51 protein-coding genes, 5 tRNA genes, 1 rRNA gene, 2 other RNA genes and 1 other annotated feature are annotated in these 47,012 nt (G+C 38.1%); of the genes, 11 read left to right on the top strand and 48 right to left on the bottom strand.

The window, feature by feature from the left end; all coding sequences use genetic code 11:
• The 7 genes from H0185_RS23285 to H0185_RS23320 form a co-directional block, all read right to left on the bottom strand.
• Positions 1-221, bottom strand: a 16S ribosomal RNA gene (locus tag H0185_RS23285); the annotation flags it as partial.
• Positions 222-756: 535 nt separating this feature from the next.
• Entirely contained in the window at positions 757-2,679 is a 1,923-nt protein-coding gene (locus H0185_RS23290) for a right-handed parallel beta-helix repeat-containing protein (RefSeq protein WP_221875960.1), read from the bottom strand.
• 356 nt (positions 2,680-3,035) lie between these two features.
• Positions 3,036-3,275: a hypothetical protein gene (locus H0185_RS23295; protein WP_221875961.1), complete on the bottom strand. Its 240-nt coding sequence runs from the start codon at positions 3,273-3,275 to the stop codon at positions 3,036-3,038.
• A 27-nt stretch (positions 3,276-3,302) separates the two neighbouring features.
• Positions 3,303-3,737, bottom strand: coding sequence for a glycine/sarcosine/betaine reductase selenoprotein B family protein (locus H0185_RS23300; RefSeq protein WP_221875962.1), 435 nt, complete (start codon positions 3,735-3,737; stop codon positions 3,303-3,305).
• A 40-nt stretch (positions 3,738-3,777) separates the two neighbouring features.
• A complete protein-coding gene (locus H0185_RS23305; protein ID WP_246629395.1) occupies positions 3,778-4,278 on the bottom strand; it encodes a redoxin domain-containing protein in 501 nt (166 codons plus the stop codon).
• Positions 4,279-4,460: 182 nt separating this feature from the next.
• Positions 4,461-4,577: a biofilm-forming protein gene (locus H0185_RS23315; protein ID WP_221875966.1), complete on the bottom strand. Its 117-nt coding sequence runs from the start codon at positions 4,575-4,577 to the stop codon at positions 4,461-4,463.
• A 54-nt stretch (positions 4,578-4,631) separates the two neighbouring features.
• Complete coding sequence (locus tag H0185_RS23320; protein WP_343223210.1) at positions 4,632-5,006, bottom strand: hypothetical protein; 375 nt, start codon at positions 5,004-5,006, stop codon at positions 4,632-4,634.
• Positions 5,007-5,266: 260 nt separating this feature from the next.
• On the opposite strand from H0185_RS23320, the gene H0185_RS23325 reads away from it, so the two are divergent.
• Positions 5,267-5,482 (top strand): hypothetical protein, encoded by a 216-nt coding sequence (locus tag H0185_RS23325; protein WP_221875968.1) that lies wholly within the window; start codon positions 5,267-5,269, stop codon positions 5,480-5,482.
• A 258-nt stretch (positions 5,483-5,740) separates the two neighbouring features.
• Here the strand turns inward: H0185_RS23325 and H0185_RS23330 are convergent, their stop codons facing one another.
• Positions 5,741-6,604 carry a DUF421 domain-containing protein gene (locus H0185_RS23330; protein WP_221875969.1) on the bottom strand — a complete coding sequence of 288 codons (864 nt, stop codon included), beginning with the start codon at positions 6,602-6,604 and terminating at the stop codon, positions 5,741-5,743.
• Between the two features lie 217 nt (positions 6,605-6,821).
• On the opposite strand from H0185_RS23330, the gene H0185_RS23335 reads away from it, so the two are divergent.
• Positions 6,822-7,007, top strand: coding sequence for a type Z 30S ribosomal protein S14 (locus H0185_RS23335; protein ID WP_221875972.1), 186 nt, complete (start codon positions 6,822-6,824; stop codon positions 7,005-7,007).
• Between the two features lie 154 nt (positions 7,008-7,161).
• The gene (locus tag H0185_RS23340; protein ID WP_221875974.1) at positions 7,162-7,575 is read left to right on the top strand and encodes a RidA family protein; all 414 of its coding nucleotides are present in this window, start codon (positions 7,162-7,164) and stop codon (positions 7,573-7,575) included.
• A gap of 48 nt (positions 7,576-7,623) precedes the next feature.
• Here the strand turns inward: H0185_RS23340 and H0185_RS23345 are convergent, their stop codons facing one another.
• Positions 7,624-9,132 (bottom strand): DHA2 family efflux MFS transporter permease subunit, encoded by a 1,509-nt coding sequence (locus H0185_RS23345; protein WP_221875975.1) that lies wholly within the window; start codon positions 9,130-9,132, stop codon positions 7,624-7,626.
• Between the two features lie 161 nt (positions 9,133-9,293).
• Between H0185_RS23345 and H0185_RS23350 the strand changes: the two genes are divergently transcribed.
• Positions 9,294-10,181, top strand: coding sequence for a TetR/AcrR family transcriptional regulator (locus tag H0185_RS23350; RefSeq protein ID WP_221875976.1), 888 nt, complete (start codon positions 9,294-9,296; stop codon positions 10,179-10,181).
• Between the two features lie 225 nt (positions 10,182-10,406).
• Here H0185_RS23350 and H0185_RS23355 read toward each other — a convergent pair whose 3' ends face one another.
• The 17 genes from H0185_RS23355 to H0185_RS23435 all read right to left on the bottom strand — a co-directional run bounded on the left by H0185_RS23355 (position 10,407) and on the right by H0185_RS23435 (position 22,276).
• The gene (locus H0185_RS23355; RefSeq protein WP_221876021.1) at positions 10,407-11,405 is read right to left on the bottom strand and encodes an HAAS signaling domain-containing protein; all 999 of its coding nucleotides are present in this window, start codon (positions 11,403-11,405) and stop codon (positions 10,407-10,409) included.
• Positions 11,392-11,745, bottom strand: coding sequence for a PadR family transcriptional regulator (locus tag H0185_RS23360; protein ID WP_221875977.1), 354 nt, complete (start codon positions 11,743-11,745; stop codon positions 11,392-11,394). The genes H0185_RS23355 and H0185_RS23360 overlap by 14 nt, the downstream gene beginning before the upstream one ends.
• A 279-nt stretch (positions 11,746-12,024) precedes the next feature.
• Positions 12,025-12,600 (bottom strand): nucleotidyltransferase family protein, encoded by a 576-nt coding sequence (locus H0185_RS23365; protein WP_221875978.1) that lies wholly within the window; start codon positions 12,598-12,600, stop codon positions 12,025-12,027.
• A 203-nt stretch (positions 12,601-12,803) separates the two neighbouring features.
• Complete coding sequence (locus H0185_RS23370) at positions 12,804-13,754, bottom strand: ribose-phosphate diphosphokinase (RefSeq protein WP_343223211.1); 951 nt, start codon at positions 13,752-13,754, stop codon at positions 12,804-12,806.
• A gap of 450 nt (positions 13,755-14,204) precedes the next feature.
• Positions 14,205-14,846 carry a hypothetical protein gene (locus tag H0185_RS23375; RefSeq protein ID WP_221875980.1) on the bottom strand — a complete coding sequence of 214 codons (642 nt, stop codon included), beginning with the start codon at positions 14,844-14,846 and terminating at the stop codon, positions 14,205-14,207.
• Between the two features lie 295 nt (positions 14,847-15,141).
• Complete coding sequence (locus H0185_RS23380; protein ID WP_221875981.1) at positions 15,142-15,696, bottom strand: hypothetical protein; 555 nt, start codon at positions 15,694-15,696, stop codon at positions 15,142-15,144.
• Between the two features lie 73 nt (positions 15,697-15,769).
• Positions 15,770-15,841: transfer RNA gene (locus H0185_RS23385), tRNA-Gln, on the bottom strand.
• A gap of 274 nt (positions 15,842-16,115) precedes the next feature.
• The gene (locus H0185_RS23390) at positions 16,116-17,075 is read right to left on the bottom strand and encodes a M20/M25/M40 family metallo-hydrolase (RefSeq protein WP_221875982.1); all 960 of its coding nucleotides are present in this window, start codon (positions 17,073-17,075) and stop codon (positions 16,116-16,118) included.
• A 270-nt stretch (positions 17,076-17,345) separates the two neighbouring features.
• Positions 17,346-18,122, bottom strand: coding sequence for a sulfite exporter TauE/SafE family protein (locus tag H0185_RS23395; protein ID WP_221875983.1), 777 nt, complete (start codon positions 18,120-18,122; stop codon positions 17,346-17,348).
• A gap of 51 nt (positions 18,123-18,173) precedes the next feature.
• On the bottom strand, positions 18,174-18,401 hold the full coding sequence (locus H0185_RS23400; RefSeq protein ID WP_221875985.1) for a sulfurtransferase TusA family protein: 228 nt from the start codon (positions 18,399-18,401) through the stop codon (positions 18,174-18,176).
• Between the two features lie 24 nt (positions 18,402-18,425).
• Positions 18,426-19,553, bottom strand: a complete 1,128-nt coding sequence (locus H0185_RS23405) for an MBL fold metallo-hydrolase (RefSeq protein ID WP_221875986.1) — start codon at positions 19,551-19,553, stop codon at positions 18,426-18,428.
• Positions 19,554-19,644: 91 nt separating this feature from the next.
• Positions 19,645-20,220 carry a sulfurtransferase TusA family protein gene (locus tag H0185_RS23410; RefSeq protein WP_221875987.1) on the bottom strand — a complete coding sequence of 192 codons (576 nt, stop codon included), beginning with the start codon at positions 20,218-20,220 and terminating at the stop codon, positions 19,645-19,647.
• 53 nt (positions 20,221-20,273) lie between these two features.
• On the bottom strand, positions 20,274-20,570 hold the full coding sequence (locus H0185_RS23415) for a rhodanese-like domain-containing protein (RefSeq protein WP_221875990.1): 297 nt from the start codon (positions 20,568-20,570) through the stop codon (positions 20,274-20,276).
• 18 nt (positions 20,571-20,588) lie between these two features.
• Positions 20,589-20,948, bottom strand: a complete 360-nt coding sequence (locus H0185_RS23420) for a rhodanese-like domain-containing protein (RefSeq protein WP_221875991.1) — start codon at positions 20,946-20,948, stop codon at positions 20,589-20,591.
• 31 nt (positions 20,949-20,979) lie between these two features.
• The gene (locus tag H0185_RS23425; protein ID WP_221875992.1) at positions 20,980-21,459 is read right to left on the bottom strand and encodes a DsrE/DsrF/DrsH-like family protein; all 480 of its coding nucleotides are present in this window, start codon (positions 21,457-21,459) and stop codon (positions 20,980-20,982) included.
• 61 nt (positions 21,460-21,520) lie between these two features.
• Positions 21,521-21,748 carry a sulfurtransferase TusA family protein gene (locus tag H0185_RS23430; RefSeq protein WP_221875993.1) on the bottom strand — a complete coding sequence of 76 codons (228 nt, stop codon included), beginning with the start codon at positions 21,746-21,748 and terminating at the stop codon, positions 21,521-21,523.
• 336 nt (positions 21,749-22,084) lie between these two features.
• Positions 22,085-22,276 carry a hypothetical protein gene (locus H0185_RS23435; protein WP_221875995.1) on the bottom strand — a complete coding sequence of 64 codons (192 nt, stop codon included), beginning with the start codon at positions 22,274-22,276 and terminating at the stop codon, positions 22,085-22,087.
• A gap of 198 nt (positions 22,277-22,474) precedes the next feature.
• Here H0185_RS23435 and H0185_RS23440 point away from each other — a divergent pair, with 198 nt between their 5' ends.
• Together H0185_RS23440 and H0185_RS23445 are read left to right on the top strand one after the other, a co-directional pair.
• Positions 22,475-22,669, top strand: coding sequence for a helix-turn-helix transcriptional regulator (locus H0185_RS23440; RefSeq protein WP_221875996.1), 195 nt, complete (start codon positions 22,475-22,477; stop codon positions 22,667-22,669).
• 2 nt (positions 22,670-22,671) lie between these two features.
• On the top strand, positions 22,672-23,136 hold the full coding sequence (locus H0185_RS23445) for a hypothetical protein (RefSeq protein ID WP_221875997.1): 465 nt from the start codon (positions 22,672-22,674) through the stop codon (positions 23,134-23,136).
• Positions 23,137-23,370: 234 nt separating this feature from the next.
• Here the strand turns inward: H0185_RS23445 and H0185_RS23450 are convergent, their stop codons facing one another.
• The 11 genes from H0185_RS23450 to H0185_RS23500 form a co-directional block, all read right to left on the bottom strand.
• Positions 23,371-23,820: a GNAT family N-acetyltransferase gene (locus H0185_RS23450; RefSeq protein ID WP_221875998.1), complete on the bottom strand. Its 450-nt coding sequence runs from the start codon at positions 23,818-23,820 to the stop codon at positions 23,371-23,373.
• A gap of 569 nt (positions 23,821-24,389) precedes the next feature.
• Positions 24,390-24,461, bottom strand: a tRNA-Gln gene (locus H0185_RS23455).
• A 54-nt stretch (positions 24,462-24,515) separates the two neighbouring features.
• A tRNA-Ser gene (locus H0185_RS23460) sits at positions 24,516-24,605 on the bottom strand.
• Between the two features lie 13 nt (positions 24,606-24,618).
• Positions 24,619-24,694: transfer RNA gene (locus H0185_RS23465), tRNA-Ala, on the bottom strand.
• A gap of 9 nt (positions 24,695-24,703) precedes the next feature.
• A non-coding RNA gene (gene ssrS, locus H0185_RS23470) (6S RNA) lies at positions 24,704-24,887 on the bottom strand.
• Positions 24,888-24,940: 53 nt separating this feature from the next.
• Positions 24,941-25,303: a transfer-messenger RNA gene (gene ssrA / locus H0185_RS23475) on the bottom strand.
• 7 nt (positions 25,304-25,310) lie between these two features.
• A tRNA-Ser gene (locus H0185_RS23480) sits at positions 25,311-25,401 on the bottom strand.
• A 141-nt stretch (positions 25,402-25,542) separates the two neighbouring features.
• Entirely contained in the window at positions 25,543-26,304 is a 762-nt protein-coding gene (locus H0185_RS23485; protein WP_221875999.1) for a hypothetical protein, read from the bottom strand.
• A gap of 82 nt (positions 26,305-26,386) precedes the next feature.
• Positions 26,387-27,502 carry a M20 metallopeptidase family protein gene (locus H0185_RS23490; protein ID WP_221876000.1) on the bottom strand — a complete coding sequence of 372 codons (1,116 nt, stop codon included), beginning with the start codon at positions 27,500-27,502 and terminating at the stop codon, positions 26,387-26,389.
• 214 nt (positions 27,503-27,716) lie between these two features.
• Complete coding sequence (locus H0185_RS23495) at positions 27,717-28,193, bottom strand: hypothetical protein (RefSeq protein ID WP_221876001.1); 477 nt, start codon at positions 28,191-28,193, stop codon at positions 27,717-27,719.
• Between the two features lie 246 nt (positions 28,194-28,439).
• A complete protein-coding gene (locus tag H0185_RS23500; protein ID WP_221876003.1) occupies positions 28,440-28,880 on the bottom strand; it encodes a hypothetical protein in 441 nt (146 codons plus the stop codon).
• 261 nt (positions 28,881-29,141) lie between these two features.
• Between H0185_RS23500 and H0185_RS23505 the strand changes: the two genes are divergently transcribed.
• Both H0185_RS23505 and H0185_RS23510 read left to right on the top strand, forming a co-directional pair.
• Positions 29,142-30,128: a 3'-5' exoribonuclease YhaM family protein gene (locus H0185_RS23505; protein WP_221876004.1), complete on the top strand. Its 987-nt coding sequence runs from the start codon at positions 29,142-29,144 to the stop codon at positions 30,126-30,128.
• Between the two features lie 790 nt (positions 30,129-30,918).
• Positions 30,919-31,425 (top strand): hypothetical protein, encoded by a 507-nt coding sequence (locus H0185_RS23510; RefSeq protein WP_221876005.1) that lies wholly within the window; start codon positions 30,919-30,921, stop codon positions 31,423-31,425.
• Between the two features lie 712 nt (positions 31,426-32,137).
• Here H0185_RS23510 and H0185_RS23515 read toward each other — a convergent pair.
• The 4 genes from H0185_RS23515 to tyrS form a co-directional block, all read right to left on the bottom strand.
• On the bottom strand, positions 32,138-32,326 hold the full coding sequence (locus H0185_RS23515; protein ID WP_221876006.1) for a hypothetical protein: 189 nt from the start codon (positions 32,324-32,326) through the stop codon (positions 32,138-32,140).
• Positions 32,327-32,555: 229 nt separating this feature from the next.
• Complete coding sequence (locus tag H0185_RS23520; RefSeq protein ID WP_221876024.1) at positions 32,556-32,759, bottom strand: zinc ribbon domain-containing protein; 204 nt, start codon at positions 32,757-32,759, stop codon at positions 32,556-32,558.
• A gap of 133 nt (positions 32,760-32,892) precedes the next feature.
• Positions 32,893-33,957 (bottom strand): C45 family autoproteolytic acyltransferase/hydrolase, encoded by a 1,065-nt coding sequence (locus H0185_RS23525; RefSeq protein ID WP_221876008.1) that lies wholly within the window; start codon positions 33,955-33,957, stop codon positions 32,893-32,895.
• 161 nt (positions 33,958-34,118) lie between these two features.
• The gene (gene tyrS / locus H0185_RS23530; protein WP_221876025.1) at positions 34,119-35,363 is read right to left on the bottom strand and encodes a tyrosine--tRNA ligase; all 1,245 of its coding nucleotides are present in this window, start codon (positions 35,361-35,363) and stop codon (positions 34,119-34,121) included.
• Between the two features lie 49 nt (positions 35,364-35,412).
• Positions 35,413-35,639, bottom strand: a binding site (T-box leader).
• 331 nt (positions 35,640-35,970) lie between these two features.
• On the opposite strand from tyrS, the gene H0185_RS23535 reads away from it, so the two are divergent.
• The gene (locus H0185_RS23535; protein WP_221876010.1) at positions 35,971-36,408 is read left to right on the top strand and encodes a cell wall hydrolase; all 438 of its coding nucleotides are present in this window, start codon (positions 35,971-35,973) and stop codon (positions 36,406-36,408) included.
• A gap of 80 nt (positions 36,409-36,488) precedes the next feature.
• On the opposite strand, the gene H0185_RS23540 is transcribed toward H0185_RS23535, so the two are convergent.
• A complete protein-coding gene (locus H0185_RS23540) occupies positions 36,489-37,109 on the bottom strand; it encodes a superoxide dismutase (RefSeq protein ID WP_221876011.1) in 621 nt (206 codons plus the stop codon).
• Between the two features lie 267 nt (positions 37,110-37,376).
• On the opposite strand from H0185_RS23540, the gene H0185_RS23545 reads away from it, so the two are divergent.
• Positions 37,377-38,009 (top strand): helix-turn-helix transcriptional regulator, encoded by a 633-nt coding sequence (locus tag H0185_RS23545; RefSeq protein WP_221876012.1) that lies wholly within the window; start codon positions 37,377-37,379, stop codon positions 38,007-38,009.
• A 57-nt stretch (positions 38,010-38,066) separates the two neighbouring features.
• On the opposite strand, the gene H0185_RS23550 is transcribed toward H0185_RS23545, so the two are convergent.
• The 6 genes from H0185_RS23550 to H0185_RS23575 form a co-directional block, all read right to left on the bottom strand.
• A complete protein-coding gene (locus tag H0185_RS23550; protein WP_221876026.1) occupies positions 38,067-38,594 on the bottom strand; it encodes a GNAT family N-acetyltransferase in 528 nt (175 codons plus the stop codon).
• Between the two features lie 100 nt (positions 38,595-38,694).
• Positions 38,695-39,141: an AraC family transcriptional regulator gene (locus H0185_RS23555; RefSeq protein WP_221876013.1), complete on the bottom strand. Its 447-nt coding sequence runs from the start codon at positions 39,139-39,141 to the stop codon at positions 38,695-38,697.
• Between the two features lie 159 nt (positions 39,142-39,300).
• Entirely contained in the window at positions 39,301-39,867 is a 567-nt protein-coding gene (locus H0185_RS23560) for an NADPH-dependent FMN reductase (protein ID WP_221876014.1), read from the bottom strand.
• A 2-nt stretch (positions 39,868-39,869) separates the two neighbouring features.
• Complete coding sequence (locus H0185_RS23565) at positions 39,870-40,934, bottom strand: LLM class flavin-dependent oxidoreductase (RefSeq protein WP_221876016.1); 1,065 nt, start codon at positions 40,932-40,934, stop codon at positions 39,870-39,872.
• 901 nt (positions 40,935-41,835) lie between these two features.
• Positions 41,836-44,076, bottom strand: a complete 2,241-nt coding sequence (locus H0185_RS23570) for an ATP-binding cassette domain-containing protein (RefSeq protein ID WP_221876017.1) — start codon at positions 44,074-44,076, stop codon at positions 41,836-41,838.
• Between the two features lie 207 nt (positions 44,077-44,283).
• On the bottom strand, positions 44,284-44,757 hold the full coding sequence (locus H0185_RS23575) for a VOC family protein (protein ID WP_221876018.1): 474 nt from the start codon (positions 44,755-44,757) through the stop codon (positions 44,284-44,286).
• Between the two features lie 264 nt (positions 44,758-45,021).
• Between H0185_RS23575 and H0185_RS23580 the strand changes: the two genes are divergently transcribed.
• Positions 45,022-46,815, top strand: coding sequence for a M3 family oligoendopeptidase (locus H0185_RS23580; protein WP_221876019.1), 1,794 nt, complete (start codon positions 45,022-45,024; stop codon positions 46,813-46,815).
• Positions 46,816-47,012 lie beyond the last annotated feature (197 nt).

A 47,012-nucleotide genomic window follows, 5' to 3' on the forward strand; every position in this document is an offset into this window, starting at 1 on the left:
CGAGATGCCGTCTTTCAGCATTCCCTCATGAGAGGAAATGAATTATCCGGTATTAGCCCCGGTTTCCCGGAGTTATCCCAGTCTTACAGGCAGGTTGCCCACGTGTTACTCACCCGTCCGCCGCTAATCTTTGGGAGCAAGCTCCCTCAGATTCGCTCGACTTGCATGTATTAGGCACGCCGCCAGCGTTCGTCCTGAGCCAGGATCAAACTCTCCAATAAAATGTAGAGTGATTAGCTCATAAAATAAAACGTTGGCTCATGTATTTCTATATTAATAGAAGAAACATGATAATTTATTGTTTGTTGACGCTTGTTTGTTTAGTTTTCAAAGAACAATGTTTTCACGGTCACTCAGAAGTGACGTTTATTAATATATCATAGCCAACTCAATAAATCAAGTAAAATATTATTTCAAGATAACTTATTCCAATGAGTGGTTGCTGTTTTAAACAGCGGATACTTACTATAAAACACATTAACTCATTCGTCAATACTTTTATTAATAAAGTGTTTGTAATGAGCAGCTGTCCGAAACAGCTATATTAGAATACCATTAATCCTATTGATTCATCAATAGAAATTTATTACAAATTGTATGAGTCAGCACCATACCAAAACAAACAATTAGCATCTATTTGCAAGCCTCCCTACTAAATCTGTACAATTAAATTTTATTTATTTAGTAAACAATCCAAATACAAATGCCAGAAAAGCGATGCTTTAGTAAGCATCGCCTTCTCTAGATAAGAACCTGTTATCCCCAAATCTTAAGATAGTTTTTTCCTGCTTTTAAATTTGCGATTGGTCCGATTACACTCTTTTCTTCCCTTTGGTTACCAAGAAGGTCGGTATTTAGAATAACTTCACTTCCATCGGGATTTACAAACTCTGCATCTACAATTCGCACTCTTTCCAAGGTATTCGTAGATTGAACCTCTCCTAGGAATGTTTCAATATCTTCAGGGAGCTCAATAGAAAGATAAACTTCATTTCCTTCTTCTACAATCTCCAAATTCGGATTAAACTTAGTTGATTCAAGCTTCGCATTCTCTCTTTCAAATGCTTCTGAACCATTTAGGTAGGCGTTATGATTAATATAAACCGGCTGCTCTACTTTATTAAATTCATGGTGGTCGCCCCCACCCTCATTTACGGTTGCAATGTATTCTTCGAGTGATGTGGTATATCCATTAAAATGAGACGTCCCAACCTTTTCTAAGCCCTCATCACCTACGAAAATATTATTAATGAAGCGGTCGTCACCACCATACGTAACTGCAAAACCAGCAACCTCCGTACTATGCGGGAAATGATATGGGGTTGCACGATCGAGCATTTTCCGATGTTCCATTTTGCCACGAATTAAATTATTCACATACGCTCCACCTTGCGCATGATTATCTAGAGCGTAGTCTGCCGTTAAAATATTGTGATCCACAAGATAAGGACCACTGCTCACTTCCACAAATAAATCACGACTATTTCGGTAATATAGATTTCTGCTGACTCTTGTTCCCTGAGTTTGCCAATCTAACCATGTCCCTAGTGAGCAGTCATGGATTCGGTTGTTGTGTATTTGTACATCAATCGCAGCGTGTAACTTGATTCCACCAATCTCATGTCCATAGAACTCGCGCTTAATGCCGATATTATAAATATGATTATTATGAATCTCGCTAAACACACAACCTAGATGACCGACCACACCATTTTGACCACAATCATAGATGGTATTGTTTCTAATAATATGGGAACCTATTTTTTCCTTACTCCAACCAGCTTGTTTAGCTAGAAAAACGGATTCTAACTGATATTGGTAGCCTGGCTTATCTTTTCTTTTGGTACGATAATTATCACCTGTTGAAGCCTCTTTCCCAATACTAATCGCACTACATTTAGAGTCATGGATAATATTATCCTCAATAATCCAACCTTTACTCCAATGAGGGCCGATTAATCCAGGTTGGTCAGCTGTTGGCGGAGTCCAAGGGGTGGCCGCTTGGCACATCTCAAACCCTTTAACGGTAATATAATTGATGCCAGTTTGTTCTGGGTAAAAACAAGCTTTACGCACATTGATTTCAACAAATTCCTCATTTGGATTCGATTCATGAAAATTTGCATAAATAGTTGTATGCTTTCCATCCACTTCAGCAAACCACAAATATTTCGTTTGCTCTTGATTTTTGACCGGAACAATCGTTTCTGTCCAGTGGTCTAGTACTTCTGTTTTTACTTCTGGGTTTTGTAATTGTTCTAGATTCTCAGCCTCATAAAAGGACATGCCATTAAGATAAACATCTCCTAGATGTCTTCCCGGGTTATACACAACCCAATCCCCAAAAATTTCTTCTATGTATGGGTTATACTCACCGAAGAACTCATTTGGTATTTGAACTTTCCAAACAGTTCCTTCCACTTGCTCCCATTCTTGAATTCGTTCGGAACCTTTTATTACAACCTTCTCACCTTCGGCAGCTTGATAGGTTATTCTTCTATATTCACTTAACCCTGCATTCTTTGGTTTGACCCATTCGCGGTATACTCCCTCATGGACAATAATCGTATCTCCTGCTACAGCAACAGAAGCGGCTTTATTGATGGTTAGGAATGGATTTTGTTCTGTTCCTTGTGCAGAATCTGAACCATGTTTTGCTACGTGATATTGAAATGTCACTTTACTTCCTCCTTTATGTCCAACCTACCTCTATTATAGTTAGGAAAAACACCCTTTTTCTATTCGAAAAATAGTATAAATTAAGACAATATTAGTGTTTATACTTTTTTTGGAGGAGATGTTCGTGGTTATTATAAACATCATGTCGTTTTAGGAGATAGATTCCTTCGATACTTTTAATCTATGTAATTTCACCTTACCTCTTCATTTTCACCATACATACAAATTGATTCTTGAAAATGATGAGATACTCATAAATAAGACCAAAAGACGCTCTTTTCTAGGAGTTATTACGTGGATTCATAAATAGGAAAACAACCAAAAAGGGACAAAGCGAAAACGCTCGTCCCTTCCATTTAATAGCTAGGAAAGTTTGAATCGTGAATGTTTCCTGGCTCTTGCCTTTTGGTTAATTCCTCAAGAGCGGCGTACAGAACTTTCATTTGTGTTTGTTTGTCATGTGGCTTTCCTAAGGAATGGCCAAATTCAAAACCGACTGGATGGATGGCACGAGGCGGTCTCATTAGACTTGATTGCTCAACATCAAGCGTAATCAAAGTCGTCGGGATTCCTTGTGCTTCAATTCCACGCTGCACTGTAACTACAGTGCGATGACAAAGTGGTCAGCCAGCTGTTAAGAGGACGGCGTCAGCCTTGGAGCGAACAACCTCTTTAACTAAAGCTGGAATTGTTTCTTTGTTGATTTTATTTAACCTCATGGAATAACCCATCATGGTTACATGCTTTTCAGCTACCCCACCAAGGTCACCGTCATCAACCATTTCTCGTAACCGATCAATCGGAAACACACAATTGATGTCTTCTTTCGGATAATCGGTATTATAATGGTCCTTTGGTGCCGCATGTGTCACCGTTAAGTCTTTTGCATCCACATCGCCTGGGATAATACGGAAGGTCGCATCCCCTTCTGCTGGGTCGGTATTGTACGGTTCTTGATCTTTAAGATGTACACCCGATGTTGAAACAATCATGATGGTGGTTTCATGCAATGGTCGTGTAACAGGTGTATATGGGATTGCTTTTCTTGATAGTTCCATACACAACCTCCCTCTTACTTTCAGTATTTTTGATTATGAGTTAAAGTTTTCGTAACACATCGAATAATTCTTCATTATCTGGTTGCTCACCTAGTGGATGAACATCAATGTATCGGATAATCCCTTCCTTATCAATAAGGAAAAGCGCACGTTCCGATGCTCCATAGGCTGGTTCATCTGGATTTTTCCTTAGTACACCGTATTTTTCAGATACTTCCCCATGCGGGTAAAAATCAGAGCAAAGCGGATAGGATATTCCACCAATGGATTTCGCCCATGCATCGTGACTGTGAGCACTATCAACGCTGATACCCAAGACCTGGGTATCGAAGTCTTCAAAACGAGGAAGATCATCCTCGTAAGAAGGCATTTGCGCGCCTCAGACTGGAGTCCAATCTAAGGGATAAAAACATAAAAAAACATTCTTGCTACCGCGGTATTCACTTAATGAAACCTTGCGATTACCGTGGGCTTCTAAGGTAAAATCAGGTGCTTGATCGCCTAATTTTAGCGTACTTGTTTCAGAAGCTCCTGCTGGCATAATAAAACCCCTTTCTGGTCATTAGTCTTACAAACACTTTCAGTATCGACCATTTTCTTCAACATTATCCGTGATAAAAATAAACTCACCTCGGTCATAGAACTGTTTGACAACAAGCAGTTTTACGCTAAAAAGATGTTAACTCACCACAAATAAAGGAGCCATAAGGCTCCTTATCACTTCTAGTTTCGATTCTTCTCTTGACGATTTTTCGTACGATCTGCTTTAAAAGCCGTTTCGGTTTCATGGTCTTTATTTACTTGCTCAACGCTACCATTTCGAATTCCTTTCTTAGCCATCGTTTAAACACCTCCTTGTGTATCTAAAAAATGCGTAAACTAAAGGAACTTCCATTATTGATGGAACGTTTGACTTGTAAAATGGGATTGAGGTTGGAACTGCCCTTGACTCTGATTCATGAAAGGCTGGTTTCCCTGATGGCCAAAAGAACCGACGTTGCTGGTTAACTCTTGTTGCATTTGGTTGCAAACATTCACGACTTCTTGGCAACGTTGTATTGCTAAATGGTGATTTTGCAAACTCTGTTCGATTGAGCGTACAGCTTGTTTTTCACGCTGAAGGATTTGTTCTAACATTTGAATGTTTTGTTGTTCTTGTTGTAACATCATCCGATATTGTTGATTTCCTTGTTGTGTTTGTTGGATGAGTTGTTGGGCAATTTGGCGTGCTTGACTAATTTGTTGGATTCCATGCTGTGTGGTATGCATTCCATCAACCCCCTTAGAATTGTACAAAAGGTCTTACGGAAAATAGTTTACCTTGAAACCATCATCTAATTCAGCCTAATACCGAAAAAACCACTATCAGCGAGAAACCAAAATTCACTCCCAAAAATCCCACGTTTCTCCTTAATAGAAAATAGTTGTTTGGATAATAATTTGTATGTACCATTCCATTTGTTTGAGCATCTACATCGAATAAAACATCAAGAATCGCACATGCTATCTATGTTTAGGAGGTGAAGATTTTGTCTAATAATCAAAAGAAAAACAACCAAAAAGACAATGAAAGTATTTCTCAGGGAATTAAAAATACTGCTGGAGCTGCTTTCCACACCATTCACAGTGCACTAGAAACAACTGAAAATGCAGCAATGAGTGCGGTGGATGCCACCACTAACGCGATTAATAACCTAACAGATGAAGAAAACAATGAAAATAGAGGAAAACATAATCGAGAATAAGCTTTATATAACGCCATTGATTTGGCGTTTTTTTATGATCTTTTCTCCGATCTTGTTGCATTATTGAAAATCCACTATCTTTAACTAGTGTTTATACACTAAAATCGACTTTAGGGTTTTCCCAACAAACTTTACCAAAACAGACTTTTTAATATAACAAACCTCCCGAGGAATGACTCTTACCCCTTAGAAATAGGGGTGTGAGGTCTTTCTTGGAGGGAGGCTTTAATTCATTGACATATATCCTGTTTTAGACTTTTATTCCTGAAGATATGGGTTGATCTTTTTTATTACACCTTCTAATTCGATTGATTGGTTAAAGTACATTTGCTTTGCAATGGTATCTTTCGTTTGCATCGCCATCCACTCAAGATCTGCTTGTACCCTTCTTAATTTAGTTGCGAGATTCGGCTTTTCCTTATCTTGTTGAACTTTATCCTGATCATTAAATAAATCCACATATACATTTCCACTTGAATCAATTTGTGCCATAAAGACATCTTTCACGTTGTTCGCACCTTGTTTCTTCATTTCATCTCGAAGCCATTCTTCCGTATAGCCAAGGTAGTTTAACCGTTTCTTTAAAAGGGTTCCGTCAATGATAATGAGCGAAGGCGCATGATCCTCTTCTACACTTAAGCCGAGATCCTTAGGAGTAAGGGATTGGTATTCTGGTTTTTTCAGGACACTTATCTGTCCATTGGTTTCTAATATTGCCATTTCAACTTCAGAGAGCTTAAAAGCATCTTTTTCTCTTAACCCATTCAATAAATCATCGTAGGTCATTTTATGCTTAAACAGACTCTTTTCCATAACTTTTCCATTTTTAATAAGGATGCTTGGGCTACTTTCAACTAAATCTCTAAACTTAAATGACTTAATGGCTCCGTAGGCAATAATCAGTGATAACAAGGTAAATACGATTAATCCAGTAAAGCCATTCACCATTTTCATTGACGTATCAATCGCCATCGTGGACGCCATATCCCCAATGACAATCCCAACCACATAGTCAAAGAAAGTAAGTTGCGAAATTTGCTTTTTCCCCAAAATTCGCGCTAGAACAAATAACGCTAAAAACGCGATTACTGCTCGACCAGCGATTAATACAAATTCAGGCATAGCAACCTCCAGCTTTTTTCTATTCTCTTTTACAGTCATCCAATTAGGCAAAAGACTTGAGTCTCAACTATTATGTTGCCTAAAAGACAATTCAATTACTCATTGCCTTTCTCCCTTTTCCCAATAAACACCTATGTACAATTGGTTCAAATTTCAATATAATAGTTTAACTCCCCTATCCAAAAAGCATTGATATTTTAAATAGGGAGGCAATACAATGGCTAAGAAAAGTCTTATCGCCAAACAAAAACGTTCACAGAAATATAAGGTTCAAGAGTATACACGTTGTGAGCGATGTGGTCGTCCGCATTCCGTTTTACGAAAATTTAAGCTTTGCCGTATTTGTTTCCGTGAACTTGCTTATAAAGGGCAACTTCCTGGAATCAAAAAGGCGAGTTGGTAAGATACTCCCCCGTTATGGGGGTTTTTTTATTTTTCCGATATTTTTATAACTCAGATCCCTATCAAAGAACGAACATTAGTATAATGATCATAGTAACTTCATGATGAACCTAAGGTGAAGTGTAGACTCCAATAAATTTCAAGAGGAGACCAAAATGAAAAAGAAAATATCTCTTATTTATTCTAAAAACTTAGCTAGTGTTGATTATGCATATGCAAGTAAAGTGCCTGCGGGGATGAATCTCCTTTTCTTAGCTGGTTCTTGCCCTCTTACTACAGAAGGAATCGTACCTCATATCGGTGATTACAGGCTTCAAGCAAAACTTTGTATAGAGAATTTAAAAGTGGCTCTGAAGGAATGTAATGCCTCATTGGAAGATGTTGTCTATACAAGGGTTTTAGTAGCATCTACTTCTCAAGATGATTTAGTTACGGCGTGGGAAGCCATTCGAGAAGAATTTGGTGAGCATGATGTACCTAGCACCTTGTCTGGGGTAACGGTGTTAGGATATAAAAACCAATTGGTCGAACTGGAAGCGGTAGCAGCTATCGAAGAGAATACAGAATGATATAAAAAAGGGCAACCTGATAAATTCAGATTGCCCTTTTAATATATGTTAAACGGTTTCTGCCTTAACTTCCACTGTTTCTTTCGCAGGTACCACTCGTTTGATGAAGAAAGCAAGCACCAATGCGATGACGATAATAAAGGTAGAGACGAGGAAGGAGAAATTGATTCCATTCAACATTGCCTGATTCATAATTTGTGTTTGCATCTCGGCCATGGCTTGTTCGGAGAGTCCAGCAGCAGTAGCTGGTTCAACATTCGCCATTGCATCTGCAGCTAATTCCTCAGCTTTTGACTGCGTACGATTATTCATCACTGTAATCAATAACGCTGAGCCAATCGCCCCAGATACTTGTTGCAATGTATTATTAAGCGCGGTCCCATGTGGGTTATCTTTCATCGGCAATTGATTTAATCCATTTGTCATTACAGGCATCATCGTCATCGACATCCCAAAACTTCTAATCGAGAATAAAATCATAATCGATGCATAGGTTGTGTCCATATCAAGCTGGGTGAAGTAATAGTTTGTTACAACAACAATCACTAAGCCAATGATGGCCATTACCCTTGCTCCGTATTTGTCAAAAAGTTTACCTGTAATTGGAGACATCAATCCCATTACAAGCGCACCTGGAAGCATAAGCAATCCAGATTCAAACGGGGAAATCCCGCGTATTGTTTGGATATAGATTGGAATCAGAATCATCCCTGAAAACATCGCGATTGAAATAACAATTGAGATCGCAGATGATAAAGCAAACATCGGATATTTAAAAATACGAAACTCAAGCATCGGGTCATCCATGCGTAGTTGTCTTAAGATCAACACAACCAATGAAACCGCTCCGACAATGATTGTTCCGTATACTACAGGACTGTCCCAACCCTTTTCTCCTGCAGAACTAAATCCGTAAAGAAGTCCGCCAAAAGCGAAACTTGATAATACGAGAGATAAGAAATCTAGTTTGATATCACGTTGCGGTGTGACATTTTTCAACTTGAAGAAAGCGAGAACCAAGGTCAAAACCGAAAGTGGTAAAACAATGTTAAAGAGCATTCTCCAGCCATAATGTTCCACAATCCAACCAGATAATGTTGGTCCTAGTGCTGGTGCCACAACCATAACTAAACCGAAGATTCCCATTGCTGAACCTCTTTTTTCAATAGGAAAAGCGGTTAACATGACATTCATTAACAACGGCATCATCACAGCAGAGCCAGCTGCTTGAATTAAGCGAGCCACCAAAAGAACCTCAAATATCGGTGCGAGGCTTGCTAGTAACGTTCCGATTGTAAATAAAGTCATCGCGGTTATAAATAGGCTTTTATTTTTGAATCGTTGAATAAAAAAGGCACTTGCTGGAATTAATATCCCATTAATGAGCATGTACCCATTTGTTAACCATTGGACAGATGTAGCACTGACTTCAAATTCATTCATAATCGAAGGCAATGCAACATTTAATAAAGTTTCATTAAGAATTGCTACAAAAGCACCAATAAACAGGATGGCAATCATGCCATATGGGGGTTTATTTTGATGTGTTTCTACCATCTATATCATTCCTACTTTCTATATAAGCATAAAATACCTTTTCAATAATATACTCATGGTCTAAAAAATGCAATGAATTTATTTCTTTTTTTAACTTCATTTGATTTGAAAGCTTTTTCACTTTAAAATAAAGGTAGACAGACGTTCTAGTTGGAGGAAATATGAACAAAAAACAGAAACAAATTATTGATGTAGCACACAAGCTTTTTCTTGAAAAAGGCTTTGGTCAAACCTCGATTCAGGACATTTTAGATGAGGCAAAAATCGCTAAAGGAACTTTCTATAAGTATTTTAAATCCAAAAACGAATGCCTTATTGCCATTCTTGAACTTGTTAAACAAGAGAGTGACCAAAAACGGAATGAACTTTTGATTGGAAATAGAATCGATGATGAGGAAGTGTTTGCTGACCAAATTTCGATAAGACTCGCTACAGACAAAGAGTATAATATCCTGGCCCTATTTTTAACGACTTCGTTCATGACAGATCGGGAGTTAGGGACCTTTATGGTGAACATGCATATGAGTGAAGTCCATTGGGTTTCGAGACGTCTGATCGACATTTATGGGGGAGAAATAAAGGAAATCGCACTTGATCAAGCGGTTATCTTTCTCGGAATCTTACAACATACTTTGCAAGTTGGAAAAATGGCGTCTCTAGATTTCCCAGATAAGAAGGCGGTTCAATTCGCATTAAGGCAATTAAAACCGATCATTCGCGAACAGTACCAGAAGAAGGATGTTTTATTTCCTATTCATTTGATTCCCTTTGATGAGGAAGATGAGTTAGAAACAGTGCAACAATTAACGGAGCAGGTAGTGAATCTGCTAAAAAAACTACTCCAACAAGAAAGAACAATGGAAGAGACTGAACTGTTTGAATTCCTGATAGCCGAATTAAAGATGGAAAAACCTCGTATCCTGATTATTGAAAGCATCTGGAGAACTCTAGGCCAAGCAGCTAAACAAACTAAAGCTACCGATGAATATAATGAGTTATTACAAAAGTTGTCCTATTTCATCACGTTAACCAAAAAGGTAAAGGATTAGTATAAGGTGTAAATGGATATACTCCTGGTCGTTGTAGAACAAAAAAACGAGCACGATCCCTAGTTCGGGATATGCTCGTTTTTTATTGATGTCTGTTTCGATAAAAGAATGTTGCTAAATCCAGAAGCATATTTAGCGTAAGAACAAAGAACTAGTTTGCAAGTTCCTTTCGCATGATTAGATTCTTTTTTGAAACTGGTTAAGAAAAGAGACTTACAATAAGATTTAACTCGCTCTTGCCTTTCGGATTCCATCGATGATACTAATAACTGCTGAAACAATGAAGATTATTATGCTACCGGCAATGATCCATGTTTCCAATTGCACTTCTGTTATGGAAAATAGATTGGTCATATAAACCGTAAATTCATTTTTAAATAGATTTGGATTGGTTACGATCCATACAAAAACCACGGAAACGATTACCTGTAGAACAGTGTTGTAGATGGCCAACCCTTTCGTCCATTGCTTTTTAATTAGTTTATAGATAGATAAGCCAACTTCTAAAGCGATGATGGCAAGAATGAATGGCCAGTATTGGAGCAATACATCCTGGTTAACTGCGGGGGTAACAAAGTTTAGTTCTGAGCTTCCCCCTTCATAGACTCCAAATAGGTGATCTGCGTAAAAATATACAGTTCCCCAAATGGCCGTCCAAAATAGCCCACCGAAGACTTCCACCTTTGTGATGGCTCTTTTCTTAGGGACATACGTGATATTTTTCAAATCATCTGCTGACCATTTTTGCAACCCTTGTGTTATCGGTTCGGCTCCTTTTGAATGATCCACCCGTTCGAGTATTGCAAACACAATGGTCAGCCAGAAGAATGTTTGAATTCCCACTTCAATGATGCTTGAAATTCCAAAACCGATTATCTCAAATACGATGTTCATGACGGCTTCTTCTCCATCGTATCCAGTAATAAATGTAGCAATGGTCGCGATCAGTGAAATCGTAACAGCAATCGGTAAAATCATTTTCAGTAACGAAACATAGATATCAAAATAACGTGGACCAATTAGATGCATCGGTCGGTCCATGTACCCGTAGGCCAATTTAGCTGGATTCCCAAGTTGCTCTAAAGCCGCTTTTACATCCTCCTCTTGATAATCATCGGGTAACATATCCTCAATGGTAGACCTCAATTCAAGGGCAATATCTTCACGGTTTTTCTCAGGAAGCCGGCGCGTGACTTCTTGAATATAAGTTTCAATTAAATCCATCCTCATCCTCTTCATCCCCTTTTAATAACGCTAACAGTTGATTGGAATTTTCCATCCATTCCTTTTTTAACTGTAAAAATGTTTCTACCCCAAAATCACTTAATACATAGTACTTTCGCGGTCGACTCTCAGATGTATCCCAGCTACTTGTCACTAACTCCTGTTTTTCTAAACGGCGGAGCAATGGATATAGTGTGCTTTGATCAATATGAATGCCTGCCTGCTCTAACAGTTGAACGAGTGAGTAACCATACTGCGGTTTGCGCAATTGACTTAATACCGCGAGCGTTAATGTTCCCCTCCTAAGCTCTGTCGTTAATGAATTCAACAAAGAACTCATACATCCACCTCTTTTCTATATAGACTGTGTGTCGTACAGTATATGTTTTATACTATGTAATATACAGTATTATTGTTCCAACATCAATATGATTCTTCTAATAAGTTAAAAAAAGACCTAATAAAATTGAATTGCACGATTCAATGGATGGAGACTAATGGCTAGTAGCATTATTGGCTTCGCTTCTTGTTGCTCAGTGCTTACGAGAATTCTGACACTATCACTGTGAGGTATAATTAAAGCCATCTCATTTTATTAAATGAAACGGCTTGTTCCTAATCAGTTGTTTTTTATATGGTGGACTTTAAGTTTCGGCCAAATCGCCTTCCAATTCTTTTTTATCATCCGCTCCTCGTAAATGGCAGCCAGTTCTTCTGATTCGATAAAATGGGGAGTTGGTTTCAGTTCTAAATGAATGACATCCTCTACTCCACAAGGAGCAGTTAGAACTAAATTTTGATCCTTGTCTAGCTTGACTCCAAGAGCCGTTGCAGTTTCTGGGAACTTTGAAATACCATCTTCCGAAGAAGCATAAGGAGGAAGATGATTAATGACGTGCATCCTTGCTTCATTTTTAACAGACCAAGGGACAGTAGGCATGATGTCTTTCAACTTATTCTCTAATTCCTTTTCAAAACCTTCATCAATGTTTGTGGTATCAAAATAGATAACATCAACATCTGCGGCCTCTGTTCTCTCACTAAACCCGTGCAATGTGTCCCAAATTTTTGACCGTACAAATCCTGCACATATCCACCAATCAGGTAAATGCAATGTACTGGCAACCTTTATAATCTCCATCATGTTATCATCGCTTTTGATTAGCTTGATTACGTCTTCTTTATTCTTTAACATCTTACCATTATCTCCCTCCCAAAACCCGAACGTATATTCCTATAGTAACACATAAAAAGCATGAAGGTAGAATATTCCGTTTTATAAAGAATAGCTTTTTTGTCCTTCTCTCAAAGTTGAATCAACGTATTTGGGTACCAAAAAAAGACCAAATCGATAAACGATTTGGTCAGGAACAACGGATTTAATGAATGACAAATACCTTATTCAAATAATGGGCTAACCGCTTTTTCGTTGTGAATACGGTCAATCGCTTCTACTAATAGTGGTGCAACGGAGATCGTGGTTACTTTTCGGCTCTCTTTTTCCTTAGGTAACTGGATGGTATTCGTCACCACTAATTCTTTAATCGGCGACGCTTCAATTTTATAGATGGCGTCTCCTGTGAAGACTCCGTGTGTGCAGCCAGCATAAATAGCTTTTGCTCCATTAGCAGCCACCGCTTTCGCAGCTAGAGTGATTGTTTCACCTGTATCAATTAAATCGTCAATGATGATGGCATTCTTTCCGACTACATTCCCAAGAACATCGACCGTGATCTCGTTGTTTTCGGTATTTTTCCTACGATCAATTAGCGCAAGCGGTGCATCCAAAAGGTTTGCCAACTTCCTTGCTCTTCCGATACTTCCACTATGTGGCGCAACCACTACAGGGTCTTCTAATTGTTTGTCCATAAAGTACTGTGCCAAGATTGGAACACCAATAAGATGTTCAACAGGGATTTCAAAGAATCCTTGTATGGACGCAGTATGAAGGTCCATCGTCACAACTCGATTGGCACCAGCAACTTCTAAAAGGTCGGCAACTAATTTGGCAGTGATCGGTTCGCGTGAACGTGCTTTACGATCTTGTCTACCATACCCATAATAAGGGATCACGACATTGATTCTTCCAGCAGAAGCTCTCTTCAAGGCATCAATCATGATGAGAAGTTCCAAAATATTCTCATTAACTGGCGAAGAGGTCGATTGAATGATAAAGACCTCTGTTCCTCGCACGCTTTCTTCAATATGAATCTGAATCTCGCCATCGCTGAACTGAGAAACAGAAGATTTTCCTAGCTCACATCCCATAAGCTTGGCCATTTCTGCAGCGAGCTTCGGATTCGAATTCAAGGCAAACATTTTAAAATCAGTGTTTAGTTGAAAATTCACTATGTCTTCCTCCACACAATATGTATTTCTGTAAAAATAATAACGTCTATCCTATTCCATTAATCAACAATAAGGTAAACAAAAACAACCGAAAAAAGTTCAGAAATAATGTTCCTGTTCTATCCTAAACAACACATGCCAAACAATGGAGTATCATCACGTCCTCCATTTTAACATTATTAATAGTAAAAACCTACTGAATCATGACAAACAACTACCTAGATTTCGTGGAGGGAATCAATATTTTTCCATATCAACTTATTTTGAAGTTTGGATTCACCTTTTCAGCAATCATTTCCTTTACATTCTTATTTTTATATTGTGTAGTTACCTCTATTCCAAATTAAAGGAGAAAAGGACTGCACGTTTGTCAGTCCTCTTCTCCTCTGATCCTTAATATATGAAGTTCCATTCCCTCATGGTTATGTTTACGTTTAAAAAAATGTCTTATTAGATGGAACCCTTTGCTTTTAAATATTGAATGGCATTCAGGGCAAATCCTAATATTTCCCGAGATTGGAAGGCGTTATCTTCAAGGCCAATCGCGTCAGAAAATTCTTTGTAGTAATCATACAAATTTCCCTCATCGCCGTATGGAAACGATAAATAATGAAATCCATATTTGTTATGGTCCCTGACAACAGAATAGACGAGCAAAGCATTCTGCCAATCTGATTTCGTGTTTAATAAATAGATGCCCTCTACTTCTAGTATTTTACCTGATCGATCTGTCGCCGTTAGCAAGCCATCCGCTATTTTTAAATACACACAGCCTTTCGTTGATGCTAATTCCTTTACATCGACATATTCTTCGGTCATACAAAGAATCTTTTTACTTTCATGCTTGCTTAAGAGGATGGTCTCTCTGCCAGTTTTATAATAATAAGCCGTCACGAGGATCGCTGGTAAAACAGCGTCGCTCACCTTTTCTGCATTTTCTACCCCAACAACTTCAAGAACCTTATCCTTAACGTACTGTAAATCAGCGGCATTGGTAAAATCTAATTTTGCTGCTAGCTTTTCATAAAAGTCACCCATCGCTAAAAGATCCCAGTTGCTTTTCATTGCATCAAACTGACGGTTCCTCGCCATAGCTACAACCCCTCCTACAAATTTTCACTCCTCCAAGGAAGCAAGCGGACGGTTCTTTGCTTCCATTTCTGCTTTTAGGGTTCTCCCGCCTCCATAAAGGCTTCTACACTAGCAGGGTAAGAACCTTCACGTTTCTATAAAAAAGCCCTGTAATATCTGAGTATATTTTCGTTTTATTTTAATTATGCTTTTTCGAATGAATCTAGTGGATTGCATAAACTGACTTCCTCTTTTCCTATAACAATCTAACACAAAACAAAAAGCATCCATCATGATGGACGCCACTTTCAAAATATTATCTTTTGCCATAAAGTCGCACCCCTTTTTTATATAAAAATAAAAAATTCATCGGGGCAACTTCACTCAATAAAAGGTCGGTTAACTCTTCATGAACCATATGGTGGATTTCATCATGCTCGAATAGCTCAAAAGTAAAGAGAATCGGGTCTTCTCTAAAGGACTTTCGTATATCCCCCTCAATCAGCTCAGTCTTTTCATTGATCCAACGATAAAGCTCCTGCCAATTCGATCCGATGAGCTCAGCAATCGTTTCTTTCACTTCCATCACGAGCCAAGAATGAGTCGCCTCATTGAAAAATTGTTCCACACTTGAAGACATCTGCAGGATGACCCGTAAATCATCAGAAGCCCTCCCCTGGTGAGCAGAAATAAACGCACCTAATGTATCCCATTTTATCACCTGAAATGGAATCCCTTCTTCCTCTGCCGATAAACAGAGATAAGCTAGATTTTGCGCAATATGGTCTATATACGAGAAAAAGTGGTTATCCGCTTTTTTTGTTAAGGTTTGGTAAAACTTCGTTTGGATATCCTGTGTATCAATTCCCATGAAAACCTCCAGATTCCGAGCATAAAAAAGGCTGAACAAATACATCGTTCAGCATTATTGTTTTATCTGTATACTGGGCTAGCAGGATTTGAACCTGCGAATGACGGAGTCAAAGTCCGGTGCCTTACCACTTGGCTATAGCCCAATGTAGGGATAGTATATATAGGTTAGCTGGAAATTATGCACAATGACTTTCTAAGAAAAATGAACTTTTACTGGCTGTAATATGAACTCTTTCGTGAGTTTTTTTATTCATTTACAACTTTTTTCTTCCACAACGTGCAAGATTCTTTTAGTCACGGACTACTCATATATTTGGAGAACCACACAAAACAAGCAGCCCAATTGGATACTAATTGGACTGCTTCCTTTCAACCTCTTAATAACGAACGCTCCTATACTTAGGTTGGTTTTTCTACTTATAATTCTTTCTTAATATCTGTTAACAGTTGTGTCAAGATGTTGGTGAACTGATTTAAATGTTCTTTTGTTCTACCTGGGAACTCTTTTTCCAAGAATTCGAGGTTATCATTTTTTGTGTGCCAAATGCCCCCATGTTTCTCGGTTTGGGTATAGCCGTCTTGATCACCAAGTTCCCAGTTTGTAGCTTCAAGGTAGGCGATCGTAATTCCTTTTCCCTTAAAAGGAGCATGGTCACTCCAATCTCCAGTAGTTCCTTTAGGGTATTTAGGATTTATCCCTGGGTTCGTTTGAAGTGGAATTTTCCGCTGATCAGCAATTTTTAAGGCCAAATCACGAATCCAGCCATCTTCCCCAGCGCCGCCATATACATAAATATTGTCTCCGGCAAGCAGGCTATCGAGATTGATCATTCCGATTGTGTTCTCAATTTCTTCATCGGTCATATTATTCGCATAATAATTCGAGCCTTGTAACCCTTCCTCTTCTGCGCCAAAAAATACATATTTAATATCATATGGAAGGTTACGCTTATCCAAAGCCTTCGCTGTTTCAAGAATAACACCAACACTAGAGGCATTATCATCGGCGCCTTTTCCAGCACTTACAGAGTCATAATGAGCTCCAACGATAATTTGCTTATTTGTTTTCGGGTTATCTTTCACTCCGATGGCATTAGCTGAAGAACTTGTTACACCACGTCGTGTATAATTAAATTTTTGCTCCTTAACTTCCAAATCCAATTTTTCTAATTCATTCAAAATGTATTGACGTGCTATTGTTTCATTTTTTGAACCAGCAACCCTTGGTCCAATTTCTTCCGTTAAATGTACGACATGATCATACGCCAAATCCCCTGCAAACTTTTTCGGTGCGGCACTAGCAGATCCTACCGTTAAAAATGCTGATGCTGTAAAGACTCCAGCTACTACAGCTGTTTTTACCTTATTCATCCCCATATGTATTCAATCCTCCTGAACGTTCTATAAATCTATAAATCTATAAAAATAGAATAGCACCGAGTGTATATTAATGCAATATATTTTATTAAAATGCAAAACTACGAACTTGTAGCTGAGCTTTATAGTACCGTTACTAAAACAATTGTTTAACTCCTAAGATATTAAAAAGACGCTTGGAACGAAGCTCCAAGCGCCCTTTGTTATGAATATTAAACGTAACAAATCCCCACCGGCTACGTATTTTTCCTTTTTACTAGCCTTATAAACTTATAAAATATCGATCCAAATTTTAATAGCTGTAGCTAAAATTAAGCTTGCTAATACAACTTGGAGAATCTTCGTATTCATCTTCTTTCCTGCCATTGCTCCTAGTGGTGAAGCAAGTAAACTTGCGATGATCATAATCAGTGAAGGTAAAAATGCTACTTGTCCGGTTGTGATCTTCCCGACAGTTGCACCGATTGAAGAAATAAACGTGATCGCTAATGATGAGGCAATGGTCATTCGAGTTGGAATTTTTAATACTACAAGCATGATGGGTACTAATAAGAATGCGCCCGCTGCACCTACAATACCGGAGCCAATCCCAACAATGAATGCAAGTGAAGCTGCGACCCATTTATTAAAGTTCACCTGCTCAAGAGGAATCTCATCGATTCCTTTTTTAGGAATAAACATCATGATTGCGGCAATCAAAGCTAAAATTCCATAAACTAAATTTATCCCACCCTCTGACATCAATCTAGAACCATAACCGCCGATAAAACTCCCCACTAATATGCTTGCTCCCATATACACTATTAGCGTTTTATTTAAATAACCACCTTTGCGATAGGCCCAAACACCACCAATTGTCGCAAAAAATACTTGAACTGCGCTGATTCCAGAAACTTCATGGGCACTGAACGCTGCTAGACCAAATAAAGGTGGAATATATAATAGCATCGGATATTTAATAATGGACCCACCGATTCCTAACATTCCTGATAGATAAGAACCGATAAAACCAATGAAAAATATGGTCACGATAAATCCAATATCCATTAGACTGTCTCCTTCCTTAAGAAAAGGGAACCTCATCTGGTTCCCGTTTTTTTACCCTTTTTTAATCCAAAACTTCAAAATATCGTTCTCTTCTTCGTGTTTTATGATTTCGTGACCACCCGATTTTGCCCATGCAGTAAGGTCATTCTTTGCACCCTTATCTGTTGCATGGATTTCTAAAATCTGACCACTTTCGATTTCATTCATTGCCTTCTTCGTTTTTACAATGGGCATAGGACAAGCTAATCCTTTTGCATCTAAAACCTTATTTGTTTCCATTTTTTCTCCCCCTAGTATGTGTGATTATCGAACCGCACAGCGATTTGGTCCAATTTCCATTTCTCGTTGTTTTTCATCATCAGGATTGATTTTCCCCATATTTGTTTCGCGAATCTCTTGATAAGCATTTGGTTGTGGTGGTAGGTTTTCTGTTACCATTTTTCTGAACTCATTTTCGTCTTCAATCTTTAAGCCGTGGTTTTTACGATATAAAGCACCTAATTTTTCAGAAACGCTGCCATCCTCGTTCAACTCATCAATGATCATAAAGTGAGCAGGTAAAACGATTAAGTCTTCTGATAAGTCTTTGTAGCGCTTATATAAACTTTCTCTTAAATCTCCTACCCAATCTTGTGCCAATCCTGCTAAATCAGGTCGACCAATGGAGTCAATAAACAAGATATCACCAGATAATAAGTATGTTCCATCAACAATAAACGAGGTAGATCCAATCGTGTGCCCTGGGGTATATAAGGCATGGATATTGATGTTTACCTTCCCAATTTCCACATCTTTTCCGTCTACTAATGGCTCATAAGCAAACGTAACTTCGGTTGCATCCTTTGGTGGCAACCAATAAGTGGCACCCGCTTTTTCTGCAATTTTTCTTCCACCTGAAATGTGATCGGCGTGTAGATGTGTATCAAAAACATGGTTGATTTTCGCGCCAATACTTTCAGCAAACTCAAGGTATAGATGTGTCATACGGGTAGCATCAATAATCGCAGCCTCACCGTTCGAGACAACCATATAAGATAAACAGCCTTTTCCAATACGAACAAACTGATAAATTTCACCGCCGTCTTTTAAATCCCCAATCTTAACCGGCTCTAAGTGTTCGCTCCAAGCTTTCATCCCTCCCTCAAGGTACGAAACAGCCATTCCTGCATCAGATAGCATTTCAGCTACCATAATCGAAGATCCTTCTTTCGCACAGACCACTAAAACAGGCTTTTCAGTAGGAATTTTATCTAAAATCCCCTCAACACCATCTAATAATTCGAAATAAGGAATGTTCAGATATTCAAAGTTTTCACCTTCGATTTTCCAATCCTGAAAATCATTTTCATTACGAACATCTAAAATAAACAATTGTTCCTTATTGAATACCTTTTTGGTGACCTCTGCAGAGTTCATTCTCGTAATCGCCATATCAACTTACCCCCTACGGTATAATATCTTTCAAAAAAATTTTCTTCAAAGTAATGTTATTTAATCACGTAATAGAGATTCTATCCTACCCTTATTTAACAAAACTCGTCGTTTCTCCAGACCATTGACTCATTCCCGGTACGACATTCAAAACTTTTGTAAATCCCTTTTCTGTTAACTTTTGTGCAGCCAGGTCACTACGGCTACCGGTCCGGCAAACAACATAAATCTCTTGGTCTTGTTCTAATTCGCCTAAACGTTGCTCTAGTTCCTCCAAAGGAATCGAAATCGCATGAGGGATATGGTTAAACGCATATTCTGCTGTTTCTCTCACATCAAGTACAACCAAATTTTCATCTGAATCAAGTTTCGCTACCAATTCGTCATTATTGATAACGTGAGGATGTTTTTTTTCAATTGTTTCATCGCTAGAGGACTTTCTTAAATAATGCTTTAATGTGTCTCCTTCCTCTAACGTCCCTATATACTGATGTCCTGTACTTTCCGCCCATGCCTTAAGATCCGCTTTGGAGCCTTTGTCAGTTGCTTGGACCTCCAAAACCTGACCAGCTTCTAACTCCTTCATTGCTTTCTTTGTTTTGACAATTGGCATTGGACACGCTAAACCTTTTGCGTCTAAAATGACGTTTGCTTTCAAGTTTTCCATCGTTTTTCCTCCTACTTATATACCTAACAGGGTATTATTTTAGATAAAAAATATTATTCTATTTTTCCTTCCCAGGCCATCATTCCACCTGTCATATTGATGACGTTAAACCCCTGATATTCAAGGAATTCTGATGCACGAGCACTTCTAGCTCCTGAACGACAAACAATGATATATTCTTTTGTTTTATCTAATTCATGCATACGAAATTCAAGTAGTCCTAATGGGATATTGAATGCTCCTGGGATTTTTCCAGCTGTTACTTCATCCACTTCTCGAACATCAATAATAGTTAATACTTTTCCTTCGTTAAGGAAGGATTCAACTTGCTTTGCAGTGATTGTTTTCATTTCAGATTCCTCCCATTCTTATGACCAGCTACTCATACCGCCTTTTACATTCGTTACGTTTGTGAATCCCATTTTTTTCAACAGCTTACTTGCTTTTTGGCTTCTCATCCCACTTTGACAAATGACCACGATTTCTTTATCTTTTGAAAGTTGATCTGCTTTATTTGCCAATTGGTGAAGTGGAATATTTTTAAATGATCTGATGTGATTTCCGTTATATTCACCAGGTGTTCGGACGTCAACAAATTGCTTATTCTTATCATTTAATTCCTGTTTTAACTCTGATGTGGTTATATGCCTAACACCTCTTGTAGGCAACATCCTTTGAATGATTAAAAGTGAGAAAAATGCGATCACGATATAATTGATATATTCCAAGGTTTAGTCCCTCTCCTCCATAGGTCTACAATTAAATAAACAGATTCACATTCCCATCTTCAGCCTCAGCTAAATAAGCAGCAACTCCTGCATATTCAATATTGTCTAATAGTTCTTCCTCTTGTAGACCTAAAAGATCCATGGTCATCGTACAAGCGATAAGCTTTACGTCTTGTTCTTGAGCCATTTCAATTAATTGTGGCAATGGGATTGCATTGTGTTTCTTCATTACGTTTTTGATTAACTTTGGACCAATGCCTGCAAAGTTCATTCTAGATAGTCCCATTTTATCTGCCCCTCTAGGCATCATTTTCGCAAACATTTTTTCCATAAAGCCTTTTTTTACTAGGATAGACTCATCCTTACGTAAAGCATTTAATCCCCAAAAGGTGTGAAATATCGTGACTTCATGATCATAAGCCGCTGCACCATTAGCAATAATATAGGCAGCCATCGCTTTATCATAATCTCCACTTAATAGTACAATCGTTGTTTTTTTCTTTTCTGTCATGATGTGACCTCCTAATGTTTTTAAACATATACCTGTATAGGTATATAGAAAAATAAAAAAATTATCCTTTTTTCATCCTAAACTTTAATACTTCTGCTTCCTCTTCATAATCCAACAATTCATGACCGGATGATTTAGCCCAAGCTGTAAGGTCGTTCTTTGCACCTTTATCGGTTGTATGAATTTCTAAGACTTGACCTGATTCAAGTTCATTCATGGCCTTCTTTGTTTTCACAATTGGCATTGGGCAAGCCAAGCCTTTAGCGTCTACTACTCTAGCAACATTCATTTATAACCCTCCTAACAATCATTTTACCATTACCCCTATGGGTATAATAATAAATAAAAAAAGACTTGTCTACCTTTTTTTATTTACTTTCAAAAGCAAGTTGACTGATTTATAGATAAGGATACGTACATGATAAGGAGAGATCATATGCGCTGTTCGGGCTACCTACTTGGATAATAATATACCTACGAGGGTATGTTGTCAACTCTATTTATCTCTGTGTTTATTTTCCACCTATTCCCCCTTTACCGTATAAGTCCTATTAGCAAGATATTTCAAGCAACCCCTAAGCTGTCTGAAATTAAGGACCATCCCAAAAAGATTCATTATGTATGCTCACATCTGTGGCTTATTGCGGAACCATTTACTAAAAACAAAAATTTCCCCTATCGCTAAGCCAATCGCTATTACGATGATAGCAGTTGAGATTCCTGAGGTTTCACCCATAATTTTAGAAATTGTAAATCCAATTAGTAAACCCATAATAATAGCAGCGTAATTCTTTCTTCTTAGTTTTAGATACTCCACCTTTTTCCCCCATTGATATTGCAAGCCATTGTTGAAGAAGATAACTCCACTCATAATACCATAAATAGGTAAATAAAGCCTGTATGATCCCAACTTTATGAATAGTTTGATTGTTATCAGTTGACTTATCGTTCAGAATGAATGTAATATATAAATTGCATATGTTAGATATATATTGCACAGAGTGTAGGTGAATGTATGAAAAACAACGTAAAAATCACACGAGTTAAAATGGGCATCACTCAACAACAATTATCTCAAAGAATAGGAGTGACTAGACAAACAATTGGGCTAATTGAGAAGGGAGAATATAACCCCAGTCTTCAGCTTTGTGTTTCCATTGCAAAAGAACTGAATAAAACATTAGACGAATTATTTTGGGAGGTAGAGTAAGAATGAGAACTTGGATATCTTTTTTATTGCCAGAGGACGAATATAAGGAGAAAAGGGTCCTACACTTTCTATCAGAAGGGTCGATCATTCTCCTAATTTCTTTAGTTTCTCTCTTTATTAGTAGTCGATACCTACATTTCTTTCAAATTGATCTGGAATTTGCTCTTTTTATCTCAATCATACTATTCCTTGGTTATGTTTTTTTAAGGTATATATATTCTGGTATGGAATATACAGATGTTGCAACAGAAGGTACATACAAGCAAGAACTCAAGAAAACGTTTAGAGGAACGTGTTTATTTGTAGGTACTTTCACGCTGGTTTATTTGGTGTTTGAAGGGATCCCAAACAATCTAAATGAGTGGATTGAAACAATAGGACTTCCATTAACTTGTGGCTTGGTGTGGTATTTCTTTAGTTTTGTTTCCATAAAGAAATCGTACAAAAAGAATAAGGAATTATTATAAGAGGAGAAAGTCACTGCTTCTATATAATTAAGTCAATAATATTCAAGAATACCAGATTCTGTTTTTGAGTATACAATGGCAATCAGAAAGGATAAAACGCATCTGAATTAGTATCCAAAAAAACAAAGGAAATCACAAGGTTGTTAGCATTGAAAAACGCTCAGAAGGAAAGTTTACTGAGCCTTTTTTTATTGCCTTATTCAATTAAATCAACCCGTTAATAATATGTTCTCTTTAAAACTCCATAAAGTGACTTGAATTTGGGTAAAGATTGCCCTTTGAAAATCCCAAAGAAGTATAAAATTTATCAGCCTGTTCGGTATCTGTATGAAGCACTAATATTTTATAATATCCTTTTGCCTTGGCGATGATCGTTTTTACCAAAAGGCTTCCAATACCGTTTCTCCTATACTCTTTACTTACATAAAACCTTCTAAGCCTTCCAATATATTGTTCATTTGAAAATGGGTCTTTGTTTAATCCTCCAATAGCAACAAGGAAACCTTCTTCATTAAACATGCCAAACAAACCTTCTCCAGAATGATTAAAAGTGTTACGCCCATTCTTATAATCATTTACTAATCTTTCGACAAAACGGAAACCATCTTCTTTGCTTTGCTTCACTAAACTATCCAAATCAAAATCCAACAGATTATAAATTTGCTTTACCTCATACTTCCCCATATGTAACTTCCCCCCCAATTCCTTAAGTCTAAAAAAGAGCTGCGTACCACACCTCCATCTCCAACTTAAGCTTTCGTTATTATAAATAAAGTATTTTATAAAAAGTGAATTCATTTTGAAACTAATCAATTAGTAACTGAGAAACAAAGTAACACGAAGCCTAGCAGAAGTGAACCTTGTTCAAAACGTATATGGTGCTTTTGAGGTAATTGTCGAATAACTGGATGTACTTAAGCGCAAGAAGTAAACTCAGCACCAGCAGTGAAGCCTGCTAGTAAAATTGTAAAAAACCTAATATATCCAAATTGTAACATCTCCTATATTACAACTAATTTTTATTTTTTTATTTAATTATACAATAGATTGATATTTATTTTTTACCTAAGCTAAACCTGTAAGTCAATAATAAATATACAAAAACAGATCTAATAACATTTCCTAATGATAGAAAACGAAAATTAGCAGTCCAATTTTTTGCTAATTGGACTGCTAAAAAAAGCTGTTATTATTGTGTTTTATACTTCAAAATTGAAAACCAAACTTTCTAGAAATATTACTAGGCGTGAATACTGGGCTAGCAGGATTTGAACCTGCGCATGACGGAGTCAAAGTCCGGTGCCTTACCGCTTGGCTATAGCCCAATGTAGCAATTAGAATATGTAGGTCATTCAACTTTTATACAAAAAAAATAAACGTGGCGGAGTTGGAGGGATTCGAACCCTCGCACGCTTGCACGTCTACTGCATTTCCAATGCAGCCCCTTATAGCCGCTTGGGTACAACTCCAGTATAGAATCTTTGGTGGAGCCTAGCGGGATCGAACCGCTGACCTCCTGCGTGCAAAGCAGGCGCTCTCCCAGCTGAGCTAAGGCCCCAAACATTTTGGCAATCCCACTTATGCCGTTATCCCAAGATGTTTTATCAACCCGCTTTTCTCGCAGGTGGGTCTCCGCATTATGATTTCTGCTCTCCTCACCAAGTAGGCCCAGCATCCATCACACCATATTGGAATCCCTAGTAAATCGTACGGTTAAAAACATAAAAGGCTAACGCACACGGCAGGACTGACGGAATCATTCTGGTGCTGGCTTAAGGACTTTCACCCTCTCACGCAGCATTTTTGGTGGAAATGATGGGAGTCGAACCCATGTGCAGAAATATTGCCACTTATACGTCTACGAGTGTAGTCAGTTTCTTTGATTTTGCCTGCTACTTTAGCCAACTGACTGGCATGGAAGCCGCTAGTCTGGTTGTTCTCTTCCTTCATCCTCAGACGGTGAATGTTAGGCGTAGTCCACTAATAGTGAGTCCCAATCCCTACCACATGGACGATGGAGGGCGGAACCGCAAACGACTGTTTTTAGGCAGCGAAAGCGAAATTGTTTTGTTGTTTGCCAGTTATAGGCTTTGACGTTTTAACGTGGACGGTCCCCACGACTCGCAATATAAGCTCAAACTATTCCTGTCGATACCAGGACATTCCCATATAAATGGCGGAGAAGGAGGGATTTGAACCCTCGCGCCGGTTGCCCGACCTACACCCTTAGCAGGGGCGCCTCTTCAGCCTCTTGAGTACTTCCCCAGACTTTCATCGGAACGAACCATTCCTTTTGAACGACGATGTTGTGAATGTGTATCACGTATCGTGTGAATACAATATATCATGGGGCGAAACCTATGTGTACCTGTAATTTTTTGTAACTTTGGGACGTTTATCCTGTTTTTACTCAACTACCAATCGTTGTTTTTCCTCATAATCTGTGAGCTTCATTTCAAGCATCTGAACGAAGTCTACTGAGTCTTCTATATAGATGTGCACCTTCGAAACTTGTTTTTTCAATCCAAAATATCCTTTATAGGTGATCGGTTTGTTAAAAATGATTTCATGTTTAAGCTCATCAGATATCCCAAATAACTTAGTGAGTACTCGTGGAAACGCAGTAACCTGGAAAACATCTTGTTCATGAATGATGCTGCCATTTTTATCATGCTTTAATCTAGCCTGTTGAATCGACGAAACATCACGAAGATGAAAAGATAACTCTCTTCTTGCACCAATTTTCATTTCTACCGTATTCTCCTTGACGAGAATCGGCGTATTTCGAACCCAATTATAGTCACCCATAATATAAAGAATGCTATAGATGTGAAGCATGGAAAAAAAGTTTGCGAACGAAGGGTCTACCTTTTTTAGATAAATATGTAAAACAAACATTTCAATGATTTGTTCATGAATAAGCGCAATAAACAACCAAAAGTACGTGGAGTTCTTATGTAATGGAAACAAACCGTCTGCACTATGATCGGTCTTTACATTCTTCCACCGGAAAAAAGAAAAATAAAGAATGGTTCGTTCTTTCAATAGAATTGCTGAATATGGGTTCTCATCGATTTTGCCTTTTTTATACATATCGTATAAATAAACAATAAAGAATACTACTAAAGTAATAAGTACAATAATAGAAATAAACAACCGAGTTTCCATAAATCCCCTCCAAACGATGTATTATCTTCATTTTACATCATTGGATGGGACTTTTAGTATAAAATATTTCCGTAATTTTCCTTTATACCTTAGCGATTCCTTTAAAAAGCTCGACGGCGGTTTCAATGAGTTCATCGCGGAAATCGTATTCAACGGTATGGATCGGTGGATACTGTTCTCCGTTTCCGATGAAAACCATGGCACCTTTTGTGAGTTTTGTATAATGACCAAAGTCTTCAGAAGCTCGAAACGCTTCTGTCATTTCCTGCAAATGGAGTCCCTTTCTACGAGATACCTCTCGAACCTTATCGATACTTTCTTTGTGGTTTACGGTTTCTGGAAAGACGTCCTGAAAAGAAAAGGTAACCTTTAGTCCGTATTTTTTTGCTTGCTCAAGTGCTAATTTTTCAATGTTATTCTGTAGCTGTTCTAATTCTTCTTGGTATAGCGCACGGATTGTTAACAATAACTGACCTTTACTTGCAGCAACACCAAAGGCTGGTTCGCCGACATCAACTTGAATCACTGTGCATAGCACCAACCCTTTGTTTTTATCTGAAGAAGTAAACTCAGGAATGCTATCGATAATCTTTGCCATTGCAAAGGCTGGGTTAACACCTGTTTCTGGTTGACTTGCATGAGCAGGAGTTCCTTCCATGTGAATACTCATCCCCTTTGAGGCACAATGCGCGGTCCCTTCAATGACTTGAACAGATTGAAATGGCATTCCGCTCATATTGTGGTAAGCAAAGATTTCGTCGATGTTGTTTTCTTTTATAAAAGAACTACATTGAATTGCGCCATCTCCTGTTTCTTCTGCATGCTGAAATAGGAAGAAGATGTTATGCTCAGCACCCTGTTGATCAACCTCCAAGGCAAAACCAGCAAGACTCGCACAATGCCCATCATGGCCACATTTATGTGAAATCCCTGGGAACTGTGAACCGTAGGGAAGATGGATTGTTTCGTCAATCGGCAGCGCATCCATATCAGCGCGGAACGCGAGATTCTTCTTCTTCTCCCCTGCACGATAAACAGCATAAAACCAAGCACCTCTATCAACTAGTTCAAGGGTTGTATGGGTTTGAAGAAATTCCATCAAATGTTGTTTTGTCCACACTTCATGATTAGAAAGCTCTGGATGCTGGTGTAAACCATGCCGTAGCTGTTTAACTAGTTCTATGTTTTTTCTTTCCATGTCTCTTTAGGCTCCTTACATAAAATGAATACCCTTAGGGGTTACCTGATCATTCGAACTCTATTAATCTAGAGCTAAAACAAATAATTCTCATAATTATAATACTATATGAATATTTATCCAACCATTTTTAGTCAAAAAAAACACACATGTCATGTGAACATGTGCGAATGTCTTTGTTCTGTTTTTATATTGAGCTTTACCTGAATTAGTTTTATAGAAAAATATCCATGCTATCTACTAAGTTATAATTTTTCGCTTCAACTAATAAATCTTCTTTAATCATTTTCGCAAGCTTCAGCCTGCTATCGTCTATGGTGCGAATGAGCTCTAGTCCCGTACTGTGTTCCATCGCTGGAAACTGCTCGATGATGATTTCTTGATATTCTGGTTCATCAATTACGCCAAGTTCAAGAAGGTCCTCTTCCCTGTCGGCCACATTTTTTGCGGCACGAATGATCGCATATAAACTAAATAATCCTGTAAAGTATTTCGGGGAACCATCAATTTTAAAGAAAATGCTGTGGCTACCTGATTTTCTAATTAAAAAAGAAGTTTGAATAAACGACTCGGCAAAAACAGTATTGCGATGTACGTTCCCAACAATTTCATACACTTTCCCTTTATGTAACCCATGAAAGTTATTTCTAAGTAATTCTTCTTTTGTTATATAATCGATTTCATCATACATGGTGGGCACCTCACTCTATTCAAATTAGTCGTACATTGAAGGAAGACCACTTTCGTACACCTTCAAATAAAACAATACTCCCCTATCTATTGCCTATCCCACCTGAGACATCTGGGGCTTCTACTAAAATAGTTTATTCATTATATTCTTTAAGATGTCTAGCTTTAACCAAAATAAACGAAATAACCATAATAAATTATTTGTTTGATTGTACCCTATTTATAAACAGTTGAAAAGAAATAACCTTCATTTATGAAGGAAAATCTTTTCAATGATCTGTGCATTCTTTTTATCAATCTTTCCATACCCCTCTTCTTCATTATTGCTGATGATTGTGGCTGTATCTTCCTCTTGATGAAACCAAATTTGGTATTCAAGTAATCTCTCGGGCATGTTCTCATCATACAGAAAAAATAAGGTAGCTTTTACATCTTCTGTTCTAGCGAGCTTAGGTTCTTGATTAGGTTCCCAGTCTATTTTCTTAAGTACTTTTTTTAATCTGTTCATATTTTCTTCATCGGTGATCATAACAGATTCATCATAGGTTCCATCAGATTTAACCACTTCAACATCTACCCTAGTCAGTTGATTTAAATTGAAGTGATTTGGAGCTAGGTTTGTACAACCACATAGCACCAAAACCATTACAGAAAGGATCCAGATGCTTTTATCCGTTTTCTTTGGCAAGAAATCAACTCCTAATAGTTGAAGCCTTTTATTCTTATTATAGTAAATGATGTACCAGCCAGATAGATTTTCTTATTCATGAGTGACAATCTTTTACGAAGATCGTTTTTACGATATAAGAAAATCTAAATCCACTCGAATAAACATGCATGTGCACGTTATCATCAAAGAATATCCACATATGGGTGTCCTATAAAGGTTTAAAAGAGATGCTCTTCATTATATAATCTGTATTAGAGAGAAAAATTGGGGGTATTCGGAATGGCAGTTACTTGCTTATTAGAACTAACACCAGGGAATTCCTTTGAGGGATTTTGCCTTGTAAAAGAGGTCAAACAAGAAAAAACAAAAAAAGGGGATCCGTACCTGAATGTGACGGTTGCCAAAAAACATAAAATGGTTGCCTGTAAACTATGGAACAATGGGTTTGGAGGAAGAACGGTTGAAGAGCTGTTAACGGTTTTCTCAAATGGTTCGATGCTGTATTTGACTGGAGTCGCTTCTGAATATAATGGACAAGTCCAGATGACCATTAACGAATTTCGTTTAGCTGAAAACGGGGAGGTAGATGTGCGTGAATATATTGAATCCGCGCCTGAATCCGTGGAAAGCATGGAAGCTGAAATTCGCTCATATATCGACGAAATCAAGATCCCAATTTTACATCAGATCACCTCTGAATTATTCGAGGATCATAAAAAGCTGTTTATGCATCATGTAGCCGCAGTGAAAATGCACCATAATTTTCGAGGTGGCCTTGCTTATCATACTCTGTCGCTTTTGCGTATTGCCAAGAATATTTGTGATCAATATGGTGAAGCTGTGAACCGGAGCAAAATGTATGCAGCGTTAACTTTGCATGATATGGGGAAAATCATTGAGATGACCAAGGATTTTACTGCGCCAGAATACACGCTGTTCGGACAATTCTTAGGGCATATCCAAATTGTAAACCAAATGATCGACCGAAAACTGGTTGGTATTCGCCATGAGCGGTCCGTTTCCATAGAAGAAGTCACCGTTGTGTATGAACTCATGAATATCATATCCAGCCACCATGGTCCACTTAGCAATGGCTGGGGAAGCACTGCAGAACCCATCACCTTAGAAGCACATCTCTGCCATATGATTGACAACATTGATGCGAAAATCAATATGATCTCCAAGGCAACCGCAGATATGCAAGAAGGTGAAATTCAAAAGGTTTGGGGACTAGGGAAATTGTATAAGCCTAGAGAAATAGAATAGCTATGGACACAGGGTCAGGCACTTAACTTTGCTGTAACATAACCTTGGCCACATGTCTTACAACAAAAAACCTCTATTTATTTATAACGTGTTCCGTTTCCTGTCGCAAACCCAAAAATACAATCGAAAATGTAGCCTAATTTGTACTGCCTTTTGTATCTGTTTTTGCGAATAAAATTTAAAACAGCTCAGTTCACTTACTGAGCTGTTTTTTAATATCCATTTTTTGTAGCTTGTTGAACACACGCCACCCGTTAGTTGAAGAAGGAATATTTTAAACATAGAGAGATAAAACTATTTAAAAAAGCAATTTAGTGGAGGAGCTATGGCATTTTCAATTTTTTTTGCATTAACAGTGATAATAAATCTTACATATGCCGTATCCAAAAAGAAACTTCATCTATTTGAAATATTCTTCATTTGGATGGTAACTAACATTATTCACCATAACTTTATGACCATCTTCGCATTGAATATGGAGATGATCAATTTTAATAGCCATTCAACTAGTTATTGGACAATGGCACTTATCAGGATCTTCCTTATTCCTGTACTTATTATTTGGTATATAGATAAAACCCAAGGGGCAAAAGACAGGAAAAATTGTATTATGCTATTTATTTTAATACCCCTATTGATAGGGATTGAATATCTAGCCAATCTTCTTAATGTATATGATTTTGTAAAATGGAATCTTTTTTATTCCATAATAGAGTGGGGTGTCATTTTACTTCTTATAAGCTATCTCTCTACTAGCTTTAGAAAAATTCTTAGAAAAGGGATGAGCTAATTGTTACCATTGCCAGAACAGTTTAACGAAAATGAATGGTTTATAATTCTTACCATTGTTTGTGGTTTCATATTGATTTTGTCCCTCCCAAAAAGATACCCTCTTGTAATTTCTATCTTATTGATTTTGTTCACTGTAACTATTGCTATTATTATGGATCACCTGATTGCAACGCCACCCTTGGATTTATATGACCTTAATGACCTTGAAAAATACGAGGTAACAGACATAATAACGTATTTGATGTATTCCCCTTATGCATTACTATGTGTGTACTTATTTGACAAGTTTGATCCAAAGGGTATTTATATTACTGCATATGTGATCCTTTGGTCTCTTTTTGCTCTAGGCTTTGAATGGTTAGCTGTGTTTTTTAATGTTTTTAAGTTTAGTGGATGGACTTTTCTTAATTCATTCGCTTTTTACCTTCTTGCTACATCCATATACATACTTTTTTTTAGATTTATTATGGACTCATTAAAAAGTAAAAAAGTCAAAGAGGTATGAAGTAAAATTTTTAAAATAGGAAGACTACAGAGTCTTCCAATAACAAGGTAAAATAGAGCAAAGATGATATCCGTCATTTTTGCTCTATTTTTATACAATCGTTTCACTATTGCTTATTCCTGCCCCGTTAGAGTGAGTACATATTTTCACAAACTTTAATTCAATTTAACATATATATCCAATTCATAATGTGCAAAAAAACCATTTTTGTATGACATTTTGGATATCAAATTGAGGGTAAATTTGTAGGGGTACAACAGCCATTGTACCCCTACAATTTGTGATGCATTTTACTATACAAATTTTTATGTATTTTCAAGACATGGCTTTAAACCAATAAAAAATGAGTGTCAATTTCATATACAAATTGGCACTCATTTTCACTTTCATTATTAATGTTTGTGATAGGAAACGGATCCGTAAATTTATTTAGAGGTTTTTTCGTCCTGTTCTTTTTGTTTTTTTCCCATCATTGCAAAAGCAATCGCACTAAATAAATCAGCGAGTACCGAAAGGATTGCTGCCATGTAACACCTACTTTTCCCCTATTCGTTTTCGTTGTTCTTTATAGCTTTATTTTACCTGAATATTCCATATTGACAAATAAGGAAATAGCAGCATTCCTTTAAGAGTAAGCCTTTCACAAAAAAGAGCCCTCTCTGGGACTCTATTCTATTTCGAGTATCCTATACAACCTTTTCTTGCTAAGGTTCTATGAAAGTCGAATTTTCCCAACCCTTCTGCGCTTCCCATCTTTCTTATGTTCCTGTTCTTTTTCGGCCGTTGATTGCATTGGAAGGGTGATAAGACCTGCTTTATACATGGCAATACTAACCACCGTGGCTAAAACCGTGCTTCCGAGTATCATCCATATGAATCTACTGCCAGCATGATGAAACATACTTCACCTCATTAACCCTTAATTGTCCATTTATATGATAAATAAAAGGGTTTTATACCTCATACGGCCCTTGGAACGATCCCTCAATTCGGACTCTACCACCCTGTTTCTTGATTCCGATATTCCTTTTGCATCATACATTCGTACCCTCTCAGACCTTATCCTATCTGCCCCATTACAAACTTACTTTTATGCAGTAGGATTTACCAAAAATCTATATGAAAACAGGCTAACTAAAAAACAAGTCAAGAATGTTCGATGAGGTGGATGACTTTTTATTATAAAACTCTGAGTACCCACAATTTTTACAATAAACAACGATAAACTGGTTGTTCTGAACATCAAACATTTTTGATAATCCAGTCCCGGTCATTGCGACTTCCTTCTGTCCTGCATCTTTGCTTCCGCATTTTAGACAACCTTGTTCAGCCATTGCGCGATCCTCTCCTTTTCTATCATGTATTACGATTCGCTTCAAAAAAAGTTCCACTTTTATCCACTCATAAACAGAATTTATTTCCCGACTGCTATTTGCCTTGAACGGCTTGGCTATCTTTCGAAACTGGTTATTTTTGATACCAATCTGCTTTTTCCATATTGAGGAAAGGAATATCTGTGTCAACTAGTCCCTCGACCCGGTCAAACCCTAGGTCTTCCCCCTTTAACCACTGGGAGAAATCGAATTTTGTGGGTTCTTGGTCTCCTCCAAGGGCAAGCCAGGCACTCATTTCTTTTGGGAAATAGGCGGAGGTATGAATCGTACCTGCCCAACTTCCATAAAGTTTTGAGAACACGCCTTGATCTGTATCGTTTAACAGGCGGAAGGCTTGTTCTCCGCTTAATCCATCTATGCGGTTATCTTCCATCGCTTGCATTCTTTTTTTCGAATCATCAAGCACACGGCGATTTTCCTCGGTCAATAGGTGAAAATGGTTGGTGCAAGATAAACCCTGCCGGACTTCAACTCTACGCGGCGATGTTTCCACAATAGAAGGCAACGCACTGTTTGTATCATATAAAACATAGCTAAAAGATCCACGATGTGGAATCTCCTTGAGAAGATCTACTGCTTCTTCGGCACTCGCACAAAGTTCAAAAATGAGTCTGCCAATCATGTGACAGATAAAGCCGTTTCCTGGACGTCTCCGATTCATAAATGTATAGCCCATGCTGAGGCCTTTTTCGTTTAACCCATCACTTCGTCCGGTGATTTTTTGCGTAAAACCACAAGTCGCATAACCGCCATCACTTGGTTGGTAAATTACGAAACGCCCATCATACGTTTTTGGGTGATAATCATAATTGCGTATCATATACCCATTTCCAACGTAAATCGAACAACCTGATGGAAGGATGTTCACCCTGTACCCACCAAATTCCAACAACACCTTTTCCATCGGCCATTCTAAAGCATCCTGCAGACCTAAGAATTCCTCCCAAATAAACGGTGCCAGCTTCTTGAAAACATGTTGTGTCTCTTCAAGATCAATGTTAAAAAGCGGTTTTCGCACTTTCCATTGTCGTTCGCGATTCTGGACAAGGATTGAATCTTTGATTAATTTTCCCTGGTGAAATCCAAAATCATAATGTGTCCCACGAAATTGAATCACATCTGCATAAATCTGTTTCATCGTTGTACTCCTCCATTTGCTACATTATTACTAGCATACTTTGAATGAACGGAAAAATAAAGGAATGGAGGAGGCAGGTTCTGACCATGTAATAGTAGGAATCCTTCTTAAAAAGAAAGGGCCCCCTTTTGATAGTAAAAAGGAGGCTCCGTAGTTGTGTCTTATAACGTAATCTTGATGAATTTACGTTTCCCCACTTGAACGATTAACCCTTCAGTCAATGTACACTTTCCTTTTGGGTCCTCTACTGTCGTTCCATTCAGTTTTACGCCTCTGTTTTCAATCATTCTTCTTGCTTCACTTTTTGACTGAAACAATTGCAAACCAACAAGAAACTCAATGATGCCAATTTCTGAAGCTCCCTCCCACTTTACTACAGGGATGTCTTCCGGCATGGCGCCTTTTTGGAACACAGAGATAAAATGCTGTTGTGCTTTTTCTGCTTCTTCAGCTCCGTGGTACATACGAACAATCGTCTTCCCTAATAACATTTTCGCGTCCCGTGGATGTAGCGTGCCCGTCTCTAGCTGTTCTTTCAACTGTTGAATTTGGTCTGGAGTAAAATCGGTAATCAATTCAAAGTATTTAACCATTAACTCATCTGGAATCGACATGGCTTTCCCGTACATTTCTTCTGGTTGTTCATCTATTCCAATGTAGTTATGCTTGGATTTAGACATTTTTTCAACCCCATCAAGTCCTTCTAATAAAGGCATTAATAAGGCAACTTGCTTTTCTTTTCCAAACTTTTCTTGAAAATGTCGTCCCATTAAAATATTAAAATGCTGATCTGTTCCCCCTAGCTCGATATCGCATTCTAACATGACTGAATCGTATCCCTGCATTAACGGGTAGAAAAATTCATGAAGTGAAATAGGTTTTCCATGGGAAATTCTATCTTCGAAATCATCTCTTTCTAACAATCTTGCTACCGTTATTTTGCCTGCTAGTTGGATGACATCTTCAAAATTTAATTTTGATAACCATTTAGAGTTATAGTGTAACTCTACTTTTTCCATATCAATGATTTTCGCAAATTGTTCGAAGTAGGTTTTAGCATTATGCTTTACTTCTTCATCGGTTAATTGTTTTCTAGCCACAGATTTTCCTGTTGGATCGCCTATTTTCCCCGTAAAATCACCGATAATTAGTTGGATAATATGACCATTCTCTTGAAATTGCCTCATTTTGTTCAAAACGACGGTATGACCCAGATGGACATCTGGAGCAGAGGGGTCTAAGCCTAGTTTTATTTTTAATGGCTTATTTTCCAATATGGACTTGGCTATTTTGTTTTCTAATTCTACAGTTGGAATGATTTCTTGAACACCTTGAGTGTATATGGCCATCTGTCTCTTCACTTCTATTTGTTGGGCCTCATTTAATGTTGGTTTTACATTAGTCATCATTCTTCCTCCTCCTAAAATAAATAAAAAAAACCACATCCCTGTAAAAAACAGGGACGTGGTTTAACTTTTGCACGCGGTACCACCCTAATTGAAGGAAACATTCCTTCCACTCAACGATTAACGGCTCGTCCGTTCTTTGCTATTTTTACTCTATTTCGCAAAGAAAGCTCAGGGACTGTAATTCATCGTTGTCTGTGTATCGATTTTCACCAACCATCGATTCTCTGTGAACAGGGAGACAACAATTACTGGCTTTCCCATCATTGCTTATTCAATATGTTATTTTAAAACTGATTGTCGAGAATAGCTTTTCTTAGTGAAATTGTCATCCTTTTTTGTTCCTCGATTAATCATGGTTGAGAAACGGATGGAAACCCTAATAGCTAGCTGTTCTTACGCATAAATTGGCTTTAGTCTTTACAAACACAGTCTTTAATTATCATAATCATTTTTAGCTTTGAAACGATACTATCAAATGGTTTTAATAAACGCAAGCGAAATTTTTCAGATATCATTGTAATTTTGCACGTCCACTTTGAATTAATTAGCCAAAACCTACATGTTTGGTGGCTTTCCTCATACAATTCTTTTAGAGGTGATGTAAATGGGGAGAGTAAAGTATACAGATACTGACGTTAGTCTAGTGGCGAGAATGCTAAGGGCCGAAGCCGAGGGTGAAGGGAAAATGGGAATGTTAATGGTTGGAAACGTGATTGTGAATCGTACTGCAGCAGATTGTTTAGATTTCAAGGACCTAAGAACCATTTCCCAAGTCATTTTCCATGTTCAAGGAGGCAATTATTCTTTTGAAGCTGTCCAAAAAGGCAATGTCTTTTACAACAGAGCCAGGACTGCAGAAAAACGATTAGCGAAGCAAACCTTAGACTTTTGGCGAGAGCATCCATCAAAATTCGCTCTTTGGTACTTTAATCCGTATGGTCCCTGCCCTCCAACTTGGTACGACCAACCATTTTCAGGACAATTTAAGCAACATTGTTATTATGAACCAAAGGCTAATACATGTGATAGTGTTTATAGATAATAAAAAAATCCCCACTTTGTGCGAGGATTTTGCCGAAAGGAACTCTCATTCCTTTCGGCTTTTTTTACACTTTTATAAACTTAGCTTAAAGCATTTTCATACTTACTTGAAACAGCTTCCCAGTTGATAATATTGAAGAAGCTTGCGATATAATCTGGTCTTCTGTTTTGATAGTTTAGGTAATATGCATGCTCCCAAACGTCTAATCCAAGGACTGCTACTTTTCCATCCATAATTGGATTGTCTTGGTTTGCAGTGCTTGTTACTTCAACAGAACCATCTTCATTTGCAATCAACCAAGCCCAGCCTGAACCAAAGCGAGTGGTTGCTGCTTTTGTAAATTCTTGTTTAAAAGCTTCAAAGCTTCCAAATGCTTTTTCAATTGCTTCTGCTAGTTTTCCAGTAGGAGCATTGTTTTCTGTTGCTGGTGCAATTACTTCCCAGAATAGAGAATGATTTAAGTGACCGCCGCCATTGTTTCGAACGGCTGTACGGATCGCTTCAGGAACTTCATCAAGATTGCTTAGCAACTCTTCCAAAGATTTTTCTTGAAGTTCTGCTTTTCCTTCAAGGGCAGCGTTTAAGTTGTTTACATACGTTTGGTGATGCTTACCATAATGGATTTCCATTGTTGTTTGATCAATATTAGGCTCTAATGCATTAAAATCGTATGCTAGTTTTGGTAATGAATATGTAGTCATTTATTTTCCCTCCAGTAGATTACTACCTTTCTATACTTAAGAGTATAAAAAGTATATTTTTACAATAACTCATAGAATTGGATTAAGCAATTGTTTTGCTTCTAGAATCAGGAAAATATTATCTATTCACTTTGCTGAATGCGTGAGATGCCTTTTCTTTCCCCTTTTTATACAATGTAGTATACTTAATGAACGTATATACGGACACACAACATATAGCAATGCTAGTTTTACAGACAGACGAAGACAGAATCGAGGTGACTTTTGTTGCTTACTACCAAAACCAGTACAAAAGACCGTATTTTAGATTTACTGAAAAAGGAAGTTTCGTTGTCAGTAAATGATTTTACAGAACAATTACAGATTACACATATGGCCGTGCGAAAGCATCTAGCAACCTTAGAAAAAGATGGACTGATCCTCTCGGTAGAAAGGAAACAACCGATGGGGCGTCCACTTCAACTATACTCATTAACTCAAAAGGGCGAGAAAGTCTTCCCCAAAAACTATGAAGGAATTACACTGGAATTCCTTAAAGATATCGAAGAAATTCATGGCGAAGATTCCATCCATCTTCTTTTCAAGAAAAGAGAAGACCGACTGACTACTGAATATTCTACTAGACTTAAAACCAAATCACTGCCGGAGAGACTCAATGAAATCGTCCAAATCCAAAATGAAAAAGGCTATATGGCAAGTGCCAGTCAGATTGATGAGCACTCTTTTGAACTGATCGAATTTAACTGCCCTATTTATTCTGTTGCCCAAGAATACAAGATGGCGTGTCACTGTGAAACAGAAATGTTTAAAAAGGTCGTAGGCACCGACCAAGTACAAAGAACCACTTGTAAAACCGACGGAGACAACCATTGTAAATTTGTTTTTACATTCAAATCGTAACAAACAAAACTCGCCACAGAATTGGCGAGTTTTTTGTATGAAATATACTATGATTGTTCACTCGTTAAAGGATTTATTGGACGTGGTTATACACTTTTGATATTTGCTGTGTCCATCTGTTACACCAACAAATTCAAATTTATTATTCTTATAAAAGGAATTTAACTTTTTATTGTCTCCTACACAATCTAGTTTAAGATAGTTTTTATCCCTGACATTGTTTTGTATCCAAGCCAGAATCCTACTCCCTAACCCTTTCTTCATATATGTGGGTTTCACTGCTAGTCTATGTAGGTAAAGCGAATTAGCGGAAACGTCGTCTCCCCAAATATGCTGATCCCAATCACTAGGTTTAGATAAAAGGGTAAAGGTTGCCACTAGATGATGATCTTTCAAGACCATATAGGTTTCCTGATTCGATATGGCTTGTTCGATTTCTTCATCATCACCACCTTCTAATAGAAACATCCACTGGTTGATATCATGTTCTTTCAGCCAAAGAGCTACCTGTTTTAACATGGTAATAATTTTTGTGCTATCGTCATCCGTAGCCATTTTTATCGTAAAACCTTCATTGAATTCCATGTTCATTTATGTACCTCCTTGTTTTCTAATTTATATAGACTCTAAACAACAATGGAAAAATGGTTGTGGACGCAAAACAAGCACATTGTTAATTTGCCTTTTAGACTTGAATGGGTAAAAAAATCTGTACTTCTTCACCTCCTCCTGCCATAGGGTGATAGGTCTCGATAATATAAGATTCCAAATCCCGTTGATACCCTTGTTCATTGGCCCAATTCACTAGACTCAAATGAAGTTCTCCCAAATTTAATATATTCCCTCTTGTAGTGATGTACCTTTCATTTGTTTCCAAATACTCCATTCCAGTTGGTACTGTGCTTGGTTTTTCCATCACGATTAATCCTACATAATATTGACCAATTTTATGTTCCTCATCTTTTTTAGGCTCAAATAAGGCAATTTCCGTTTCGGTTGGATGTAAGATTTCGTTTGATCGGCTTACTAGTTGTTTGGCAAGCAAAGGAACCTCTTTACCAAAGTTAATAAACTCTCCACTCCCTTTTAACCCAACCGTTTTAAACTCTTTGTTAACCATTAGAAACGACATCTTACCCTCTCCTATTTCATAAAAGTTCAATGATACAATTATTCAACAAAAAATCCTTACTTCCTGTAAGAAAGTAAGGATTTGAATGCTGGTTTATACAGCTGTTAGTCACTAAATAATTGGTTGGTGATACCTTCCTATTCCATTCCAGCACCCTGGTTAAAAATCATATTCTGCTTCTTTCTTTTCTCGAATTTCTGTGAAGGTTTCCATTAATACAATCGTATCTTCTACCAACCGCTCAATTCGAAACAGCACATCGTGGTTAGTAATTTCTTTTCGGTAAAAGTCAGCTTCCTCAATAAACACATAGGTTTGAACAATTTGTGCCTTCATGTAAGCTAAAATTGGTTTCAGTTGTTGCTCCGCAATCAGATAATGTTTGGCAGAGCCTGCAGTGACAAGGATGCTGACCACCTTATCGCGAAACGCATTTTGCGGCAATAGATCAAAAATGTTTTTTAACGTTGCGGGAATCGATGCTTGGAAAATCGGGGTGCCGATAATAATCGCATCTGCTTCCATTAACGTTTTGGTAACATACCCAGTATCTCCTTCATATTCCAAATAATTTCGACCGTCACTAAACTGAATTTCATAGTCAGCTAAATCAAGTAAGGTTACCTCGACATCCGGGTATTTATCAGACATTTTTTGAACAGTATAATTCATCGCTGTTCTCGTTTTTGAGCCCACCTTTGAGCCTGATAGCGCAACAATCTTCATGTTTATGCCTCCGCCTTTTTGGTGTATTTTTTAATGGCTGGTAAAATTTCGTTTCCAATGATCTCGATGTTTTTCATTAACCGTTCAAATGGGACTCCACCAAAATCAATTTGGGCTATATAGCGCTGATGACCAAACAGTTCATGTTGATAGAGTATCTTTTCAATGATTTGTTGCGGACTGCCGACATTCATAATATTGTGAGGATCGATGCCCTGCGCGAAATGCTGTTTTGGAAATCCTGCTCCGTTTGTTTTCTTCATTCCTTCGTTAATATGTGGATACATATCTTTAAGAGCCTGCTGTGAAGTTTCCGCTGCATAAAAGAAACCAGCTGTCGCAACAGGCAATTCAGCGGGATCAAACCCTCTCGTTTTTGCTGCCTCCCGATAGGCATCGATGGTCCGTTTGAAAACAGAAGCCGGACCACCTAAGTGTGCCATGAACATCGGGGCACCCGCATAGCCTGCTTTTATCGCACTAGCTGGAGTCCCTCCAACAGCTCGCCAAATTGGAATAAATCCTTTTTGTGGACGAGGGATCACTCTAGCATTTCTTAAGGAAGCACGATACTCCCCACTCCAATTCACCACTTCTTCTTCATTGATTTTCATCAACAACTCAAACTTTTCTTCAAATAATTCTTCATAATCACGAAGGTCATAGCCTAAGAGTTCAAAAAGGCCAACTCTTGAGGCACGCCCGGCGATAATTTCAGCACGTCCCTTTGAGATTAAGTCAATCGTCGAGAAATCTTCATACACACGTACTGGATCGGACGTGCTAATTATCGTTGATGAGCTACCTATTTTTATATTGTTGGTTGCTTGCGCAATCGCGGATAGAACTACAGAATGTGCTTGGGTAACAAAATAATCTTGGTGACTCTCGCCTACACTAAAAAAATCTAGCCCCGCTTGATCGGCTAGCTTGGCGTATTCGATAAGTTCATGAACCCGTTGTTCTGCTGAAATGCGTTCTCCTGTTAGCGGATTTGGCAGATGATCGCCCAATGTATAAATGCCAAACTCTAATCCTTTAGAAGGATCAATCCCGTATTTTTTCAAACGTTTCACCTTGTTTCTATGTTTTTTTCTGTTATTTATCGCAAACCTAGTTAGTAATAACTTGTTAGGTGCATAGTTCTTACATAGACCCTATCGTTCTTATCGCTCCATATTTTACCTTGCGCCTAACACAATCATTTATGCTTACCCTTTTTTACTAGCAAACAAATCCTGTAAATGATCATACGTTCAAATGGGTGTTGGTGCAATTAATTAGCTTAAGCAAGTCCTTTATAAACTCGTTTTTTCTACGCTCTGTTTGAACCTCATACCTTATTCGGACTTTAATTTCATTTTTCTGCCTTTCCCTGTCCGAACCCACACCTCATTCGGACTCTACTTTCATTTTTCTACTTTCCTCTGTCCGAACCCACACCTCATTCGGACTCTATTTTCATTTTTCTGCCTTGCTCTGTCCGAACCCACACCTCATTCGGACTCTATTTTCATTTTTTTACCTACCTCTGTCCGAACTCACACCTCATTCGGACTCTACTTTCATTTTTCTGCCTTGCTCTGTCCGAACCCGCACCTCATTCGGACTCTATTTTCATTTTTCTGCCTTTCCTCTGTCCGAACTCACACCTCATTCGGACTCTATTTTCATTTTTCTGCCTTCCTCTGTCCGAACCCACACCTCATTCGGACTCTACTTTCATTTTTCTACCTTCCTCTGTCCGAACCCGCACCTCATTCGGACTCTATTTTCATTTTTCTGCCTTGCTCTGTCCGAACCCACACCTTAATCGAAAAATTTCAGTGTCCGGTCATTTTCAAGCTACACTCTCTCTGTTTATAAAGCGTCTTTTTTAATTAGACTGCCGCTCCTGTTCTTTTAAAAATTGCGGGAGCATAAAACAAAAATGCCTGCCCCTAGAATTAGGAGCAGGCATTCATTCTATTATATATACTGTGCTGTTACCGATTGCTCACAATTCTTTAGACCAGCTGGCGGACCTTCATATAAGATTTCTCCACCACCAGTACCACCGTCTGGTCCTAAATCGATAATCCAATCACTATTTCGAATAACATCTAGATTGTGTTCGATGACCATGACGGTATTGCCCTTTTCTACTAATTTTTCAATAATAAGTAAAATATTCGAGACATCAGAAAGATGCAAACCTGTTGTTGGTTCATCTAAAATATAGATATTGCCCTTCTTATTTAGCTCTTTTGCGAGTTTCAGTCGTTGACTTTCTCCACCAGATAAGGTATTTAGCGGTTGTCCTAAAGACAGATATCCAAGTCCAACGGTCGCCATGCTTTTCAGTTGTCTCTGGACGTCTTTAGCTTCAAAAAACTCCACCGCCTCCGCGACAGACATCTCCATAATGTCGACAATATTTTTTCCCTTATAGAGAAATTGAAGCACTTCGTCTTTGTAACGGTTGCCTTTGCATTCGCTACATTCCATTTCCATTTTATCCATAAACGATAAATTAAGCTCAATCGTGCCTGTTCCTCCACATGTTTCACAGGCTCCTTTAGAGTTATAGCTGAATAACCCAGCTTCCACTTGGTTCGCATCAGCAAACGCTTTTCGAATCGAATTCATAATTCCTGAAAAAGTGGCCGGATTGGAACGGATGTTGCCGTTTACTGGGCTTTGGTCCATTCGAATGGCCTCTGGATACTCTTTCGCAAATACTTCATTTACAAGCGTACTTTTACCAGAACCTGCTACGCCAGTAATAACTGTAAATACACCCTTCGGTACACGTAAGCTGACATTTTTTAAATTATGCAAGCTACTTTTTTTACTTTCCAAAAACTCATGAACTTTTCTGGGATTTGAATTGATTTCCATTTTCTTGGTTAAATACTGTGCAGTGAGGGTATCAGAAGACAATAGTCCCTGGTAACTTCCGCTAAACATAATCTCTCCACCATTAGCACCCGCATGTGGACCCACATCAATGATATGGTCAGCAATTTGGATTACATCTGGGTCATGCTCCACGACTAGTATCGTATTCCCTTTATCACGCAACCGAACTAATAACTCATTTAACCGGTATACATCGCGGGGATGAAGACCGGTGCTTGGTTCATCAAATATGTACATTAATCCCGTCAAGTTGCTCGATAAGTATTTCACCATCTTAACCCTTTGCGACTCACCTCCTGATAAAGTTGGCGTCTCCCTTGTTAAGGTTAAATAACTCAAGCCAATATCACAAAGATTTTTAACACGTTCTAGAATCCCAGCTACAATCGGTTTCGCACCTAGTTCATCGAATGTTTGAAGAACATTCTGGAGCTCATCCAGCTGCATCGCGGTCAGGTCATAAATGGAGTATCCCTTGATTTTAGAAGACATAACCTTCTCATTGTAGCGTGTCCCATCGCAGCTCGGGCATGTCCCAGTTGTGGTAAACTCTTTAAGCTTCTTCTCAGCGGCTTTCGATGTATCTTTATCACGATTGACATTCTGGCGCATGAATTTTACAGCCAAGCCTTCGTAGGTGCTATTCATTTCTCCGCCTAGATAAGTGACAACGACTTTTTCCTCTTGGGCATAAACCAGCTTATCAAATTCTTCTTTTGTGTACTCTTTGATTTTTTTATCTTTGTCGAAGAACCCAGATTCGGCGTATGCTTTCCATTGCCAAGTTCCTGGGCCAAACCCTGGGAGTAAAATCGCTCCTTCATTTAAGGACTTTTCCTTATCTAGTGCAGCATCCAGGTTTAAGGTAATGGTTCTCCCTATCCCTTCACAATGTGGGCACATTCCAATCGGGTCATTGAAAGAATAAGCATTACTATACCCAATCTGTGGTTGTGCAAAGCGGGAAAAGAGCAGTCGCAACAGAGAGTTAATATCTGTCGCCGTCCCAAGGGTCGATCTTGCATTTCCACCAAGCCGTTTCTGATCAACCACGATCGCGGTAGATAGATTATTCATTTCATCCGCTTCAGGTCGCTTGTATTTCGGCAGAAACTGGCGGGCAAAACTACTGAACGTCTCATTTAACTGACGTCCTGCTTCCTGAGCAATCGTATCAAACACAATGGATGATTTCCCTGAGCCAGATACCCCTGTAAAAATCGTAATCTTTCCCTTTGGAATTTCTACATGAATATTTTTCAGGTTGTTCTCTCTTCCGTTTACCACTTCAATAAATTCCTGTGTCATTCATTTTCATCTCCTTTTCAGAAAGAGTTTCGTTTTCCTGAGATGAGGATTTTGTCCCAGTTTTAGTTCTAGACTGCTTGAGAGCATAGAAGCTATATGTATAAAGAAGGAATGCTAAGATATAAAGATATTTCAAAACTCTTTCATTTTTTACCACCAAAAATTTAGTTTAATATACACCCTTTGAAAAAACCAGTTTAATTATGGTTATCCTTCATATGCTTGTTTTAAAGCCTCCATATCAATTTTCGTCTTCATTTTTTGGAGTGCCTTCATGACCCTTTCCGCTTTACTAGAGTCTTCATCACTCATCATTTCGTTAAGTGTAGCAGGAATCACTTGCCAAGATACGCCGAACTGATCTTTCAACCATCCACAAACTTGGGCTTTTTCATCTCCACCTTCAGAGAGTTTGTCCCAATAATCATCCAACTCTTCCTGTGTTTCACAATGGATGATAAACGAGATGGCTTCGGTAAATTTATATTTTGGCCCTCCGTTTAAGCCTACAAATTTTTGTCCTTCTAATTCAAATTCAACAGTCATAACTTTTTCATTCCCATAGCGAGTAATCCTATTAATCTTTGAATTGTTAAAAATGGAGGTGTAAAACTTAGCAGCCTCTTCTGCTTCATGATCAAACCATAAATTTGTTGTGATTTTTTGTAGTTTATTTTGCATATTATCCACTCCTATCCAACCAGTATAACCATTTATCCCTCTTTACTAAAACTCTCTAACGTATGAAGGTTAGTTACATTCTTAGATAGCTCTTGACGATGAATCACCTTTTAGGCTACTTGTACCTCTTCTCTCCTTATCATAATGTATTCAGATGAATTTTAAAGCACTTTCCAGGGTTCTGGTTAAGTCCTTACAATGGCTTGAAAATTAAAACTATTCTATACTTGTTTATAATACATACTTTTAGGAGGTATAACTACGATGGAAACCAAAATAAGCGAGAATTGGGACCTTGATTCCCTTTATAAAGGTGGAAAAGCGTCGACTAAATTAGAAGAGACTATCTTACAGTTAAAGGATGAACTAGTAGTTTTACAGAAAGAATTACATACGTACAAAGGCTTAGAGGATGGGGGCGATTTAGTTGAATATTTGATAAAGGTACAAGAATACAAGCTTGCAGCTTTTGAACTAGATGAATTCTTAATCTGCTTATATTCCGTGAATGTTAACGATCCTGATGTATCTAAATTAATCGAGGAGAGTTCAACGCTAAAAGCAGGCTTGGAATCCTTGTTGATTGACGTTGATCAAGTGTTAGCCAACCTTTCGTATTCACAGTGGCATGCGCTAATGCAACACAAGGAAATACAAAAAGTTCAGTTCTATTTAGAAGAACGGAAACAAAGAGTGGCGAACAAACTGCCTCTTGAAATCGAAAAAATCATCAATGCGCTCTCTGTCAATGGATTTATTGGCTGGGAGGACCATTATGAGCAACTGATGGGCGAACTTCGCTTCACTGTTGAGAAGGACGGGGAATTAGAGGAAATGTCGATTGGGCAGGCGCTAAGCTATGCGGCTTTTTCAAGTAACCCCTCCATCCGGCAAAAAACTGGTCAAGTAGTCGTCAAGGGATTAGCCGAAAAAGCAGATTCTTTTGCCTCCATCCTCAATCGAATCATAGGTTTCCGATTGGATGTTTATAAACAACGTGGTTGGAACAATGTTTTAAAGGAATCGATGGAACAGAACCGGGTGAACGAAACTAGTGTACACGCCATGCTCTCGAGTATAAAAGAAAATAGAGAGATTGCACATACCTTTTATAAGCGGAAAGCACAAGTGATGAAGATTGATAAGTTAGCTTGGTATGATACTGAAAGCCCTAGCTTCCATTCTAGTAAAATCATTCCCTATGACGAAGCCGCAAAGATTGTAATCAATCAATTCTATCAATTCAGTGAAAAACTAGGGCAATTTGCTGAAAGAGCGTTTCATGAAGGCTGGATTGAAGCGGAGGATCGTAAAGGAAAAATGCATGGTGGGTTTTGTGCCTACATGCCAATAAAAAAAGAAAGTCGAATCTTTTTAACCTATACCGGAAGTTACCAAGATATTGTCACGATTGCCCATGAACTTGGCCATGCTTACCATAACTTTATCTTGCAGGATGAGCCAGCGTTCGCACAGGAAGTGAGTACTAGCATGGCTGAAACAGCTTCCACTTTTGCTGAAAATTTGGTATTAGATGCTGCCATTGCACAGGCTCAAACCTTGGAAGAGAAATTATTTTTATTAGAAACCAAAATTTTAAATGGCTTGAAATATCAAGTCATGGTACCAGGGATGTTTGAGTTCGAACAAAAACTGTATGAACTAAGAAAACGAGGAAGTATCACTGCAGAAGACATTTCAGGTATTATGGCCAACATGTTCAAGGAATTTTATGGGGAGGCTTTAGCGGAAAATAATCCTTACCTTTGGATGACCATTCCTCAAATTTTTAGTACGGAACTAGCCTTTTACAATATCCCGTATACCATTGGGTATTTATTCAGTAACGGAATTTATGCGCAAGCAAAAGAGCAAGGCGAGTCATTCCTAGAACAATACGATTCCCTATTGCAGAACACAGGAAAAATGAATGTTGAAACATTAGCTGCAACGTATCTCAATCAAGACCTTGGCGAGAGGAAATTCTGGGATGCCTCCCTTCAACCAACTATTGAAGCAATTCATGAGTATCTTAGATTAACAGAAGAGTTCATTTAATAGAAGGACGATTATCCCTAGGAGAGATTTAAGATTTTGCATATTTATTATGAATAGCTTCCTTAACCCAAGAAGGCTATTCGTTATGTTTGCACACGAGATTAAATAACAGTGATACTAAAAAAATAACATAAAAAAGAACAACCTTTAATCGGTTGTTCTTCGTTTTGCCTGGCAACGTCCTACTCTCACAGGGG

The organism is Mesobacillus maritimus (assembly GCF_019749255.1).
GTDB classification, from domain to species: domain Bacteria; phylum Bacillota; class Bacilli; order Bacillales; family Cytobacillaceae; genus Mesobacillus_B; species Mesobacillus_B maritimus_A.

What these genes read in the sequence shown, in the direction of transcription:
- H0185_RS23405 (WP_221875986.1), bottom strand. Translation starts at nt 19,553, where the DNA reads ATGGCGATTACGAGAATGAACTCTGCAGAGGTCACCAAAAAGGTATTC.
- H0185_RS23525 (WP_221876008.1), bottom strand. Translation starts at nt 33,957, where the DNA reads ATGAAACAGATTTATGCAGATGTGATTCAATTTCGTGGGACACATTAT.
- H0185_RS23580 (WP_221876019.1), top strand. Translation starts at nt 45,022, where the DNA reads ATGGAAACCAAAATAAGCGAGAATTGGGACCTTGATTCCCTTTATAAA.
- H0185_RS23375 (WP_221875980.1), bottom strand. Translation starts at nt 14,846, where the DNA reads ATGGCGAGGAACCGTCAGTTTGATGCAATGAAAAGCAACTGGGATCTT.
- H0185_RS23505 (WP_221876004.1), top strand. Translation starts at nt 29,142, where the DNA reads ATGGCAGTTACTTGCTTATTAGAACTAACACCAGGGAATTCCTTTGAG.
- H0185_RS23320 (WP_343223210.1), bottom strand. Translation starts at nt 5,006, where the DNA reads ATGCATACCACACAGCATGGAATCCAACAAATTAGTCAAGCACGCCAA.
- H0185_RS23515 (WP_221876006.1), bottom strand. Translation starts at nt 32,326, where the DNA reads ATGTTTCATCATGCTGGCAGTAGATTCATATGGATGATACTCGGAAGC.
- H0185_RS23340 (WP_221875974.1), top strand. Translation starts at nt 7,162, where the DNA reads ATGAAAAAGAAAATATCTCTTATTTATTCTAAAAACTTAGCTAGTGTT.
- H0185_RS23350 (WP_221875976.1), top strand. Translation starts at nt 9,294, where the DNA reads ATGAACAAAAAACAGAAACAAATTATTGATGTAGCACACAAGCTTTTT.
- H0185_RS23495 (WP_221876001.1), bottom strand. Translation starts at nt 28,193, where the DNA reads ATGTATGATGAAATCGATTATATAACAAAAGAAGAATTACTTAGAAAT.
- H0185_RS23365 (WP_221875978.1), bottom strand. Translation starts at nt 12,600, where the DNA reads ATGTTAAAGAATAAAGAAGACGTAATCAAGCTAATCAAAAGCGATGAT.
- H0185_RS23560 (WP_221876014.1), bottom strand. Translation starts at nt 39,867, where the DNA reads ATGAAGATTGTTGCGCTATCAGGCTCAAAGGTGGGCTCAAAAACGAGA.
- H0185_RS23445 (WP_221875997.1), top strand. Translation starts at nt 22,672, where the DNA reads ATGAGAACTTGGATATCTTTTTTATTGCCAGAGGACGAATATAAGGAG.
- H0185_RS23410 (WP_221875987.1), bottom strand. Translation starts at nt 20,220, where the DNA reads ATGGAAAACTTGAAAGCAAACGTCATTTTAGACGCAAAAGGTTTAGCG.
- H0185_RS23430 (WP_221875993.1), bottom strand. Translation starts at nt 21,748, where the DNA reads ATGAATGTTGCTAGAGTAGTAGACGCTAAAGGCTTGGCTTGCCCAATG.
- H0185_RS23395 (WP_221875983.1), bottom strand. Translation starts at nt 18,122, where the DNA reads ATGGATATTGGATTTATCGTGACCATATTTTTCATTGGTTTTATCGGT.
- H0185_RS23485 (WP_221875999.1), bottom strand. Translation starts at nt 26,304, where the DNA reads ATGGAAACTCGGTTGTTTATTTCTATTATTGTACTTATTACTTTAGTA.
- H0185_RS23520 (WP_221876024.1), bottom strand. Translation starts at nt 32,759, where the DNA reads ATGGCTGAACAAGGTTGTCTAAAATGCGGAAGCAAAGATGCAGGACAG.
- H0185_RS23345 (WP_221875975.1), bottom strand. Translation starts at nt 9,132, where the DNA reads ATGGTAGAAACACATCAAAATAAACCCCCATATGGCATGATTGCCATC.
- H0185_RS23540 (WP_221876011.1), bottom strand. Translation starts at nt 37,109, where the DNA reads ATGACTACATATTCATTACCAAAACTAGCATACGATTTTAATGCATTA.
- H0185_RS23535 (WP_221876010.1), top strand. Translation starts at nt 35,971, where the DNA reads ATGGGGAGAGTAAAGTATACAGATACTGACGTTAGTCTAGTGGCGAGA.
- H0185_RS23380 (WP_221875981.1), bottom strand. Translation starts at nt 15,696, where the DNA reads ATGGGAATTGATACACAGGATATCCAAACGAAGTTTTACCAAACCTTA.
- H0185_RS23300 (WP_221875962.1), bottom strand. Translation starts at nt 3,737, where the DNA reads ATGGAACTATCAAGAAAAGCAATCCCATATACACCTGTTACACGACCA.
- H0185_RS23360 (WP_221875977.1), bottom strand. Translation starts at nt 11,745, where the DNA reads ATGAGTTCTTTGTTGAATTCATTAACGACAGAGCTTAGGAGGGGAACA.
- H0185_RS23440 (WP_221875996.1), top strand. Translation starts at nt 22,475, where the DNA reads ATGAAAAACAACGTAAAAATCACACGAGTTAAAATGGGCATCACTCAA.
- H0185_RS23425 (WP_221875992.1), bottom strand. Translation starts at nt 21,459, where the DNA reads ATGACAGAAAAGAAAAAAACAACGATTGTACTATTAAGTGGAGATTAT.
- H0185_RS23575 (WP_221876018.1), bottom strand. Translation starts at nt 44,757, where the DNA reads ATGCAAAATAAACTACAAAAAATCACAACAAATTTATGGTTTGATCAT.
- H0185_RS23315 (WP_221875966.1), bottom strand. Translation starts at nt 4,577, where the DNA reads ATGGCTAAGAAAGGAATTCGAAATGGTAGCGTTGAGCAAGTAAATAAA.
- H0185_RS23490 (WP_221876000.1), bottom strand. Translation starts at nt 27,502, where the DNA reads ATGGAAAGAAAAAACATAGAACTAGTTAAACAGCTACGGCATGGTTTA.
- tyrS (WP_221876025.1), bottom strand. Translation starts at nt 35,363, where the DNA reads ATGACTAATGTAAAACCAACATTAAATGAGGCCCAACAAATAGAAGTG.
- H0185_RS23415 (WP_221875990.1), bottom strand. Translation starts at nt 20,570, where the DNA reads ATGAAAACAATCACTGCAAAGCAAGTTGAATCCTTCCTTAACGAAGGA.
- H0185_RS23555 (WP_221876013.1), bottom strand. Translation starts at nt 39,141, where the DNA reads ATGTCGTTTCTAATGGTTAACAAAGAGTTTAAAACGGTTGGGTTAAAA.
- H0185_RS23390 (WP_221875982.1), bottom strand. Translation starts at nt 17,075, where the DNA reads ATGGGGATGAATAAGGTAAAAACAGCTGTAGTAGCTGGAGTCTTTACA.
- H0185_RS23355 (WP_221876021.1), bottom strand. Translation starts at nt 11,405, where the DNA reads ATGGATTTAATTGAAACTTATATTCAAGAAGTCACGCGCCGGCTTCCT.
- H0185_RS23570 (WP_221876017.1), bottom strand. Translation starts at nt 44,076, where the DNA reads ATGACACAGGAATTTATTGAAGTGGTAAACGGAAGAGAGAACAACCTG.
- H0185_RS23400 (WP_221875985.1), bottom strand. Translation starts at nt 18,401, where the DNA reads ATGGAAACAAATAAGGTTTTAGATGCAAAAGGATTAGCTTGTCCTATG.
- H0185_RS23335 (WP_221875972.1), top strand. Translation starts at nt 6,822, where the DNA reads ATGGCTAAGAAAAGTCTTATCGCCAAACAAAAACGTTCACAGAAATAT.
- H0185_RS23550 (WP_221876026.1), bottom strand. Translation starts at nt 38,594, where the DNA reads ATGGAATTCAATGAAGGTTTTACGATAAAAATGGCTACGGATGACGAT.
- H0185_RS23450 (WP_221875998.1), bottom strand. Translation starts at nt 23,820, where the DNA reads ATGGGGAAGTATGAGGTAAAGCAAATTTATAATCTGTTGGATTTTGAT.
- H0185_RS23330 (WP_221875969.1), bottom strand. Translation starts at nt 6,604, where the DNA reads ATGCCTGAATTTGTATTAATCGCTGGTCGAGCAGTAATCGCGTTTTTA.